We start from the raw sequence: 57,671 nt of genomic DNA on the forward strand, positions 1-57,671 counted from the left end.
TATGATCCTCAAACATTTAAGAAGCGTGAATGGGTTCATCAAGGTAAACAAATAGATCCAGTTACCACTGCTTTTATCGAAGAGTTAGCTAAATACATGGATAAATCAGCATTTAAATTATATGATTTTAATCATAAAGTTGGTGGTTTTTATAAAGCAGGATTGTGGATAATAAAAAAAGCAAAAGACGGCAAATGTTTTTTACCTGGAGAGTCAACATCAATGATTTCAGAAGCAATTGATAATTTGAATGGACGTACTGTTATTATCCAAAATAATGCCATGAATAAAACTCATAAAAAACATATAATGTCTGAAGCAGCTGCTGGTAATACAGTAATATTAGACCAAAATTTTCAAGAAATTAAAATACCTATAACTTCTCATCAATATTCAAGAAAATCTGCAGCTACAGAAATAGCAGAAGCAATATTGAATTTTGCAAATTAAAAATTAAATAAAATTATGAGTGTAAGTTTTAAAGCTCCAGAAAACATTGTATTAAAGCCTATTATCACGGTTTTTGGCATTGGTGGTGCTGGTGGTAATGCCGTAAATAACATGATTGCAGCAAATTTACAAGGTGCAAATTTTGTAGTAGCCAATACTGATGCTCAATCATTAGAACATTCTTTATGCGATAACCGAATTCAGCTAGGAGCTACAATTACTAAAGGATTAGGAGCTGGGGCAGCTCCAGAGGTTGGAGCTTTAGCTGCTGAAGAGTCAGTAAATGAAATCATGGGTTACTTGGAAGGAAGTAATATGGTATTTATTACTGCAGGAATGGGTGGCGGCACCGGCACCGGAGCATCTCCAGTAATTGCTCGCATTGCCAAGGAACTAGGAATACTTACAGTAGGAGTAGTGACCAAACCCTTTCATTTTGAGGGAGCTCATCGAATGAAAACTGCTGATAAGGGTTTGAATGATTTACAACAATTTGTTGATACTCTAATTGTCATTCCTAACCAAAATTTGTTCCGCATTGCCAACGAACGTACCACTTTTGCTGACGCATTTAAGATGGCCGATGATGTATTACACGCAGGAGTCAGGGGTGTCACTGATTTAATGATAATGCCGGGGTTAATCAATCTTGATTTCGCTGATATACGTACGATTATGAGTGAAATGGGTAAGGCTATGATGGGGACAGGAGAAGCTTCAGGTGAGGATAGAGCAGTACGTGCTGCTGAAGCTGCAATATCAAACCCACTACTTGATCATACTTCAATGCGAGGAGCCAGAGGGGTGTTGATTAATATTACCGGTGGTAGTGATATGACTTTATTTGAAGTTGATAATGCTGCTAACCGAATAAGAGAAGAAGTAGGTGGTGATAGTGAAGCTAATATCATCTTTGGTTCCACGTTTAATCCAGAACTTAACGGTATTATCAGAGTATCAGTAGTAGCAACTGGGATTGATGCTGAAAATCATGTGGCTCATATCAAACCAACATACGCTTCAACTAAAGCTTCCTCGCTAGAAGAAACTATATTATCTACAGCTACAGTAGCGACAACACCAACTACACCAGCTTCTACAATTTATGAAGAAGAAGTACCGCAATTTGGAAATTATACTATGACAGATAGTGCAAATATTGTACACCATACTGCTGAACCTTTAATAAATACTACAAATACAGCTTTTAGAACAACAGAGATGCCTGGCGCCGCTGGATCACAAAATCATAATAATTCTCGCAGTTCTTTGTTAAGCAAAATGTGGAATTCTTTGAAGTCTAATGACAAGGTTAGAACTACAGATGATATTGATTATCCTAATAAGGATCAAGTTTCACCATCAACTGGTTCGGCTTCTAATAACATCCATGAAATCCCAGCTTTCTTAAGAAAACAGCAGAAGTAATGTTTACAAGTACTGATTTTTTTAGTCTAATAGTTGTTTTTTGTCGCATAGGCAAAGTAGTTAACATTAATATCATCACTTAAAGACCAAAGACCACTACTGGGATTAAACGTTAATCCTTTTAACTCCTTTAAACACATTTGGTGATTATATAGTAAATGATAAAGTTCAGATGGTTTAAGAAATTTACTATAATCATGCGTACCTTTTGGCACCCAGCCTAACAAATATTCAGCAACAATAATTCCTAATAAATAAGATTTGATAGTACGATTTAGAGTAGAGAGAATCAGCATACCATTAGGTTTCAATAATGAAGCAAGGCTTTTTATAAAGTAGTTAATATTAGCTACATGCTCTACTAACTCAAGGCATAATAATACATCATATTGTAAATCCTGAGCAGCTAATTCTTCTATAGTGCAATGGAGATAATCTATTGATAAATTATGTTTTTCTGCATAACTACGTGCTACTTTTATATTATTATTACTAGCGTCCAAACCGGTAACATTAGCTCCTAATTTATGCATAGGCACTGTAACCAAACCACCACCACAACCAACATCCAAAATACTCAAATCTGTGAATTGCTGCCCTTGAATTTTCCAATGCAAACTAATTTTATCTTTAATAAACTGTAATCTTATCGGATTAATCTGATGCAATATTTTAAACTCACCATTCTTATCCCACCAACTCTCAGAAATTTTATCAAATTTTTCTAACTCACTCTGATCAACCGAAGAATTGACTATCATTAAACTACCTTATTCCATTTTTCTTCCAATCTTAAATGCTCCCTAGCTGCTGGATAGAAAATATGGATAATAATATCACCAACATCTACTAACACCCACTCAGATTTACTCATACCTTCTATATTAATAGCCAAATTAGTTTTATGCTTTAACTCAAAACTCAAATATTCTGCAATTGCTGAAATATTTTTAATGGAACGACCATTAGCAAAAATCATATATTTAGCTAATGGTGTTTTATTACTTAAGTCAATAGTAACTATATCTTCTGCTTTTTTTTCAAGCAGACATTCTATAATAAAATCTTTTAGGTGCTCGGTGTCAGTTATCAACATTTTTTCTTCCCTTATAGCCAAATTATATAATATACTTCTCTCATACGCTACAATTATAGCAAATATCCTTCACAGAGCATAACTTATAAACTGGTAAACTGGGAGTTTTGCAAAAAAAATTTATATAATGAAAGGTGGAATGAGATGGCAATATCTTCGCAAAAACTTGAAAATATCATACGTGAGCATTTTCCAAATGCTCTAATAAAAATTACTGATCTTGCAGGAGATCAAGATCACTATTCCTTGGAAATAACTGATAGCAAATTTCAAGGACTTAATATACTAGCTCAACATCGCATGGTAAAAGCTGCGCTATCCAATATTTTAGATAAAGAGCTACATGCGCTTACAATCAAGACTAAGATCCCTAATTAATATATACTTACTTGCTTTCAGATTATCCTCCAGCAGGATGGCTACTGTATTCATCATTGTGAGGCGCAAGACCTGAAGCAATCCAGCTAAAACTAAAGTCGTTTTAGCTGTTTTTGGATTGCCCCACTTGCCCACCTACGGCTTCGTTCGCAATGACGCCGTATGCGGCATGAATATTATTCAATATTAAACTCCGTAACAACGCTTGCAAATAAATTTATAAAACCTACAAACTTTTTAAATCTGTTCAATCTGTTGTAGTTCACCACCCAACTCAATCCAGTGATGCTCTATCAATCCCTCTTGTAACTTATAATCGACAAATTCTTTATTAGCTTTGATCATTTTCGTTTGCATAGCTTTAGCGAAAGGAAGTTGTTCTGCATAGTCAAAAAAACTGAGCAACTTATTATCATTAGTGTATGCTGTAGTTTTATACTTTAATATAGAACCCAACTTCTTCATAAAGGCAGCCTGATTCACAAATGATGAAAAATCATTGCTAGCTTTTACAAAAGCACCTGCAACTTTCTGTAATTTTTTAGAAGCTTGCTCACTAATTTCTTCTATATTTTCTTGGTTTAATTTCATATTACCGGGATTAATCTCTAATATATCCAAAACTTGTTTATCCTTTGCTAGTAAATTTTGTGGATTCTGCGCTACTTTTTGTAATTCCTCTGTCAAATACTGCTTAAATTCTACAACTTTCTTATCAGCAATAGTTTTATCCACAAAAAGGAGTTTTCGATACACTATCATATCTTTTATCTTAGGCAAGATCTGCTCAGCAATAACACTCTCTTTCCAAGCATTTTTTGCTTCTTCTACTGATGGAGCTAATAATTTGTAACCACTCTCAACAAATATTTTTATGGCTTTAGTAAACTTACTTTTTACATCAAACAAAATTTTTACAGTTGATGGAGTAAGCCATGTTTTCATATACTGTACTTGCTCCGGTTCAAATACTACTTCCTGACCACGCAATTCTTTCAAGAGCGATGAAAGTTTTTTAGGCAAATCAGGTATTTGATCGATATTATGGTTTAACCAATTATTGATGGTATATGGCTGTAAAAAACCTGTACCAGCTTTTACTTGATAACCCATCATGCCAAGATGCTCAAACAAAGATACCGCTACCTTATTAAAAGGTAATAAACCCGCTATCTCATCAAGATATCCATCATTTCTGGTTTTTACAAATTCTACTAATTCAGTTTTATGTGCTTTTACAAAATTTTTAAATTCTTTAGCAGGAGCATGCGTAAATAATTGTACAAATTCATCATTATTTATAGACTGCTTTAGTATTTCTATCGACAAGCCGGCCTTGTTTGATAACTTAGCCTGATTAACTTGTTGTTCATAATTACTAGGGCGCTTACCACTAATCATGCTATCATATCTCGCATTATCCTTTAAATGTGACCACATTTCCGGCAAAATAGGAATTTCCGTGATTTCAAATTTTGCACAGCATTTTAGCACTTCACTAAGTTTAGAATTTGGAACGTAAGAGTGAGCGGGCTCAATTAATGTCACTTTATGAGTTGGGCCACCTAATTGGTTAATTGGTGTAAATACAGCGTGGCGTACTACATCATCTTTAATATCAATTTTAAGCTTAGTTGCTTCTCCGGTAATAAGCTGAACCATTACTTCTTCAGTTAGCGTAATATTATAAATACCTATTCGTACTGGTTCATTTACCTTATCTAGATCTAATGTTACTGGCGCCACCTCTCTTCCTTTTGGAACGACAGGACCAGCATATAAAAAAAAACCAGGACCAGTCAGCATCTGATAAAATTCCTCTTTACTTAAACTATTCACCAATTCCTTAACATCTTGTGCTGTATACTTATCATCAAATAACCTAGTTACAAACTCTACATCTAACTGTTTATTATGTTCTTGATTATCTTCTTGCATTTCCTGATATTGTTTTTTCATATTTTGTTACCCTAAAATTATTTATATTACATATGTATGTATATCAAATATTTTTTATAAATCAAATGATTTTTTTGCTTAACTTATTTTTTGTGAGCGTTCACGGATTAAAAATCGTCTGAGCTGAGGAGTGAAACGACGAAGCAATCCAGAAAGTAGTTAAAATCAATGTTTTTAGCTATTTTCTGGATTGCTTCGTCGTTTCACTCCTCAGCTCAGACGGTGGTTGTAGCCTTGTAAGTCTTGTACTAACCTTCAATCTTAAAACCCCGTAAACGCTTACTATTTTTTTGTTAAAGCGCTAATAACTCCCCGCAAGGTTTGTAATTCAGTATTAGATAAATTTTCAATACGGTAAAAAATGTTCATAATATTTCTTGTCATTTGTGGCCGTTTTTGAGCCACCTTAAAAAAATTTTTCTTATCCAATTCAGTAAATAAATGTGCAAAAAAATAATCCATTTGTTCTTTAGTAGCTAAAAGCTGGGTATTAACTAAATCTGTACGCTCTTGCGACTTAAACAGTTCATAACAAATTATTATCACTGCCTGCGCAATATTTAATGAACTAAAATTATGATCAGTGTCGATAGTAATAATTTTATTGGCTATTGTAATTTCTTGATTAGTCAGACCACAATTTTCTCTGCCAAACATAATTCCCACTTTCAGCTGCTTTGGGTAATGATCAGGTAATTCCTTGGATAATATATAGTTCTTATTCATATCCCTTGGTACAGAAGTTGTAGCATATACATATTCTAAATCAGCAATACTACTTGCCAGATCATCATATATTTTTGCATTTGATAATATATCAATAGCCGCAACTGCTACGCTGCTAGCTTTATCATTTGGCCAACCATCACGAGGAGCAACAATTCTTAAATTCGTTAAGCCAAAATTTTTCATTGCTCGTGCAGTAGCACCAATATTTTCTCCCATTTGTGGAGCTACTAAAATAATCACCGGATTATTCATAAATTATTTTCAAAAAACATGATTTTCTCGAGCAAAGAATTTTGTTGTAATCGATTTCGTAATACTTCAAAATCAACTATATCTGCATCCTGATCCTGGCAGGCACAAGCGAATATGTAGTTTCGCTCATCTAATACTGGTTGAATACACTGACCACAGATACCCTTCATCATACACTGCATCGAGGAATTAATACTACATATCAATTTGCAGCTAGAACCAAATAGTTCATTTTTGATGTTCCGTACCGCTAACATCATACTACTTGAACCAATACAAATTATGCGATCAACAATATTGTCACTCTTTTTAGCGTTATATTCTCGCAATCCATCAATGACCGTACCTTTAATACTAATATCATCTACTCTATTAACAGTTAAAATATCATTCTCACAGCACCATATGACCGTATTGGCAGCCTCCTCTATTTTTTCTGCATAAAAACGATCAGTCTCATTCTTATAACCGGCAATATAAATAACATTACAACCGTTAGCTCTTAAAGCCTGACCTACTGAGAATAATACTGCATTGCCTAAGCCACCTCCAATAAGCACGACATTACTGTTCTTAATAATTTCAGTAGCTAATCCTGTTGGCCCCATTAATGATACTTTATCTCCGGCTTTTATAAACTTGCATAAACCACTTGAATGACCTACAGCTAAAATAATCAGGGAAATAAGACCTTGTGCTAAATCTACATAGGCTCCGGTAAGTGCCAAAGGTTCAAATGCTTGTGCCACTTTTGCAGTATAGTTTTGTAAACGAAAAAATTGCCCTGGACGAAAATTTTGGGCAGCTGTTGGTGCATGAATAATTAGTTCTACGATATTCTTTGTCAAGATATTAACTTGTGATACTTTACTCAACAAAATATTATCTAAATATGATGTGAACTTTTGATAATCACCACCAAAACTCGGAGACGCTTGTTGTAAACCACTGGTCACAGACGCATATCCATATTTGCTGCTAGCAAGAGCCTTGACTACACTACCGGCAAACTCCGGATTACAATCGCCAAAATAGCTATATTTATTTGATTTAATTAATATATCACTATCTATATAATCTCCAGTCCCAATTGCAATTAACATTGTTTTTACCGAAACTAGAAATCTAATATGCTGTTGTTTAAATTCTACTGACTGCAAATAATTATACCGATCAAGATTAACTTTAACCGGATTCATATGCTCACGAAATTTCACTCCAGCAGCCATAGAATGCATTAACTCTTCATGGTTTAATTTATAAGCTGCAGAATCATTTAAACTACCACGATAATAGATGGTAACTCCGCCCAAAGAATCTAAAATATTTTGTACTTCAACTTGTGATCTAGCTGCTCTAAATAGCTGTGCATGGGTGATAAATTCTTGTGCTATCAGCCTATCTTCCATAGTCCAATCTTGCTCTATTATCTCAGTGCTAAATTGCTTATTAAGTTGCTCATATTTTCTCAGAAACTTTTCTACTTGTAGTGGATAGTAATTTAAAGCCTCAACCGCAGCATCAATAGCTGTTAAACCGCAACCAATTACTGCCACCGGCATTCTTATCATCAAGTTAGTCAGGCTATCTTTATGATAAGCGCCACCAGCTTGTAAAGTCATCAAGAAATCAGCAGCAGTTTTTACCCCCTTAGCTAAACCATTTTCTAGTTTTAAAACTTTTGGTGCCCCTGCTCCTACACACAAAGCTATATGGTCAAATCCATAAGCAAACGCCTGCTCTCCGGTAATATTACTGCCAAACCTTACTCCGCCATATGCTTTAAAATTGCTTCTACGCTCTAATATTAGCCGCAAAATAATCAAATTATTTTTATCCCATCTAGCAGTAATACCATATTCTACCACTCCACCAAATCCTTGTGGCACTCGCTCGGATAAGTTTTGCGTATACTCATGCCAATCCTTAATCGGTAATTGTAGATCAAACGGCAAAGGCATAATTTTCTGGCCATCAATAGCAGTAACATTATGACCATCATTTAATAAATAATGAGCAAGACTAAAACCAGCAGGTCCAAGCCCCACCACTAATACATTATATCCTGTTGGTGCCTTCGGTAAAAAATTATCAAGCTTTAGAGGATTCCAGCGAGTTAATAACAGATATATTTCTAATCCATACGGTAGGGCAAGCACCATTTGCAAAATATCAGTTTCAATAATAGGTATATTTACTGCATCTTGTTTCTGATAGATACAAGCTTTGCTACAATCATTACAAATTCGATGACCAGTAGCAGCAACCATCGGATTATCAATGACAATTACCGCAAGAGCAGCTAGGTTAAGACCATGCGCTTTTAAGTAATTCATCTCGGAGATTTTTTGTTTTAATGGGCAACCGTCTTGTGAAGTCTTAACTTCAGTGATTTTATTATATAAACCCTTTGAACAGGAATCTTTCCCCTGTTTATGACAATAGATACAATAATGCGCATTATTCAATGCATTATCTAAAGTTAATTCGGTATTAGTATAATCAAACCCGATACGTATATGCTTTTTATATTGTGCTATTTTATCTTGATCAATTAGCTCTGCTTGATTTACCGATTTTGGTAATTGAAATAATATATGTTCATTATTAGTATGAACCATCCAGGCTGCATATTGCGCGGCTATATCAAGTGCATCAACATATTTCTTGGGGTCTAAAAGCCATTCATTAACATGAGTAGCAAATATAATCGGGGTCAGTTCAGCTCTTATTAATTGATTAAGTGTGTTCGTAACATTGACAATATCAATAGAGTTAATACTTGCTTTTGGATATTTTTTAATAGCAAAACGTTGAATAAATTTTCTTTTACACTGATAAATACTATTAAATTTTATATGCTCAAACCTGGATTTAGTTATTTCCGGTTCAATAAAAAATAGCTGAGCTAAAAAATTCTCTAAGATTGGAGCAAGATCTAGAAGCAAATTTGAATATTCTAATTCATCGAGATAAGTATAGGACTGAGTATTAGACTTATTTATTATACGTAAATGACAAAGTTTTTGGTATACCTCACTATTATGCTCTTCTAAGAATTCTAAAAAGACTTGATCTAGCTCGTATAACTTTACTAAACTAGATAAATCATCAAAAATAAAACCAAAAGCTAGTTGCACTGTTATATAATAATGTCAAAAATTAGTATAGCATGAGTGTTTACAAATTTTTAAGTTTGAACGTTAGTATGCACATATAGCGTATAAATAAAGAGTTGAAAAATGCAGTGCGTATAGCCTTGAATAGAGTAAGTCATGCTGAACTCGCTTTAGCATCTCGTCAGGAGCTTGCAAGATACTGAAACGAGTCCAGCATGACAAACATTTTTACCAACTTTTCATTAGACCTCTGACATAAACCACAAAAGAGTCAGGATAAACTAGATCCTTAATCTACTTCATCAAGCTTCAACTGATTTCCAATTACTTCAACAGGCATTGGTTCCTCAATAAAATTATTATCACGCGTCTGGAATAATAAAGTTTTAATATATTCTGCTGCATTTTTTTCTTCTTGAAAAGCCCGCTTCCATTCCTCTGCCATTAATGCAGATAGTTCAGAATGAACAGTTACCACATCCTGTTTACAAGCGAAACCAACACCGTCAATCTTTATTGAATATCCTTGCTCCTGTAAATGATATTTTTTAAATACCTCATCGGCCTCACGTTGAGCCGCTATTGTCATCCGTTCAATATAAGGATTATTGGTTTGAAATAAAATTACAAATTCTTTTTGTATCCCATAAGTTCCTTGCAAAATCTGCTTTACTAAAAACTCTGCTGCATCACGAACTGTTGTAGCTGTAGTCGGACGCTGAAACTCAAATGCCTCAGTATCAATAATCTCAAAATCTAAGTCTAAATATTTTTTAAATAAGTCCTGAGCCATTATGGTTTCAGTTAACTTACGCTTTTCTTCTGGAGCATAATTAGGATAAAGCCGTCCTGGCGACCTACCAGTAGGGCAGTCTTCCTTAGTTTCATATCTTATAAATGGACGTAATTCATTTAATTTAATACCCGATTGCTCTGCCAGATATTGTATGTATTCAACTCCCTCTTGTTCTGCTTCTTTTTTATTACCAGCAGTAACTAATATATCAATAGCATCAATATTTAGTGATTTTGTTGTGTCAAATATATCTTTTAATTTATAGGACATACCGTCTATATTTGCCCATAATTCCCTATTACCAGCTAGGATTAATGTACCATTTTTAATTACAATTTTCTTCTGGTTTAAAATATATTCGTAATCCTTCAACCTAGCTAATAATCCTGGTCGTGATGCCCCAGCAATCCACGCCACATCATACTCTTTAAATTTTGGCAATTCTCTATTAATCAACCCAACTAGTGTTGCTTCTTTGATATATTCATGACGGAAAACTTCCATCCAATTCTGCTTAATTAATTCATTACGCTCTTGACCTTTATCTCGATTAAAAGCATGTTGAGAAATATATAATAATAAATCCATCCACTGCTGACAGTGAAGAGGTACTGCGGTAAAATGTTGATATAATAAGTCTGGTTGAAACTCTGCATAATTTTTCTGATTAGCTGATGCCTGTTTAATAGCATGCGTTAGCGCAAGAAATACTTCCTTTTTGTTGGTTATGCTTTGAACGTGATTAACATCTTGCCACAATTTCTCTGGCGTCAAGTACCCGGCCATATAAAAAATACGCAAAACTGCTTCTTCTTGCTGCTTAACCGTTATTAACCGCTCTCCATCTTGACGGTCCTTAAACCCTAATTTTAAGAAAGCATCATCAAGTTGAACTAATTGTTGCGCTAATTGATATGCATATGAATATGGGTTAAGCACCATAAAAGCTAAAGGAAAAGAACACAAAAGATATTTATATGGGAATGAATTATATAATAAGGAGAAGGAAGGAAGAAAATTTTTCTTTTTCATTGCTTTAATCATTTAATAAGATATATATAGCCCGTAAATAAAAAATTGTCACAATTCGTCGTTACACGCGCCGTAGGCGCTCAGCCCAGACGTCTTTTGACTGCCACTTGTCATTTACTCGTAGCATATCACCAGTATACCGAGTCCACGTCTACTTATTTGTTGCCTATAGAATACATTATCTTACCAATCAGAGACTCTATATTAATTGCAGATTGAGTATATTTAATTTGTTCATTATTAGCCAAATGCTCATCTTCTGAGCCTGGAGTAATTGCAATATACTTATTACCTATAATACCACTAGTTGATACTGCTGCTTGTGAATCTTTAGGTAATTTTACATCTGAGTTTATTAAAAAATATGCTATCGCATAAAAATTATCCTTATCTAACTCTATGGTTTTTACTGTACCAACTTTAATTCCTGCAATCATTATATCGCTACCATCAACTATTCCTTCAATATTCTGAAATCGTGCTTTTAAAAGATAATACTCTTTGCCTATTGCATCTCCCCTGTTAACATTAATTGCAAAAACAATAAAAGTTATAGCTATAGCTATAACTCCTGCTCCAACTAGAGTTTCTAAAATATTTTGTTTCATATTATTTCGGTTGCCACTTTTTATAATCAGCCGATACTTTCTTTCTAACCTGAGCACCGGCCAATGGATAATATGCTAGCTTAGAGCCAGTAAGATTAGGCAAATGATCTTGTTGCCAAATAAAATTATTTGCCGAAGCAGCTGGTATTTCATCTGTAGTATAATGTAGCCAAGCATGCCATAATGGTGGTATTTTTGAAGGTTCAGCCCTACCCTTATATATTACATATCTTTTTTTATGACCTAATGAATCAACTTTATTACCTTCATAATATTTGTTACCAAATTGATCAGTACCCACTAGTTTGTAACAAACTTCAATCACAAGTTTATTTAATGCTGACATTTTAATACCCTGATTGCCATTTCTTTACCTTGATTTGCGAGTCTATCGGCAATTTCATTACCAATATTATTAGAGTGTCCTCTAACCCAATGCCACGTTATATTATTATATTTACCTAGCTCTAAATATAATTGTTGCCACAAATCAGAGTTTTTTACAAGCTTATTAGTAGTCGTACACCAATTATTTTTGATCCACTTATGTATCCACTGTGTTATACCAAGTTGAACATATTTACTATCAGTATAGATTTCAATATCACATGTACATGTTTTTAAAGTTCTCAATGCTTCAATTGCCGCTTTTATTTCCATACGATTATTAGTAGTTTGCAACTCATGACCAAAGATTTCTTTAATATTGCTTCCATACTGCAACATGACTCCCCAACCTCCAGGCCCAGGATTGCCGGCACAAGCACCATCAGTATATATACGCAATATGTTTGCTTTCAAATTACAATTTCTTCTTATTACGAAATTTATCCAATACGATCACATTATCCGTGGATTCTTTTACGTTATTAACGTTGTCACCACTATTTACAAAATTCTCTTGTATAGCTGATTCATCTGATAAATCTATATTCTCAGGATACTTAAATTGTAAGCTAAATTTAGTACTTGGATCTACAAACCCTGTTATAGCACGAAACGGTACTTTAATATGTTCATGAATTCCATCAAAACTTATACCTACAGAAAAATTATTAGATTCTACTATCAAATTATCAAATTGATGTTGTAATACTACGGTAATCTCTCGCCGATAACGTTGCTTCATTCTTGCAGATAACCGTACTAACGGATCTTGAGTGTTAAATGAGATATACAAGCTATGATCGCCTTGCAACCCTTCATTTTGAACCTGTAGCAACACTTTTTTTATAACCTCAAGCATGGCTTCATCAAGAAATTTTTGGTAATTAACAGTCATATTAACGATATATTAAGAAAAGATATATTTTTTAAAGTGTTGTAGAAACTGGTAACCAGACCTCTCTCTAATATTCACCAGAATTAGAGTTTAGAGATGACTAGTGCACTTGAATAATAAACGTCCATGTATAATAGGTCGAAGATATTACTCAACATAATTTAAAAAATTCTTAAAGCCTATCAGATCAGTGCATCTAAGAGGTAATTTTGTTGTCAAAACGCAGGCGAAGTTCCGAAACAAACTTATGTACGCTGCGGCACTCGACTTCGTTCTTTCTAAAAACCCTCTCTTATATCTACTGATCTCACAAGCTCTTAAACAACCAAAAAAGATTCGGTAGAGCGGGGCTTTTCTGTTGCCCGGATAAACCCCAACCGCGTAGTGTTAAGCAGCAGCTGCTGCAAAACCTACAGAACGATTATTATCGTTTGCATTTGTTGTTTTGACCCAAAAAATCTAAATAATTAGACTTTCAGCGGAATCATACTGAGCAAAAATCATTCCTTTATTAAGCACGTCGATCCTATTTCGCCCCCAAAAACAGATTAATGGTGGAGGCGCCGGGTACCGCCCCCGAGTCCGCAACTTTTATTTCAAATAACGTTTATTGCTATAGCCGTAAAACCACGACAATAATTATTATTACATATTTTTATCTGGAAAGCAAAAACTTAGTATCTTATTTTATAATAAAAAATACTCACTAAACTTTACTAATAAAAATCTATAGAACAGCAAATAATATTTATTATTTATCATTGACATAGCGTATTGTACAATGCATAACTAAAAGATCGGAAGCCACTTCGGTAATCTACCGGTGTGAATGATTTGACACTAAAATAGAATTATAGACTATACTTGGAGAGCGTTCAATGAATCATAAGTGTCAAGTTAAGAAAAATTAGTAGATGTGAATTGTCTGAGCTAAGGAGTTCTCACGTCTGAGCTGAGACGCAGTCGAGTCTGATGATTTGACGATGTTCATATCGTCTCTTTTTCCTTAGCTTGTGCATATGCTTTATTGAACACTCTCTAATAGTTGTAATTTCTTAATTTTAAGATTATACTTTGTACATGTATGAATAAATATTTTTGGCGTTTAATAGTATCATTATCATTATCAATATACTCCCCCATAATTATTGGCGCTAATTTTTTAGAATACAATATTTCAATTGAGAATCATTATTTCCAACCTTCTATTATAGAAATACCTGCAGGTCAAAAGATACGTCTTACGGTATGTAACAATGATAAGACAATAGAAGAATTCGAGAGCATAGATTTAAAGCGCGAGAAAATTATACCTAGCCATACCTGCGTGCATATAATACTTGCTCCTTTAAAACCAGGAAAATACAATTTTATGGGAGAATTTCACCAAGACACTGCTAATGGTCATATAATAGTAAAGTAAATAATGAAATAGTAGGATAGTGTGTTTAGAATTGCTGTTATCATTTTTCGGGAAAGTCTAGAAATTGCTCTTATACTTGGCATTTTGATGGCTGTTACTAAAAAAATAGAAAATTCACGGGTGCATATTATTGCTGGAGTTATGCTCGGAGTAGTTATAGCTTCATTATTTGCATTCCTTACCAAAACAATCTCACTCTCATTTAGTGGAATGGGAGATGAAATAGTTAATTCAACTATAATTTTAGTCACTGTGGTTATGATTAGCTGTACTATTGTCTGGATGCAAGGCTTTGCCAATAAAATGAAACAGGATTTTGAAAATTTATCAACAGCAATTAGTAGCGGCACTACTAGCCGTTTCGTGTTAACCACAATTGTGGCTACTACCATCCTAAGAGAAGGAGTAGAAATCATGTTATGTGTTTATAGTATCGCTTCAATGGAACAAGTAGATATGGATGAGTATTTATTTGGTCTTGCTCTAGGATCAGCTACCGGCTTATCATCTGGTATTTTAATATATTGGGGATTGCTCAAATTGGCAAAAAAATATTTGTTTAAAATATCTTCGGTATTATTAATGTTTATTGCTGCCGGGCTTGCTAGTGAGGCCGCTGGCATTTTAACTTCGTCTGGGATTATTGAGATATTTTCTGATGAGCTATGGGACAGTAACTGGCTTGTTGACGACAGAAGTGTTACCGGTCAAATGTTAAAAGCTGTCACAGGATACACCGCAAGACCTAATGGTATGCAAATTATATTTTACTTTTCTACATTATTTTCAATAGGAGTTTTGATACTGTTACAACAAAAACTGTATGCAAAAGCTAAAACTAAATAGAGGAAAAATATGCTGAAATTCTTATCAGAATTCGGTCCTTTAGCTGCTTTTCTTATAGGTTATATTTATGGTAACGGCATGAGAGATGCAGCTCTTTATATGTTGCTTTCATCAATGATTGGTATCACCATTTGCTATATCTTTGAGAGAAAATTTTATACATTTTCATTAGTATCATTTGGTATATTATTCGTTTCAGCTATTGCTACCTTAATCAGTGGTAATTCTATGTTTATTAAAATGAAACCTACTATATTATATATAATTTTTTCTTGTACTCTTTGGATCACCGCAATAAAAAACCGCCCAGTAATGAAATCTGTGTTGAATAGCACCTTCAATTTAAAAGAAGAAAGCTGGAATATTCTAAGTTACCGATTCGCAGCCTTTTTCTTCTTTATGGCTATAATTAACGAATTAGTATGGCGAAATTTTGATGAACTATTTTGGGTAAAGTTCAAGGTATTTGGGGCAGTACCTTTAACTTTATTATTTATTTTACTCCAATTACCTTTCTTATTAAAAAATAAAATAAATGACGACACCAAAAAATCTTAAATGTATCAAATTGTCATTGTGAGACCACAACGTTGCCGAAGCAATCCAGTCAATTTATTGACGCCGAGTTTTTTCTGAATTGCTTTAGACAGAGCTGTTGCAATGACAAGGTGTGGTAGTTACTGTTTACATCATCTCTTTTCCTTAACTTGACACACAGGTTTCTACAAACACTCTCGAATTTTTATATGAGTAAAGCGAAAAAAAGATACTCTTGTTCCACTTGCGGTACTATCTCTAATAAGTGGTCAGGACAATGCTTTGATTGTGGTGCATGGGGAAGCATTAACGAAGAAACAATCGAATATAACCTGAACCAAATCAAGGCATTAGGCACTCCGCAAGCCACCACTGCCCTTGATGCTAATGTAGCAGATAATATACGCATCATTACCGCTATTGAAGAACTAAACCGCGTATTAGGAGGTGGTTTGGTTACATCTTCAGCTATTCTTATTGGTGGAGATCCAGGTATTGGCAAATCTACCTTGCTACTACAATTAGCAGCAAGCCTTACAGCTAATAAGATCGGATGCTTATACGTTACTGGCGAGGAATCACCAGAACAAATCAAACTTAGAGCTTTAAGATTAGGTATTGCTAATAATTCTACTAATATCCTAGCCGCAACAAATATAGAAAATATTATCGCCACCATTGATTCGTATAAAAACAGACTTTTATCACAAGCAGAGCAAAAAAATGATGCTTGTGTAGTAGTTATCGATTCAATACAAACTATGTCATCCAACACTTTGTCTGCTGCTGCAGGAACTGTTTCACAAATTCGCGCCTGCACACTTGAACTCATAGATTATGCCAAGCATCATAATATTATTTTATTGTTAGCATGTCATGTCACCAAAGATGGACAATTAGCCGGCCCTAAGCTACTTGAACATATGGTTGATACAGTATTATATTTTGAAGGAGACTATAACAATCATTTTCGTATTTTACGTTCAATAAAAAATCGCTTTGGCTCCATTAATGAAATCGGCGTATTTGAAATGACAGCACTTGGGCTACAGGAAGTACCAAATCCATCAGAATTATTTTTATCAAGATCTGGTAAAGCAGCAAGTGGTAGCGCAGTATTTGCCGGAATTGAAGGTTCCAGAGCATTATTGATAGAAATTCAAGCATTAATAGCTTCATCACCTATGGCTATGCCTAGACGTTCAGTAGTAGGATGGGATGTAAATCGCCTATCGATGATGATAGCAGTGCTAAATGTTCGTTTTGGTTTGAATTTATCTGCACACGAAGTATATCTTACTATTGCCGGGGGCTTAAGAATTACTGAACCTGCCACAGATCTTGCAGTAGCTGCCGCTCTCATTTCAGCAGCTACCAATATACCGATTCCACCAGAAATGGTTTTTTTTGGCGAAGTGGCTCTTAGTGGAGAAATACGTAAAGTAACTCGAAGCGAAATACGTACAAAGGAAGCAATGCGAATGGGATTTAATCAGATTATTTGCGCTGGTTATCAGAATAATACTGATGATCACTTAATTCGCCAGATTGTGCATCTCAAACAATTAAAAAGTATCATTAGCTAACCACATGACTACTCTATTAGATACTACCGAACCAATTCTTTACCAAATAGAAAATTTAAGTAGCGCTAAAGAGTATATAACTAATACTCAAAACCCATTAATTATTACCAACTCCCCAAATAGCATAAAATACTATGGTATTTTAGTACTTGATTACATCTTTAAAACTTTGCAAAAAGAATTTCCTAAAACAATAACAGATATTATCGTCGATGTAGGCGATGATCATGCAGCTTTATTCACGGCAAAAAAACTTGGTTATAAGAACATAAAATATACTGGAAATTCAAATGCTGCAAAAATAATGAATACTGAGTATTAACTTTTATATCATAGCTATAATTAGAGAATCCAGATATACAAGTTTGATTGGTAGTAACAATGTCACTATAGTCTTTTTCTTGCTAATAAGTAGAATCATTAAATTGATTATTATTCATGATTATTTTATATCTTTTTTAAAAACAAAATTAAGGGTAAAATGAAAAAAAGCTTCAAAGAATCAATTAAGATTAATAATTTTAATTACATGGAATTTGTTAATCGAGGAGAAGATAGTAAAGTAATAGAATTTTTTAGTAATCTACAAAGCTTAAGAGTAGCCAAACAATGCCTAATAAAAATTACTCAGTACTTAGAACAGGCAGGGGAGGAAGAAAGATATATTAAATATTTAAATAAAGCTGAAGAAATCGGTCTTGGTAATATCAGAGAAATAGCAACAGAATATGTCGACCAAAATAAAGACGAAATGGCAATAGACTTATGCAAACAAGCTTATAATAGCATAGATAAGACGTATCTTCTTGAAGAGTTGGTTGATAATAATATATCTTATATTACAACAGATGAAGAGCTATTATATACTATGTATAATAGAAGTATTAAATACCTCAAGGAAGCCTTTAATCTAGCTCCTAACGATCCTATTATATTTGAGAAATTAATAACGAATCTGGAAAGACTTGCAAAACATGGAGAAGTAATAAGGCTGTGTAGCAAAGCACAAATAGATGATGTAAAGAAAGCTGGTATTCTTGAACAAGTAGTTGATCTTGAAAATTATAGCACTGAAGTCAGACAAAAATACATGTTGAAAGTTTTAGAGTTAGATCCTCAGACTTATAATTCTGATAGCAATATAATACATCAAATAGTAAATAATTTTGTTGAATTAGCGCAATATAATGAAGCTATTAAAATATGTGACCAAGCAAATATATCTGACGCTGAGAAAATAGCGATCCTTGAAGAAACTGGATTACTTGGCAACAATTACGAAGCCAGTTAAGAAAGAAAATACCTAGTCTTCAATTTATATCTATCAGAAGGTTTGTATAAGCTATTTTTAAGAGTGTTCATTGAACACTCTTAAAAATACGCCTAATTTTTCCAATTCAATGTACTATAAATAGAATTATGCAACAAACATGATTGCTAATTCTGAATATCTTATTAAAACTTCTTCTAGATAATAATTTATTGAGTTATTAATTGTGTTAATACATAACTAATATATTATATGCGTTAAGAATTTAATTATTATAATTAAATTCTATTATTCTTTAACTTGCGCAAAGAATTAATCCAATAATTTATTGATAATAGCAGTATTTGATAACGTCGTATTTTCCGTTTGACTTGCCAATACATCAATCACCTCAATGACTTTTGCTCCAACAACTTGCGCTTGAAGCTGTTTATTGACAATTTGAGGATCATTTTGAGTTACAGCAATAACTGTCGGACAAATATCCTGTACCAGTTGATTATAATCATCAAATCCTTTTAAAACCGGTAACACGATTACTTCATCAACAAAACGTAAGCCGCTCAAATTTTCTGCACGCTGCTGCTGATTATGGATTGGATGACGCTTCTTATAATTAAGAATAGTTTCGTCTGGTTCTAAAGCAACGATTAAATAATCACCTTGCGCTCTGGCTTTACGCAAAAATTGCAGATGACCATAGTGCAACAAGTCAAAACATCCACCAACTAAAACAATACTATGATTGCCTGAACATTCATGCACTGATCGCTTGTGGTAGGAAATAATTTTGGCAGGCATATCATCTTTAACTATATACGAGCTACATGCTTGAAGCATAGGAAGCATAGTAAATATTACTATGTTACAGAAAAATACTTTGAGATACCGAATAATGAGCATACTCACCTATGACAGAAAATTAGAGAATAGCTCTCTCACACGTCTTGAGTTTTAAGAGAAGTATGTGTTTGAGAATGTTCAATGAACCATATGCGTAAGGTTAAGGAAAAGAGACGATACAAACTGTCTGAGCTGAAACGAAGTCGAAGCAACCCAGGAAAGGAAACAACTATTTACTGAATTGCATAGTTACAACGCGACCTCAAGCAAGACAGTTTGTATTTGTCTCTTTTCTTAATTTAACTCATCATATGGTTTATTGAACACTCTCGTAAAACTGGCATGACACTTAGAGCCTGTCAGATCAGTAGATATAAGAGGTAATTTTGTTGTCAAAACGCAGACGAAGTTCCGAAACAAACCAAAAGACTGCTTGCGGTACTCGACTTCATTTTTCCTAAAACTTTCTCTCTTATATTTACTGATCTGACAGGCTCTTACATACACCTTTTAGAGAGCTTTTTCCAGCATTGCTGACTTTGCCTGTTCAACTATCTGAGCAAATGCTTCCGGGTTATTTACCGCAAGTTCTGACAGCATTTTACGATCAATATCTACTGCCGCTTTTTTAAGTCCACCAACTAGCTGTGAATACACCATACCATGAATACGCGCAGCAGCATTGATTCTTTGAATCCACAAGCCTCTAAAATCACGCTTACGATTCCTACGATCTCTATAAGCATACTGCAAAGCTTTTTCAACTTTTTCGATAGCAATACGAAAGCAGTTTTTAGCTCTACCTCGATAACCTTTTGCTAGTTTTAGAATTTTTTTATGACGATTTTTGGAAATTTTTCCTGATTTTGCACGAGACATATAATTTTACTTTTTCCCTTAGTTAATTCGAGCCATATGGAAGAAAATACTTGACAATATTTTTAGCATCCTGAGGGCAAAGAATGGTAGTTCCTCTAAGGTTACGAAGCTGAGACTTAGTACGACGTCTCATAAAATGTTTTTTACCGGCCTGCGTTGCAATAACCTTGCCTGTGGCTGTAAGTTTAAACCGTTTCTTGACAGCCGACTTGGTTTTAAGTTTTGGCATAAAATTTCCTTAGATTGGTATTTACAAGATTGTATATCTTAAGTTCCGAATAAGATTCAGACATATACTATAATATTTGAGTAAACAATAGGCATACCAAAGCCATATCACTCAAGATCTGGTCAGTATATTATTTTCTATATATTTTGCAAGACAAAAAACTATCATTGCTTGATTTTATTAGCTAATGAATATATTTCCCGTTTACTATAAAATGACTTAAACTGTGTATGAGTCAATTCTGTAGCATTCTTAGGCGTTACTCCCTTAGTCAAATATAATTTCAGCACTCGTTCAAGATTTTCTAAGGTAGCTGCGCTTTCTTTTTCATCAGCATGTCCTGATACTAATAATACAATTTCTCCTTTCAGCTGTTCTGGATATTGCTGATAATGCTCAATTAATTGTGTCAAGGAACCATATCTTAGATCTTGATAACTTTTAGTTAGTTCTCTGGCTACAGCAGCCTCGCGATTTCCCAAAACAGCTTTTGCCGCCGATAATGACTGTACTATTCTTTTTGCTGATTCAAAAAAAATTATAGTAGCCTTTATTTCTAATAATTCTGTAAAAATTTTTTGTTGACCTATAGTCGTTTTTGGCAAAAATCCTATAAATAAGAATCGATCCGACGGCAGCCCAGAGATTGTTAAAGCAGCTATTGGCGCAGATACACCAGGAAGTATGTCGATATGATAACCATTATCTCTTAATACTCTAATCAACTTATAACCAGGATCGGAAATCAAAGGAGTGCCTGCATCAGAAATCAAGCTGACAATTTCGCCATTATCAATTAAAGCACAAACTAGCGCTCGCTGTTTAGCATCACTATGATCGTTATATACTTGCAGGCGAGCTTGAGTTATATTATGCTTTAACAATAATTTTTGAGACACTCTAGTGTCTTCGCATAAGATAACAGTTGAGCGCTTTAGGACGTCCAATGCTCTGATAGTAATGTCATCAAGATTGCCAATCGGTGTAGATACAATATATAGTCCAGGTTTTAATAACATATTAAATGATTTTAAGAATTTATCATGAACATTATAAAAACAAAAATTTCATATTTCATCTTATTTATTGTTGTTGGAATTTTATCTTCATGCCAAACTACATCCGACATTCCTGAACCACACGCTCCTGTAGTTACCGATATTGCAATCATGATGCCCCTTAGTGGCGCTGATGCCGTTGTCGGGCGACAATATAATGCTTTAATAAAAATGGGCATTGAAGATGGTTTAAAAGGTAGTCATATCAATGTCACTTCGTACGATGCTGCTGACGAAAAACAAGCGCTAGCTTCATTAGAAAAAATAATAGCACGTAAGACAAAAATTATTCTTGGCCCCCTATACTCGCCAATAACTTCATTAATTGCTGATAAAGTTAAAGAACATGACATTATAGTAATTACTATGTCAAATAATCCAGCCTTAGCCGACTCCAAGTTATTTGTTTTTGGTCATGCACCATTAAAACAATTGACTAGAATTGTAAGTTATTTTTTAAATGCTGAAGCTAAACACTTCATTGCTTTACTTCCAGCCGGACAACATGCTCAAACGATTAGTAAAATTATTCAAGAAATGGCAATTACCCAAAACTCTACTTTAGTCCGTACTGAATTTTATGCTGACAACCCTGAATCAATCAATAAAGCGGTTAAAATCGTTGAAGCTAGTGTTGATAATTTAAACGAGATGGACGATATTACATCTAAACCAATTATATATTTAGCAGATGATTATAAAAGTTTAAATCTGGTTTTTAATAGTATCCATAAATATAATTTAGACAAAAAAGCGATAATTATTGGTGATAACCGCATTGACATTGATTCTCCTGTTAATATTGATATCACTTTCACCGGTTCGTTAAATATCTTAAATATGAATGTTAGTGAACGAGCAAAAGATATGGGAATTAATCACATGTCATTTATGCACGCAATGGCCTATGATTTAGGAAGAATGGCCATTAGTTGTATTGGTGATGATTTTATTAGTTATCGCTTTTTAAGCAAACTAAATAGTAAACAACCTTACATCGGAATATCCGGTAACCTCTATTTTATCGACAATATCGCTCAACGAGAATATGATATTATTAAACGTGAGAATGGTACTTATAGTACTTTGGCTACTTCAAAATAAAGATAATGTTTATTTTGATTTTAGCTGTTATTCAGTAAAACTTAAAAAAGCCGCCTTAAGTTTTAGTCATTTCTGAGAGTGTTCAATGAACACTCTCTCATTTCTCAACTATAGCCTATGATACTTATGTAATGACAGTGAATTTGTCTGATCTCGCCTTTACACATAAATAATGCTTATGCAGACCAGCCATAAAATTCCTCTGTCAGAACAAAGCACCTATGGCTACAACCTAAAGCTCATTGGATTCTAAGTCCTGAATCTCTCCACCAAGTTTACCATGCAACTCATCAACACAACTGACTAGATCAGTCACAATATTGGTTACATCTACGAAATCCATCAACTCTTTTGTCTCTTGATTAAGAACACAACAAGTTCTTAACAAATCTAGAAACGCATTAGCTTTCTCGTGACCTTGAAGCTCTATTTGCTGATAGTAATATTCTATTAAATCAGGATTTATACTAGTGAAGTCACCATATAATTTTTCGAAGTTATAATGAATATTATGAAATAATGCTTGCATTTCTTCTATAGTACCCTGCTTCATTTGTTCAAAAAATTCAGCTACCTCAATTGAAAAACCTTGATGCACAGCTTCTTGCCAATCAGCCACTTGGCGATCATATTCAGCATCAGACATGATTTTATTAATTAATTTATTTATAATATGATCATTCAATCCATAAAAATGGTAACTATCAATTTTCACATCATCTTCTGGATCAAATCCTGGTCCAAACTCAGCAAAAGTAAATATTTCATTAAATATACCTTGAACCTTGGTAGTATACCATTGCCAATTCTCAGGAGCTACTTTATTTAAAATATCACTAAACCATTTTGTCACTGCAACATTAGATTGTTCGCCAAATATTGACTTTATTTGGGACATAGTTGCTTCAAAAATAGGCAAAGAATCAACAAAATCTGTATTCTCATAACTAACTTGCTGCAAACTTACTTGATTCTGTACCACGTAAAGCAGGTTGTAATTACATTTATTAATTGGTAATTACGAGCAATGGCTGTAAACACTTCTAAGTCGCTTTGAGGAATTTTTAATATAGTACCCTCTACTGCTGTTCGCAGTATACGTTCAGTTGTTTCCTCAATTCTGAAGTAAAGTTCTTCAAATCTTTGTAGCAGCTGTTTGTTTTTTCTATTTGTTTTTGTTTCATAATTTTATACCTTATTGTTAAATATATGATATAATAATATCTATTTATTCATAAGTCAATATTTTATTTTACTAAATTGATATATATATTAAATTTATACACAAAATCTTTACCAATTAAGGTAGTATCAAGTTATTTAGAAAATAGACTTCTTTCACAAACTCAGATTTGATTTAACCATTTTGCGTCAGAGTAAAGGTTCCTCTTAGCTATAAGCCTTTTAGACAATTTCATTTCATTAGGGCATTTTTAAGTAAACACACTTTGCTCGAATATTAAGTAACTCATTTGTAATGTATTGCTAAAAAATAGATATTCAATTGATAATTGACTATATTGAATTTGATCAATGTATTAATATTCATATTATGAAGATAATTAAGATAATACTAATTAAATAAACCTATAAATACAAATATGGACAAAGATGATACGATTGACAAATTCAATGAACAAAATGAGAGTATTAAGCAAGCTACCAACGAAAAAAATATTACTTCAGCAGAATTTAAAAAACCTAATATAGATTTTGATCATCCTAAAAATCGCTTCTCTTTTTCTCAAAAAGAATCTGGTTCCTCACCTTTAACAGAAAAGCAAGAAACAAAAGAATCAGAAGCAGAAAAACCGAAATCAGCCTGGCAACGGTTTAAAGATGGGGTATCCAACATTTTTAATAAAGTAAAATCAGCAATTATTGATCCAATAATTAATTCCAAAGTTTTTAAAGTGCTCACTAGTAATACAGTTGGTAGAGTTGCTGCCATTGGTATAGGAGCTGCTTTTGTTGTACTGGCTTCACCGCTAGCAGCTGCTGGACTTGTTGCCGCTGGAGTGGGAGTAGGAATAGGAATAGTTAAAGATACTGTTCAAGCTAGAACTACTCGTAAACTAGATAATGAACACCAATTACTTATTCAAAATAGGAATAATATTGCTGCTCAAGAGCAAATATTCAAAATAGATCCCAAATTAAAAGTTGTTTTAGAAAATGAATTATATACTCCAACAAAAAGCGGGAAAAAATCAGAAACTGAGAGATATGTGGAGGGTAAATAAGGCGCTTCGGGGTTAAAAAGTGCTGCCAAGTATGGTGTAGAAACAGTTGTACCATTAGTAGCAGAAACTGTAACCAATACACTAACTAATCCGGTAATGCTTGCCAAAACTGGTGTGATGACTGCGATTTCTGGAGGGCTTGGAGTTACTGGCCAGAAAGCAATAGATCAAAAGCGTTTTGAATTGAAACAAGGAATAGATGCTGAACGAGGGAAACCAGATACACCAGGATATGACAACATTACTGAGTTAAGACAAGCAAAACGTGAACAACAGAAACAAACCATGGCACTTAAACAACTTGTTAGCAACGAAGATTATTTTAAAATGTCTGATCAGCAAAAATTAGACAAATTTAAGGAAGTAAAAGTTCAAATAGAACAAAAAGTAGAAAAAGTACAAGAAGCCAAATCTGGTTTCAGAGCTCGTGTTGCTAGTATATTTCAAGATGTTAAAAGAGCTCATAATCCGTTTGATAAATATAATCCAGGTGAAATTGCGAATCTAAAAATTACTGAAAAATCTCCACTAACTAAAGCTATGGAGAATGTTCAAAAACTAGATACGCCGATAAACACAGTAGATAAAGAAAAATTAAAAACACAAATAGTAGCCATAGGAGAACAAATTGATAGTCAAAAATCTACCACATCAAAAATACGAAGTCACAGTGTTGGTGCTAAATCTAATGATAAAGAAGCAGGAGGAAGAAGTTGAACACTAGCAGTAAAATTATACGAATTTTATTAGAGGCTGTCAGATCAGTAGATCTAAGTGGTAATTTTGTCGTCAAGACTTGTCTCAGCTTCGCAACAAACAAGAGACTACTTGCGGCGCTCGACTTCGTTTTTTCTAAAAATTCCTCTCTTATATCTACTGATCTGACAGCCTCTTAGACCTCTTCTCACAAACTCAAGCATGAGAGATGATTTGAACTTTGGTGCGGTACTCGAATCCGAAATAAATCTAGAGTGCGTCGCGGATCGAAGTTCCGCGTCTCCTTCAAATCATCTCTCATGCTTGAGTTTGTGAGAAGAGGTCTATTGTCAAAATTTAATGACCATGATATTTTGTTAAGGATATTCCAGCCAGACGATTCCATCAGTAGAACGGTTGTTAAGAGTTAAAAATTAATTGCACGTTTTGCTACTGCGAGAGCAGCTTCTCTAACTGCTTCACTAAGAGTCGGATGAGCATGACAGGTTCTGGCTACATCTTCTGCTGCTCCGCCAAATTCCATAACTGCAGCAATTTCAGCAATTAATGTTCCAGCATCACGACCAATTATATGAGCACCTAATATCTGGTCAGTTTTACTATCAGCTAGAATTTTGACCATGCCGTCGGTTGCACACATGGTACGTGCTCTACTATTGGCAAGAAATGGAAATTTTCCGATATTATAATTAATCCCTGCAGCTTTCAGTTCAGCTTCATTTAAGCCAACAGAAGCAACTTCCGGTGAAGTATAAACTACGCTTGGAATCACTTTATAGTTTACATGACCAGCTTTCCCTGCCATAATTTCTACTGCAGCAATAGCTTCTTCCTCGGCTTTATGGGCAAGCATTGGCCCTTTTATGACATCACCTACCGCATAAATATTTTTAATGGCAGTTTGGAAATGTGAATTTACCTCGATTCTACCACGTTCATCTGCAACGAGGTTCACTGCTTCCAACTTCAGATCTTCTGTATAAGCTTTTCTACCAACAGCCACTAACACTACATCAGCAGTTAATTGTTCTTGCTTACTCCCAGTTACTTCTTGAGTCGTTAAAATCACTTTATCAGCTTTTTGTTCTGCGCTCACTACTTTAGTGTTTAGCTTAAAACTAAAGCCTTGTTTCTGTAGAATTGTTGTAAATTGTTTACCAATTTCGTCGTCTAGAGCTGGAACAATACGATCAGCATATTCAACAACCGTAATTTTGCTACCAAGCCGACGCCATACTGAACCGAGCTCCAAACCTATATAACCACCACCAATCACAATTAGAGTTTCTGGCACTTGTTGTAAATTTAGAGCCCCAGCTGAGGAAATAATTGATGTTTCATTAATATCAACACCTGGGATCTTAATTATATCAGAGCCAGTGGCAATTAAAATATTTTTAGCAGTAATTTGTTCTTTTCCTGATTCATTATTAATTTCAATAATTGTTGAGGATATAAATGAAGCAGCACCAACCAACTTAGTAACTTTATTTTTTGCGAATAATCCGTCTATTCCTTTGCATAGATCACTAACTACTTGATTTTTTTTAGTAATCATTTTGCTTAGATCAAGGCTAGCATTGGTATTAATCCCAATATCAGCAAAATGATGCTTAGCTTCTTCATATTTTTCTGAAAAATTCAGCAACGCTTTAGAAGGGATACAACCTACATTTAAACAAGTCCCACCTAAAGTACGACGTTTATCAATGCAAGCGACTTTCATTCCAAGTTGTGCAGCACGTATAGCACCAGTATATCCAGCTGGTCCCCCACCAATAATTACTAAATCAAATTGTTGCATAATATTAGAAACCTATAATTTTAATAAACATGTTATCGTAGCGATTTTTACAGAAAACTTATATTAGGTCAAGATATACCATATTATATAGAAAATCTCTGGATAAATTTTTTATATTTGGTGATGGAAGTATCGTATACAAAAATTGATATTATTTTCTTTACTACCACAGTAATAGACGATTGAGGTCACGATGATAGCCTCAACTCAAATGGTCTCTCCATAATTTGATCTATGGTTTATTGAATACTCTCAAATCATTTACTATTTCTTTTATTATCCATTGACATATATTTTAGTATATATAGTTATATAATAGCTTTTAATAAAGCACCTGTTTTTTATAAAATATCCAACCTACTAATGGAGGCCATAGGCTTAAGTGTTGTTGATAGAAAATTGCTTGAACAAGAAAGTTCACTGCTTGAATTCAGTGAAGTAGATAAAGAATTCCATTCAAAAACCTTAAAATTTTATGAAGACCATCATATTAAAACTTCATATCAAGTACTAGACGTTATTTTAAATGACCCAAAACTAAAACAAGAAGTAATAGCGGGATTACAACAAAATCCTGAGTTATGTTATTATATACAAGATGCTTTAAATGAAGTAAATATGCTCCCTTTGCAGTCATCGGTATTTAAAGAAAATCTCTTGCTAACTGTTGAGCAAATTATAAATGAAGATATAAATTGGGAAGAGCAACGCATTATAGAATATTTAGGCAAATTGCCTAATATAGAGGATGAAGGCGCTTAAAAAATAGTAGAGATGCATTAAACCTATGAGCGCAGCTTACTATGATTGATAATTTTGTTGTCAAAATTTGAGTCAAGATAGCATATACTAGTGATATTTGCGATTCCTGTCTATATATTTGCCTGAAAAATTCTTCAATCATTTCTAAGTTATGCAAGAGATATAATATTAAAAATTATATTTCTGTAATACTTATATTATCTCCTCCCACTAGCATTTCGATTTAACGCAGTTCGTTGAATACTCTATATTAAATTGCTTTAATGAATATAAAGACTCTTTTTATTTAGTTAATAAAACTATAGAGTTGACTATTTGCTAATATTTCTTATTACTTAGAATCAGGGTTGATAACACCCCTAGTTTTGCTAACAATAAAATTAATCATATTAATCTGATCATTAAATGTTTTTTCAGTTTTTAAGATTGTTAACATCTTTTTTGAAATCGAATAGTTTGGCATATTCATCATGATATTAGATTCTCCTGCCATTTTCAGAGCTTTCATTAATGCAAAAGCGCTATCATATTCAAGATCAATTTCTTCAACATCAACAATAATATCCTGGAAATTAGCTTGTTGTAATAAAGGAACCATGTGATCAAAATTGATAAAAGGTGGTATATGTTGACTGTGAAAATAATTTGTAGCAGTCTCTATTTCGATTAAACAACGACGCAAATTTTTAAAGCTTTTGCCACCAATAAAATTGGCGATAAAAATTCCGTCTGTGGTTAACCAATTATGGATGTTATTTAAAAAACGCGGAACATTATTAATCCAATGTAGACCTAATGAAAAAGTAATCAGATCAAAATTATTCTCTACAAATTCTAACTCTTCTTCATCTGCCAATAATTTTATTGTACATTCGACTTTATCAATCATCTCAGCAGAAATATCAGTGGCAATTAGAGTGGCATTATTATATTTGTTCAGCAAAGCCAACGATAAGTAACCATTACGACAACCAATATCTAAAATATTAACAAAATTTCGATCTAACATTTGTAAGTTTTCTACAATATTGTCAGCAGCGTATTTTGCAAGTGGGCAATTATTTATGGTATTTGCTGCTTTGTTTCTATTGTTGCGTAATTTTTGTCGATTGAATAAGATTGGTTGTTTAGGTAAAGGATCCATTTAATTATTGAGCTACCGGTTGACGCGGCGGTACTCGTACCATCATATTGCTACGATTTTTGTTATTAAGTGATATTTTTCTATAGGTTGCATTATTTTTTGCGGTAACTCTCTTCTGAAGTTCTATTTCTGCTGATGATTTGTACACAGGTTTAGTACTCGGACTATTACGAGCGCTGACATATAGAACTCCTGGTTTGCGTATTCTATCTCCCTTACTGTTATTCAAAGTAACGGCCTTAGCTTTATTTGGAGTTGAAACATAAGTTTTTTCTGGTTTAGTAACGAATTTTTGGTAAGAAGTTTTAGAAACTGGTTGAGAATGACGATTATAATAATGTGGATATGAATATGCTTTTAAAGAATATTTGTATTCATTCATATTATTAGCAATTTTTACTACACTCTCTTTATATTTTGAGCCAAGCTCATGAGTTGCAGAATGGTAATGAGCAATTGCTTGTAACCAATTGCCCAGTTGATCATATTTTCTTTTAAGAAATTCGGCGCCATAAGTAATGTTGCTAACCGGATCAAAAGCATGTTCAATAGATTTGAAAGCATCAGGATGATGTTTAAGATTGATCTGCATGCAACCAATATCAATGCTGGTTTTACCAGTGAGCAGCTGTTGTTTAACAAATAACACTGCCTCCCTTTTATTATCAAAAAAATAACCTTGTCCTTCAACGTTTACAGTCCAAGGCCAAACAATTTTGATATTATGTTTAGAGTGAGTTTTTCCTGATTCTTGTAAAGAAATTGAATGCAAAGTATCTAAAGGAATACGGTGTTTTCTTTCAAAATATGAAAATAATCGTGAGCATTTTAATGATTCTGCCATTTCACGATCAAGTATCGCAAGCGCTTGGTAAGGAAAGCACCAAAGAGTAAACGATAAAAATAACCGCAAGAGCGTCATAATATTATAATTGTATTTAATTAAAGCGAAGCGGCTTGTTACATAAAAATGTTCTCTTGAGCCATTATCTTATAATAGGTGCTTATATATAATACAGCTATTATCATCTAATAATAAATCTTTTCATTGAATATGCCACAATTTTATAATTTATTATGGTTTTTGTGGTCATATCTGCATTTGTTAGCTTTAGTTAAAATTCTTTATTATTAATTAATAATAATTGACAAAAATTTGCAATGCAATATACTTAACTAAGTATTTTAGTCTAAATTGGATATTATTATATAATAAAAGAAAAAGGGATTATGCCAAACACTAATACAGAGTTAGTTGTCTACCAAAATCTATGGAAATACGTAAAGGAACGTTATATTGCAGATTCATTTCAGGCTCAGTGGAGAGATTTAAGGTTTTGGACTTGAGTGATGGACTAGGAATATTAAAGTTTTACAGTTTGCTGCCAGATGATATGGTAATAAAAACACCACATATCTATAGATGGAACTATTGTTAAAGAATATAGGCAATCTGGAAAAAAAGTGATAGGGCTTGAAACAATACAACAAAATCAAAATGAAGCTTTCGCCATTGAGGATAAAGATTGGCTGCAAGAGTTTGCTGAACTGCTGGAATGTATTGAGGAAGGTGGTTATTTGGTGCAATATGCGCAGATAGCTAAATCTTATATAGTTGGTGATCTTTTAAAAGAAACAATATTAAATGATCATGATGAGTCGGTTAACCAGAGAAATAATAATTGGTTTCCTCAACTTAACGAGTATTTAAGCAAAGTTCCAGAAGGTATTTTAGTAGCAGTTGATTTAAGTCATCTTTTTGGTGCTGAAGCCGGTCTTATACCATATTATCATGAACATGGTTGGAAAGTAGAGCAAGTCGATGTCTCGGGTAAATTTTTTGAAATTGATATGGAGACATTATAGCAAGTTATGCTGATAAATAAACAGACACTGTCAAGTCGTTTGGGACGAGAAAAATTTATATTCACTGTGAATATAAATATGCTTTTAGAGAACATTTGATTCGTAAGGATTGCTTTAGTTTTTAACAAAATCACAAGCGTTCACGGTTTTTAAAATTGAACATCAATATACGACTTAAAAAGCTCTTGGCAATGAGGACTTTTTTAACTCCCTCTGAACGTTTACAAAATTAATACTTACTAGTCAAGATTTAATAAATTGCAAAACTAATAATTTATTATTACCGTATATACGTTCTATTATTAACTGTACATTATATAAGTTTGGTAAAACAAGATCATCAGTTTTGGCTAGTTCAATAATTATTAAAGCTTTATCATTTAGCCAATTACCAGCCAACAGTGAATTTAGCGATTGGCCGGTAAACTTATTATGATATGGTGGATCTATAAAAACTATATCATAGCCACAAGAAGATTGAGGTAAACGCAGAGCATTCAAGCATAGAAATTGGACATGTGCATCCATAATCGCACTAATAGTTTTTATAAATTGCTCAATAGTTTTTAGATAATCACGGTTAATATCAACAAAACTAACAAACTTGGCTCCTCTGGATAATGCCTCAAGTCCAAGACTGCCACTGCCAGAAAATAGATCTAATACCATACTATGCTGTAGATGTTGTTGATCTACGAATTTTCCAGAGGTTAATATACTAAATACTGCTTCTCTAAATTTGCCTGTTGATGGTCGATAAGTTGCATTTCTTGCAATAGGTATGTTTAAATTTTTATATTTACCCGCTATAATCTTAATCATAAATTTATTTCTTGAAAGTTTAGACTTTTGAGCTTACTAGTTTGCTCCTGATACTGACCTGGTTTTAAATCTCCTAATGAAAAAGGTCCATATTGAGTCCTAATTAATCTACTCACCATTAAACCATAATGATTAAACAACTTACGAATTTCTCGATTCTTACCTTCAGTTAACACCACTTCAAACCAGGAATTTTTTACTCCTGGCTGTATTAATTTAATTGTTTTTGGGTTATAGATAGTACCATTAACCTCAACTGGAAATGATAATGATTGCAACAATTCATGGTTACCGTAAGCTCGTACTTTATATACACGTTCCATTTTAGTCGATGGTAATTCCAGATTTCTGGCTAATGCTCCATTATTAGTTAATAACAGTAATCCTTCGCTATTTAAATCCAATCTACCTACTGAGATTACTCTAGGCAAACCTCTAAGATTATCAAATACCGTATCTCTATCATATGGATCATGATGAGTTGTAATTAATGAAACCGGTTTATAATATATCCAAATTCTAGGTCGATGTACTCGCTCTATTACCACGTCATTTATAGAGATTACACTATCATCATTTACAAATGTTATCGGCGAGGTCACTAGCACATTATTAACTTTCACTACTGCTTTAGCGATTAGCAACTCAGCCTGGCGACGAGAACAAACACCAGCGCTGCTTATGGCTTTAGCAATCCTTTGTTGCATATATATAATTTAATCAAAATTGGTTAGTAACTGTTCTATCGGTAAGTCTAAAACATCAGCAAGGCTAGTGCCTTGGTCGCAAGCTTCAGACAGCGCAGCCATTAATGGTAATTGACAAATAAATGGTACCGAATATTCCTGAGCTAAATTATAGCCACTAGTACCAGCAAAGATTTTAATATCTCTACCTTTAGAGTCGATAAAATAACTCATATTTTCGATAATCCCTAGAATTTTGAGATTAAATTTTTTATATAAATCGATTGCTTTTTGTACATCTAATTTCGATATTTGTTGGGGAGTAGTTACCATTACCACTCCATCAATATGATAATTTTCTAAAATGGCTAGATGAATATCTCCAGTACCAGGAGGCATGTCAACAATCAAATAGTCCAGTCTATCCCATAATGTTGAAGATAATAACTGATAGATGGCTTTACTGGCCATTGGCCCACGCCAAGCAATGGCACTACGCTCTGCTACTAGAAATCCAATCGACATAATTTGTATATCTCTTGACTTTAACGGCATCATCATTTTATTTGCTGTAATACTAGGAGCGCCACTAACATTAAATATTTGTGGGATCGATGGTCCATAAATATCAGCGTCTACTATACCTACAGCATATTTTTTGCGAGTTAAGTGCTCAGCTATCAAAGCTGCAATTGTAGATTTACCTACTCCACCCTTACCGGCAGCAACTAATATTATTTTTCCGACATTATTAATAAGAAGCTTAACTTTACTAGCTTTAGCTGATGGATTAATAACAGCTTGTGGCTGTTCATTTTTGGTAAATACAATGGTAATTTTACCAATCTCAGCTATACTACTTAACTTGTTGATAGCTTGTTGCCGTATCAACTCAGCTTCAGCTAAATCTTGGTTGCTAATATCTATAGAAAAACCTATATTATTATTCTTTATTATAACCTCAGACATTAGATCCGATAGTTTTTGACCATTGGGAAATATAATATCAGAAATTTTTATAATAATTTGCTGATTTAAACTACTCATACTTGAATTATCCAATAAGTTTTATATATTTAACAATAAATTCAATATAGCAGTAATAAAAATGTTTAATATGGTTTTAAGACAAATTCTAAAAAAATCACCATGGGATGACTATCAAGAGGAAAAAAATATTTTTACCCAACCACGCAAGAATCAATTTAATTTGAATAATTTCCAATTTAATTTCAATAATAAGAGTATTATCATTGGGTTAATTTTATTAATGATAGCTTGGCTTGCCTCAGGGGTTTATGAAGTGAAAGAAGGCGAAGAAGCAGCGGTAATAAGGTTTGGTCGCTTTGTCAGAAAAGGTTTTCCCGGTCTGAACTATCATTTACCTTCTCCATTTGAGTTGGTAATAAAAGAAAAGGTAAATCAGTCACGTCGAATTGAAATAGGCTATAGATCAGGTAATGCAGCAAAATCATATAGTGAAAGCACTAGGCTAGTTACCGCAGAAAGTACTATGCTTACTGGTGATGAAAATATAATCGAGTTAAATTGCGATGTGATGTGGCATATTAACGATCTAGAAAAATTTATTTTTAATATTTACAATCCGGAAGAAGCCGTAAAAACAGCAGCAGAAAGTGCTATCAGAGAGGTTATAGGTAATACTCCTATAGCATCAGTACTATCAAATCAAAAACTGGAAATAGCGGATAAAATTGTTGAGCTAACACAAAAAATTTTAGATCAATATACTGCAGGAGTAAGTATCGAGAATGTTCAGCTGCTAAAAGTAGAACCACCAGCTGATGTTATTGCATCTTATCGAGATGTACAAACTGCAAAAGCTGATAAAGAACGTGAAATTAATCAGGCTCAGGCTTATAATAATGATATCTTGCCTAAAGCTAGAGGTGAAGCTGCAAAAATGTTGCAAGAAGCTGAAGGGTATAAGCAAGAAATTATCGCAAGAGCCGAAGGTGATAGTAAGAGATTTACTGCGATTTACAAACAATATATGAATAATAAACAGTTAACTAAAGATAGGATATATTTGGAAACTATCGAAGAAATATTTAAAGGTCCAAATAAAGTAATTATAGGTGCTGATGGTATGCTTCCTCATATGGCTGTATCTCCTAGTAATTCAATTTTAAAGTAGTAATAGGCTTCTTGCATAAACAAATAAGTGGTTTGGTATCCACAAAGTTGAGGAAATAAATTAATGAATAAAAGTTATTACGTAATTATCGGAGTTTTTATAAGCTTGTTGTCTATAGCCGGCTCTTTATTTTCTGTTGATCAGCGGCAAGTAGCAGTAGTCTTCCAGTTTGGTGAAGCTATGCGTACTGTTGATGCTCCTGGCCTAAATATTAAGATTCCTTTTATTCAAAATGTAGAATTTTTTGATAAACGAATTTTACATGTAGAAGCGGAAGCTAAAGAACTAACTGCTGTTGATGGTAAAAGATTGATTGTTGATGCATTCACCAAATTTACTATCATAGATCCCGTCAAATTTTATAAAACCGTTCACGACTTTCAAGGAGTACGAATTAGATTAAACAAAATTTTAGAATCATCTATGCGTCAGGTCATTGGTAAAGTTCCATTGACAGCTTTGTTAACAGGTGAACGCTCTAATGTAATGCATAACATTAGAGATATTGTAATTCAGGAAGCAAAAACTTTTGGTCTTAATGTGCTTGATGTTAGAATTCTGAGAGCTGATTTGCCAAAAGAAAATAGTGCAGCAATTTATCAAAGAATGCAAACTGCACGTGAGAAAGAAGCTAAACAGATTAGAGCTGAGGGGCAAGAAGAAGCTGCGCGAATTAGATCCAAGGCTGATAAAGAAAGTAAGATCTTAGTAGCTGAATCTTATATGCAATCTCAGATTATCAAAGGAGATGGTGATGCAATCGCTGCAAAAATATATAATCTTGCTTATGCTGAAGACCCTGAATTCTATAAATTTTATCGCTCGATGACAGTGTATAGGAACGTATTAAAGAAAGATGATACTTCTTTCGTGTTATCACCGTCATCAGAGTTTTTTAAATACCTTAATTTAAATAAGTAAATAATATCAGGAGATTTATTAACTTTATGATATTTGTCCACATTAATAACCAATTATCTCGATATTTGGTATTTTTATTATTAATTTTTAGCCAATTCTCAGCTGTCGCGGCTAGTAGTAGTTACTTTATCTTAGTCGATGAGAAAAAACCAGCGGCTGTACTAAAGGGCAAAAACCAAACTTATATTAGTCCTCTTTCGAATGGAGAAAGTGAGAATCAACCAGCTAAGCTACCTCTAGATGAAGTTGCAAAAGAAGCAGAAACAGTTGAGCCTCTTAGTATTCTCACTACGCCAAAAGAACAATTTGTTGTAACTCATCCAAGTTTTGCTAACATTGTTGAACCATTAATGCCAGCAGTAGTAAATATTTATACGGTACAATATAATAAGAAAAATCAGTATCTACAAAAAGCTCCATTCCCTGAAGGTTTTCCATTTGATCAATTCAATGATTTTTTTGAACAATTCAATATCCCATTTAATTCTGAAGAGCTATATTCTAATCCTAAAGCAGTTTCACTTGGTTCAGGGTTTATTATTGACCAGGCTGGATTTATCGTAACTAATCATCATGTGGTAAGTAATGCCGATGAAATACATGTTAAACTTATTGATAACACTGAATTACCAGCAAAACTAATTGGCACTGATCAACGAACAGATCTAGCACTCCTTAAAGTAGAAAGCAAACAACCTTTACCTAATGTAAAATTTGGTAATTCATCAAAATCCAGAGTGGGAGATTGGGTTATTGCCATTGGTAATCCCTTTGGACTTGGTGGCACTGTAACTACTGGTATCATTTCCTCGAAAGGACGTGATATTGATATTAATACCGGTGGTGTAGTAGATGACTTTATTCAGACTGATGCTGCGATTAATAGTGGTAATTCTGGTGGCCCGATGTTTAATCTTGATGGCGAAGTTATCGGAGTAAATACTGCTATTTTCTCTCCATCAGGTACTAATATTGGCATTGGTTTTTCCATTCCTTCCAATACTGCCCAAACAATCATTGAACAATTAAAGAAAAGTGGAAAAATTAGCCGAGGTCGTCTTGATGTTACTGTTCAGGAAATTACTACAGATATTGCTGAAGCTCTTGGTTTAAAAGAAGCAACTGGAGCATTAGTAGCGGAGGTAATAGCAGGAGGAGCAGCAGATATTGCTGGTATTAAATCTGGTGATATTATTATAGAATTTGCAGGACAATCAGTAAAAAATTCTAGAAAATTACAAGTATTGGTAGCAGAAACACCAGTAGATAAAGAAGTACCAGTTGTAGTAATGCGTGGTGGAAAAACACATAACTTACATGTGAAGATTACAGAGGTAGATCGTATTGGTAATAAATTAGCAAATTTTGACCATAAAAATCATAAACAAGATTCTTCATTAGACACGATAGAAAAAAATCATATAACTTTTAGCAATCTGACTGATTCCATACGTAAAAAATTTGCCATAAAAGAAGGGATTAGTGGCGTTATCATTACTAATATTGATAAAGATCAAAGAAATTATGGCCTGAGAGTAGGAGATATAGTAATGGCTATTAATCAACAATATATTAATAATGTTGAGCAATTGCATAAACATTATGATAGCGCAAAAGCAGATAAAAAACAAAATATCGTTCTATTAATAAAAAGAAGAAATATGGATATCTTTATAGCTATTCCAATAGCTTAACATTGACTAGGTTAGTAAAATATGGTACTTATTATTTAATATGGTTAGTTATACAAATTAATTAAGCCAGCTATTATTATGTTTCAAGGATAATTATGAAAGTTGTAAGCTCACTTAAGTCACTAAAAAAAAGAGATAAAGATTGCCAGGTAGTAAAGCGTAATGGTAAGATTCTGGTTATCAACAAAAAAAATAAAAGATTTAAAGCTAAACAAGGGTAAAGATCTTAGAATTTATCTGCTTTACCAATCAATGATTTTTTAATTAAAGAATTAAGCACATGGTTTATGAAGTAACAGACAGCTCATTTCAAAAGCAAGTTTTAGAAGCTGATGTCCCTGTACTAGTTGATTTTTGGGCTGAATGGTGTGGTCCGTGTAAGATGCTTACACCAGTTATTGAGGCATTAAGTAAAGAATTAGAAGGTAGATTGAAAATATGTAAAATGAATGTTGAAACAAGTCCAGTTATACCTTCTGAGCTTGGTATTCGTTCTATACCAACGCTAATTATTTTTAAAAATGGCAAACAATGTGCTACTAAATCTGGAGCTTTTCCTAAAAACATTATTGAAGAATGGATTAATTCTGTAATTTAGCAATTCATCTACTTGTGAGCGTTTCCCACGTTTTTAAGTACCTATGATGTCATTCCTGTTTTTGTAGGAATAACGTTATGAGTATCTTTAAAACCTAAACACTTAGAGCCTGTCAGATCAGTATATATAAGAGAGGAAGTTTTAGGAAAAACGAAGTCGGATATACCTGCAAGCAGTCTCTTGTTTGTTGCGGAACTTCGCCTGCGTTTTGAGTGAGCAAAATTACCTCCTTAGATGCACTGATCTGACAGCCGCTTACCAACAGCATCAAAAACACTACCTCATCGATTACTGTACTTATTCTTGGCAATGCCATAAAAGCTCAAGAACGTCTGATTTTTTGTCATCTGTTCTTTTTTCATACTAGGCATTGCTTACAAAATTTTATGGAGATTATTTATGTATTTTTTGCTTACAAAATAATAAAGATTTTTTGAAATAGTTTACTATTCCTGCAAAATCTTTATTATTTTCTCCTAAAACCACTATAAATAATCTCCATAAAATTTTGTAAGCAATGCCTAATTAAACTTAGTTTGCTATATACTCGTTTTAGCTGAAGAATTTTTGTTGCCATCAAGAGAGAGCTTTGCAGCAAAACAAACTAGTGACTGCTAGAGTTGCTCGCCTTTGTGGCTTTAAGCGAATTTTTAAAAATTATATATTAAATAGAAAGATGGTATGTTTCAACATTTTATAGAACAGATAAGGATGATGATTAGTTGGGCAATTCGTATAAATGCTCTTTACCCTATTATTTTCACCTTATTTGGGGTAGGATTTGCTCTTATGAATTTTATATATGCTGATATATTATCAAGTCTGTGTTTTACTGTAGCGGCTATCCTTTTAACTATTAAATATGTAAGAGATTACAAAATCAATAAGTTATCAAATTCTCAACAGATAAATGATCTTACTAATGAGAAAGATTATTTAGTATTAGAAGAAGATGAGGCTGAGGATATTAAATATGACTTTGATGCAGCTATTCGTGAGATATTCGAAGAAAATGATGATCTCTCTCTAGGTGAATTTGTTCAAAATCTTGTTAATTGTGCAGCTCCAGAATCTATGTTTACATATGATATAATTATAAAGAAGATTACTCATAGTTGTAATTATTTACTTACTATGGAAGGAGTAGAGGTTATGCCATTAAGTGCTGAAAGACACGCTGAGTTAATATTTGTAGGAAAAGAAGATAGTGAGATCTATATTAATAAAGAGGGGTTTCGTAGATGGGTAGAAGAAAAAAAGATAAGGCTACCTGAAAAATGGAAGGTATAAAATTTATCATCACTATATAGGTGCTTCTTTTATGTAAGTTTAAAATAAAGTATATAAATCACTAGTAATCAGCTCAAAGGGCTGATAAAGACTGCATTGTCACGCGAACCAAAGATTTGTTCAAAGCTTGACGACTTTTAAAGAATCGTGAACGCTCACTTAATTATTATCCTACAGATATATGTACGTGGAATATTTGCGGTCTTTCTTCCAGCCATTTTTTATGACGCTTTTCATCTTCTAATCCACGTCTAATAACCTCATATACATCTTTCCACCCATCTTCTCTGGTATAGATACGTTCATAAGCTACATTAGTATCGAATTCATTACCTTTCATAGCAGCAATTATAAATTCATCTCCTATAATATTAGCTACAGTCACTTTACCACTTTTAATCCATTGTTTGGATTTACTTGCTTCTTTAGGTGGTTCTTCATTGTGCTGTTTTAAAAGTGCAGAAAGTTCGCTAATATGGCGTTTATGATCTTCTAGAAAAGAAATAAGATGCATCTTACATTCATTATTATGAGTTAATTTACTGACAGCAGTTTCATAAGATTCTACAGCTTCATATTCTAGCTCAATAAGTTCTTTAACCGCATTTGTAAGATTGCTTTGGATGCCTACTAAAGTTGTCATAATCCCTCTTGATATTTGTGGATGATTACTAATCCTCTATATATAGTTATCTTAACATTTAAATTGACTAGTAGCAAATATTAATAATATTTATAAAATGCTCAGAGAGTACAAGATAATCTTTAGAATATTTTTATATTTTATGCTATAAACTATATGATGGCAAAATTTAAAACGACAAAATTACCGCTCAGATTAAGTAATATCAGAAATCTATCAAGAAATTCGTTGAATAATTAATCCAATATCAGCTAGCATTCGATAATAATATAGCTTAAATGATTGATAAAGGAGAGCGCATGAATACCACTACTTCATTGTTAATTAGTTGTATTATTTTACAACTATTATCGTCCTGCACCCCTAGTCCGCCATATGAAATAAGAAGCCCTTGCGTTTCTGGTGAAACAGATAACCCTTATGCTATTAATCCTTGTGTACGTAGACCAGTGAATATTAATCACGATATTAGTTAGTGGTTTATCGTGAGCTAGTTTTTTTGGCTTTAGTTTGCGCCCGGAAAATAAGAGAGTGGTCAATGAACCATATCGTCAGTTAAGAAAAGGAAATGATATGAACCGTCATTGTGAGACGCACTCAAGTGATAAAGCAATCTAGAAAATGAATTACATGTTTCTCTGGATTGCTTCTACCACTACCGTGGTCTTAGTTCAGACGGAGAAAACTTAAGTAATACAGTTCATATCGTCTTTTTTCCTAACGACGATATGGTTCATTATCATAATTTGGTAGCAAAAGCATTTTACTATTGTTTCATTCTATCTTGAATAAGTTGTTTAGTTTGTTCTATACCAAATAATTTAATGAATGATCCAAGGCGTGGGCCTTCAGTTTGGCCAAGCAAGATTTGATATAGTTCTTTAAAATAATCACGCAAATTCTGATAACCAGCATTAGTTCCAATTGCATAAATTTTTTCTTGAATTTGTTCAGCCTCAACAGAACTCTGCAAGTCTGCCAGTACTTTTAAAATTTCTTTTAATATGACTTGATGTTCTGGAGTTGGAGTGAGATAAATTTTATTAGCTTTGATAAAATCATTATAATAATGTACAGCAAAATTTGCTAGATGGTCTAAATATGGAGCGCTTTCTGGGTTAGCCTCTTTAGCATATTTGCTGATAAAGCCCCATAATACTGATTTATGATCTGGATTACATACTGAAGCAAGATTTAGTAGCAGTGTAAAGCTAATACCAAAAGTTTCAATTTGTGGTACCTTGCCTTGATGAATGTGATGTACTGGATTTTCCAGTTGTTTTAGTCGATCAGATTCTTGATGATATTTTCGATTAAAAGTCAAATACTCATCAACAGTTTTAGGAATTACATCAAAATGTAACCTTTTGGCTCTTGATGGTGATTGATACATAAATAAAGCCATGCTTTCAATTGGAGCATAAGTTAACCATTCATCAACGGTGATGCTATTGCCTTTAGATTTGGAAATCTTACTTCCAGTTTCATTGAGAAATAATTCATAAAAGAACTGCACTGGTGCGACACCATCTAAAATAGTACAGATTTCTGAATATAATTCGGCATTAGGCATATGGTCTTTGCCATACATTTCATAATCTACTGCTAGTGCAGCCCAACGCATGCCAAAATCTGGTTTCCATTGTAATTTACAATGTCCCCCGGTAACTAAAGTTTCAACAAATTTGCCATCGGCATTCTTATAAGCAATGGTTTTTGCTGATAGATCAACTTTTTCTATTGGTACCTGTAGTACAATACCGGTATCAGGACAAATTGGCATAAAGGGAGAGTAAGTTGACTTTCTTTCTTCTCTAAAAGTAGGTAACATTAATTCCATAATTTGGTCATATTTTTCCATTACTTTGATCATCATTTGATCAAACATGCCAGATTTATAGCATTCAGTACTACTGAAAAATTCATACTCAAAACCAAAACGATCTAGGAAAGAACGTAACTTGGCATTCATATAATGTCCGTAACTGAGCGATTCATTGAAGGGATCAGGAATAGAGGTTAGTGGTTTGCCAAGATGTAGGGCAAGCATTTCTGGATTAGGGATGTTACTCGGTACTTTACGTAACCCATCGAGATCATCAGAAAAGCAAAATAGTCTAGTCGGGATTTCAGATAATTGTTTAAAAGCAGCGCGAACCATCGTTGTCCTAGCTACTTCACCGAAAGTACCAATATGAGGTAATCCTGATGGGCCGTAGCCAGTTTCAAATAATACATATCCTTTTTTAGGAACTTTATTACCAATATGATCAAGAATTCTTTGCGCTTCTATAAATGGCCAGGCATTAGGGTGGTTAGTAATTGTTGGTGCTTTACTCATATGATTCTTATATATTTTAATTTATTCTAAGGAATATATGTTTACAATAAGCAGTTTTTATAGAAAAAACAGTAAATTAGTAGTAAAGAATAATAAATATATATGTTAAAATTTGTTATTCTTACGCTATACTCACGTCTCAATAGTTGTTGCGTCTATGTAATCTTGCTATAAAATTTAAGTTGAGAGGCTATAGTAAAGTTTTGATGATCAGGTTATGGATAATATATCTAAAAGATGGAATAATGCAGGTTTACGCTATTCTTTTACATTGGCAATTATTATGGGATTAATTATGCTGGGAGCAAAAATTTTTGCTGTTACAGATATTACATGGGCTTTAGTGTCTGGAGTAGTATGTACAGAGCTTGAAACAAATAAAGCATTATCATTAGTATTATGGCGCATAATTGCAACAATGATAGGCGTAGCTGTTGCTTTTTTGATATTACTAGTTATAGGAGCGGGGTATATCGGTTTAGTTGTAGGGGTTGTAATTACCACACTTATATGTCACTATTCTATTTCTTCTTTGAAAAACAATTGGAAACTTGTTACTGCCACGGTAGTTATAGTTCTTGTTACTGGATTGCAACATAATTCTGCCAGCTTAGTTGAAGCGGTAGCACTTAAACGTGCGATAGAGGTTATAGCTGGAAGTTTAGCTGCTGGTTTAGTTACTGGTATTTTAGAGTGGCTATGGTAACAATATTCATAAAATATGAGAGCCTGTCAGATTAGTGCATCTAAGAGGTAATTTTGTCGTTAAAACGCAGGCGAAGTTCCGCAACAAACAAAAGACTGCTTGCGGTACTCGACTTCGTTTTTTCTAAAAATTTCTCTCTTAATATCCACTGATCTGACAAGCTCTGAGAGATAAAGGCTATATGTTAATTTTTACTTTTTTAAAATCACTTGGTATAATATTTAGTAAAAATAGCTTTCGATTGCTTTTTATAATGCTGATTTGTATATCAATAACAGCTTTGGCTACTGCTTATTATGCAGAATATGTAATGGGGCTTGAGCCATGTCCATTATGCCTATACCAAAGACTACCATATTTAGTATTAATAAAATTAGCGGTGGTTGCATTAATTTTCAAAAAGATTAGTAAATATGGCATAATTTTTGTCATGCTAACATTATTAGTAGCCTGTCTGCTTGCTGGATATAATAGTGGTGTTGAGCGAGGAATTTTTAAGCCAACTAGCTTGTGTTCGTCAGCAATCAAAATTCCAGAACATTTATCTATTAATGATATAAAGACGATGTTATATAATAAAGGTGTAGCCTCCTGTACCAGACCGACAATAAAAGTTTTGGAATTATCAATGGCTGAGTGGAATTTATTATTGAATATTGCAGTATTGATGAGTGTTATTTTTATTCGTGTATGCTCTTTGAATTCGCAACAAACTTAATTACATATACCCCTTAGCAAAATTTAGGGAGAAAAGATGCCACAACCTAGTTTTATTGAAAGCAAATCAAAGATTGCAGAAATGATTAGAGTAGATCATGCTGGAGAGTATGGCGCTAAGAGAATATATGAAGGGCAAATCAAATTTGCAAATAAAGTACAGGACAAAAGATTATATGCAATGATGTTAGTACAAGAGCAGAAGCATCTTGATTATTTTACCAAGGAATTAGTCAAGAGAAGAGTAAAACCAACAATATTACTACCATTTTGGCATGTAGGAGGGTATTTGTTGGGAGCTTTATCTTCTATAGCAGGAACAAAATTTGCAATGTTAGTTACGCAAGCGGTTGAAGAAGTAATAGAACTTCATTACCAACAGCAATTATGGGATTTGGACGGTAATGCAGAGGAAAGGGATTTAATAACTAATATTGAGAAATTTAAGCTTGAAGAAGTAGAACATAAGGAAATAGCAAGTTCATTTCAGCAAAAATATGAAACAAATTTACAGCAGGTACATGGTGATGATAATGGTGTGATCGATGCTATAATCAAAAGGATATGTATAATGGCTATTAATTTGAGTAAAAAAATATGAAGCGAATAATTTTAATGAGACATGCAGCTGCAACTAAATCCAGTTCAGTCAGTGATTTTAATTCTCAATTAAATGGGATGGGTGAAAGTCAAGCAATCGCTGCCGGTAACTTTATAGCAAATTTGGGTATTGATCAAGTGCTGGTATCACCAACAAAAAGAACTACTCAAACTCTCAGTATTATCTTACAACAGGTAGAGATTCCAGAGATTGAGTCAGTTAGAGCTTTGTATGAATCATCTAGCAGTAAGATTATCGAAATTATTTCTGGAACTGCTGATAATATAAATAATTTAATGATTCTTGGTCATAATCCGACGATTTATCAGCTGGTGCTTGAATTAGCACAAAACAGCTCTAAAGAGTATGAGCGTATGCTAACAACCACTATGTCAACTGCTCAGATAGTAGTTATAGAATTTACAGATTTAGTTGATTGGCGTAAGATATCTCTTCAATTGGGTAAGGGAAGTATTACGCATATATTTAATCCTAACCTAGAACTCGGTGAAAATTGAGAATTGCGTCGTCTCCTTAAAGATCTGCAGTGCGAAGCAAATAAGTAACTGCTTGTGCTTCTCGACTCTGTGATTCCTAGCACTTATTGATTTTGACCTTCGTCTAGACCTTTCTTAGAAGTCAGTTTGAGAGAGAGGTCTGCTCAGTTCAAAGCTCATGAAGATTTTGTTCTAAATGTCATGAATAATCTACAATTAAAAGCATCAAATCCAGAAAATTCAGTGTGGGTTTCAGCATCGGCAGGGACTGGTAAAACTAAGATATTAACTGATAGGGTACTCCGATTATTAATTAGCGGGGTGCCTCCACAAAAAATATTATGCATTACTTTTACCAATGCTGCAGCTGGTGAAATGCAGCACCGTATTTATAATAAGCTGGAAGCATGGACAAAAGCTGATGATTATCAGCTAATGGCTGATTTACGGTTATTGACAGGCATTGCTCCTAATAAAGAAGAATTGATATATATCCGTACAATTTATCATAAATTACTTGATTATCAAAATACAATTAGCATTTATACTATTCACTCATTCTGTCAGAAAATTCTAAAAACCTTTCCAATTGAAGCTGGTTTAAGCCCTGGTTTCCAGATTTTAGATAATCTCACCTCATGTGGAATTCTTAATGTACTAAAACAACAAATATATATTGATCCTTTACATGAAAAAATCGCTAATTTTCTTAGTATGAATTTTCATGAAATGACTATTAATGACATAATTAATGAAATAATTGATAATAAATTAAAGTTCAAAAATTTATTTAAAAATCACTCTATAGTTTCTGAGAATATTAGTCAGCCAGAACCAGACCGTCATCATCAACTTAACCGTCATCCCGAACTCAACCGTCATCCCGAACTCAACTGTCATCCCGAACTTGTTTCGGGATCTCATGAGGTTTTGATGAGATCCCAAAACAAGTTCGGGATAACAGCTAAGTCAGAGATGAAAACTAAGTTAGAAACAGTCGAGTCAAGGATGACAGATAGGTTCAGGATAACGGTTGCTAATGCAGACGAGGCTCAGATTCGCGATACTTTAAAGCAACTTATTGAAGCTTATGGTAATCCAATAGCTTTACCTGATAATCTGTTTAGCTTCTTTTTAACAAATAATGGCGATAAGCGTAAACAATTAATCACACGCAAAATATATTTAAATAATTTGGAATTTGCGGCAAAACTCGATGATATTCAAGAATTAGTATACCAATTTGATCAAGATATCAAAACCCAAAAATTACTAGAATATTCTAATATACTATTAGAATTAGCTAAAACTTTGATTACTATTTATGACGAGTATAAAAACCAAAAGAACCTGCTTGATTACGATGATTTAATTTTTTATACCAAAGAATTGCTTACCAAAAAAGCAACCAAAGACTGGGTATTATATAAGCTTGATGGTGGGATTGATCATCTTTTAGTAGATGAGGCGCAAGATACTAGCCCGGAACAATGGCAAATTATAGAATCTTTGATTGAAGAATTTTATGCAGGAGATAGCGTTAAAAAGCACCGTACTATCTTTGTGGTTGGTGATGAAAAGCAGTCAATTTTTAGTTTTCAAGGAGCGGATACTAATGCTTTTAATATAGTAAAAGATCATTTAAAGCAAAGATTAATTGAAGCTAACAAGAATTTTGAAATAATCAATCTTGAACTATCTTATCGATCAGCACCTGCAATTCTAGATGTAGTATATAATGTTTTTCAACAAATTAAAAATTGTACCCCAACATTATTCTTAAGCGATAACCCATTTATATTACCAACTCGTAAAATCAGTAAAGGTAGAGTTGAGTTATGGGATTTGATCAGCACGCCTAAGAATTTCGAGGAGTTATTTTGGCCATTACCCGAAGATTATCAGCAATTTGTGTCACCTGCTCAAGCTTTGGCAACAAAGATTGCTGAATTTATTAAAGGTCAAATTAATTCAAGAGTAATTAATCTTGACACCGGATTACCGTTAACTGCCGGCGATTTTATGATATTAGTACGTAAGCGCGATCAATTGACTAATGAAGTGATAAAGCAATTAAAAAATCATGGTTTAGCGGTAGCCGGAGTCGACCGTATGACTCTTAGTCAAAATTTGTCGGTAATTGATTTAATTAGCGCTGCAAAGTTTGTGCTTGCTCCTAATGATGATTTAAATTTAGCTCATTTAATTAAATCTCCAATTATTGGTGGTAACGAAAAAGATTTGTATCAACTTGCTTTAATGCGTCAGGATTTATCTATCTGGCAAGTTTTACAAAATAATGTTGAGATCAATAATATTTCATATTACCAAATGATTTATAAAAAATTAAAAACATTAAGAGATCTATATCAATATGCTCATGCTGGTAATTTTTTTCATATTATTATTGACAATTTGTCTTTACGTAAAATTTTTTTACAGCTTAATGGTATAGACGATAGTGAAGCAATTAATGAATTACTTTACTTAAGTTATAATTATGCCGATAAGATTGATATTTCATTACAAGCTTTTATTTATTGGTTTGAAGCTAGTGAGATTGAGGTACAGCGTAATGTTGAAGCTTTAGATAAAATTCGGGTAATGACTATACACGGAGCTAAGGGCTTGCAGGCACCGGTAGTAATTTTATGTGATACTACAACTATACCAACAAATCAAAGTAAGTTTGTTTGGACAGACGATAGTCGAGTTCTTTATTCAATGTCAATGGATCAGGCTCCACAAATATTAAAAGAATTGAAGCAACATATACAAAATAAGGATTTACAAGAATATTTACGATTGCTTTATGTGGCAATGACTAGGGCAGCAGATCATTTAATTATATGTGGGTGTAGTATGAGTGAAAAACTGCATGAATATTGTTGGTATTCCTTGATTGCCAACGCCATGAGAGGGATGTGTAGCGTCGATGAAGATAGTGCATTTGTTTATGGCGATCAACCACAGCAGGCCACTCAAGCCTTGGAGTGTAAACATTCCACAGTAGTTCCAAAAGCTAATATAGGAGAGATGGAAAATTTTGATTGGACTTTAAGGTTTCCTAAATGCGTACCTGATTCTACAGTAACAGTAATACAGAATAGACCGGCAATATCATTGTTGGTCAGTAATAACCACTTTCAATACGGAAGAATATTTCATAAAATTCTGGAAGATTCGGTAAAAAGCCGTAATATCCATAACATCTACAATCACCCTTTAATTGCTACTTTACCAGAATTGCTAAAAAATAAAATTTTGGTAAGTATAAGCAATATCCTCTCCAACAACGAATTTATTAATATAATATCTTGGGATGAAGTAAAAACAGAAGTTAATATAGGCGTATTCCAAGATAATCAAACTAAAATCGGGCGCATAGATTTATTAAGTATATCATCAGATAAGCTAATTATTATAGATTATAAATCAGACGCACATCCACCAGCGGTACAGCATTTTATTTCCACTGATTATATTAATCAATTAAATTTTTATCGCAGTATAATGCAAGAAATATATCCTCATCATAATGTAATATGTAAAATATTATGGTTAGAAAATGGTAGTTTTATGACTATCTAACTTGTACATTAACTGCCGTTCTCACGTCGTCTGAGCTGAGAGCTAAGCCCGAAGCAATCCAGAAAACTCGGATTAATGACTGGATTACTTCTAGCACTAACGTGCTCTCAGCTCAGACGATTTAACACAGTTCATTGAACACTCTCAGAAAACTTGATTGCTTCGGTTTTTAACAAAATCTTAGCTCAGACGACTTTTTCTAAAATCGTGAACGCTCACAGAATAGTTTTTATCGCAAATAAATGATTGGATAATGTGTTAAATTTCATCAATATGCTTTCCTTTTATTAACTTATCTAAAGCATAATTCATCCGCTGTGTGATGAATAACTCTGAAATTTGTTGTAAAGAGTTAATATTTGAAATAATTAATTCACGATTATTAGAGGTGAGGCTGGTATAGAGGGCAGTTATTGCTTGTTGTATTTGATGCATTTGGTCATAAGATAGCAGCTCTGGGGTTTCAGTAATAGCTTTTTCTAAATGATAAATTAACGATTTTGCTTCAATAATCGTTTCGTTTATTAGTTTGGCGTGATGATCACTAATTGCGTTAATATACGCACTCTCCAAAATCTTATTTACTTCAGAGTCATCAAGACCATAAGTGGGTTTTAACTCTACTATTTGTGAAATACCGGTAGTTTTCTCAAGAGCTGACACTGATAATATACCATCAACATCAATAGAAAATATTACTTCTACTTTAATCAGACCGGCAGCAGCTGGTGGCAATCCTTTAAGTTCAAAACGAGCTAGTGATCTGCAATCATCAGCTTTTTCACGTTCTCCTTGAACGATATGGAATTGCATTGCAGTCTGATTATCAACATAAGTAGTAAATTCTTTGGTAATTGATAACGGTATAGGACTATTACGTAAGATTATCTTTTCAACAATACCACCATATAACTCGATTCCTAAAGATAGAGGTACGACATCAATTAATATAGAATTAGAATTTTTGCTAGCTATAGTCAAATTTTCTGCTTGTAATGCGGCACCAAATACTACAGCTTTATCCGGATCAATCTCAGAAAGAATAGAAGTATTAAAATTTTGCTGTAATAAACTTGTGATTAATGGGATCCTGGTTGATCCACCAACTAGAATAATATTGTTAAGCTCAGGAGTTCCGGCTAGTTGCAGTGCTTCTTGCGTGATTAGAATAGTTTTTTGTAATAGTGGTAAAATTAATTGCTCAAATTCCATACGAGTCATGTATATTACCACATTACCATATTCCATTATCGCTTGATCATGAACACTTAATAATTCTTTAATATATCGAGCAATAATAATTAATTTTGAAGAATAGGACAATTGGTACTTGCTGATAAAATAATCAACCATTAGCTGATCTATATCATCTCCCCCAAGCATATTATCACCGGCGGTAGCTATGACTTGCAGTATTCCGGTTTGCATATAGAGTATCGAAACATCAAAAGTACCGCCACCTAGATCATATATTAGATAACAACCCGATATTTTATTATTTAGTCCATAAGCATAAGCGGCAGCAGTAGGCTCACTCATTAGTCTAATCACATTTAGGCCTGCTATTTTTGCTGCTAGCATTACCTCACCTTTGGCAGCATCATCAAAATAAGCCGGTACTGTTACTACTGCTTGAGTAATTTTAATGGATAAAGCATTTTCGGCAGTTGTTTTTAAATATTTAAATATTTCTGCGGCTATCACTGGTAAAATCATTTGTTGACCGTCAAGATTTAGTTTAGGAACGTGATTTTCAGTATCCAGTAAGGATTTGATTAATTTAAATAAAGCCGGATTTTGTTTGATTTCTTGAGTTGATTTACCAAGTAATCTTTTAATAGAAAAAATAGTATTTTCTATTTGATTAGAGCTACCAATGATAAAATTACCATTTTTAAAGGTAATAATTGATGGAATAAGTTCTAGGTTATTCTGGTCAACAATAACAAAAGGTACTTTTTGCTGTGAAATTGCTATTAAAGAATGAGTGGTGCCAAAATCAATACCGACTGCTAGTTGCTGATCATTTTTGGTTGTATCTGCATTTAAGTTATCGCTAATTTCTATTATTTGCATAATATATTAATTTTAAGTTTTATATTATTAATTAGATTAACCAAATATTTTAGGCGTATTGTTAGATTAACCGCAAGAAACCATTGTTTATCAGCAAAAGCTTTAGTTAAATTGAGCAATATTTCTGCTTTTATACGTTGTTGATGTTGGTACTCTAATTCCAGAATCTTATAATCTGATATTTCTTCAACTTTTTCTAACTCCTGCCATATATTTTGTAATTCTATTGTAGAAAGTCTAGTTCTGAGATTATCTGCATTAATATCAATATTATATAATGATAATAAGTATTCCGCTCTTAAAACTTCATCTTTGAGTATTTTATAGGCATTATTTAGATCAATTGAAATTGATAGATTATTTTTTTTATTATCAGCTGTAATGTTATCTGGATGATGAATTATTTGTAAAGATAAATATTGTTGATGTAGTTGATCAAAATCAACATCATACCCTTCTTTTATGTTCAATAGTTGAAAGTAGTTCATTTGTATCTCAGCATCTCTAAAAAACAAGATATTCAATTAATAATTGAGTATATAAAATTTGATAAATGTATTAATATAAGCATATGAATCTCATAATATATATACAGCAATTAACATAAACTTATAAGTAAAAATATGAGCAAAGATGATTCAGATAACAAAGTTAACGAACTAAGCAATGACCAGTATAAACGACGATCATCTTTCTCTCGTGAAAAAACTAGTTTTTCATCTTTTGTAGAAGAAACAAAAGAACCAGAAGCAGCAAAACCAAAATCACTTTGGCAACGATTTAAAAGTGGTGTATCCAACATTTGGAATAAAGTGAAATCAGCAATTATCGATCCAATAACCAATTCAAAACCTTTTAATGCAGTTACCAATAGTACAATTTTTAAAGTAGTTACTGGTAGTGCAGTTAGCAGAGCGGTTGTTATTGGCTTAGCTGTCGCTGGTGTAGTAGCGGCAGCTCCGGTAGCAGTTCCATTTGCTGTGGCAGGGCTTGCTGCTGCAGGAATATCGGTAGGAGTAGGGGTAGTAAAGGATACTTTACAAACCAGGAGCACTCGTAAATTAGATAAAGAACATCAGTTACTTGTTCAAAATAGTAATAACTTTGCTACTCAGGAAGCACGATTTGCGATAGATCCTCAATTAAAAACTATTTTGGCAAATGAACTATATACCCCAACAAAAACTGGTAAAAAATCAGTAACTGAAAGATATGTTGAGGGTAAGGAAGCTTCGTCAGGTTTTAAGAGTGCCGTTAAAGTTATTGGCGAAAGAGCTGGGCCAATAGCAGTAAACATTGTCGCAAATGTAACAAATCCGGTAAAGCTTGCTGAAACAGTAATTAAAACTTCGATTACTGCTGGACTTGGAGTATCCGGACAGCAAGCTATAGATCAAAAGCGCTTTGAATTAAAACAAGGAATAGATACTGAACGTGGAAAACCAGGAGCACCGGGGTATAATAATATTGCTGAATTAAAGCAAGCAAAACTTAAACAACAAACACAGACTATGGCGATCAAACAACTTATAGCAGATAAGAATTATCTTGAAATGTCTGATCAACAAAAATTGGATAAATTTAAGGAAATTAAAGGGCAAATAGAACAAAAAGTAGAGAAAGTGCAAAAGGCTAAACCTGGTTTCTTTGCACGTATGTTTCGAGATATTAAAAGAGCGCATAATCCTTTTGATAAATATGCTCCAAAAAATGTTGCAAAAATATCGCTTACAGAACTGGCTCCACTAACTAAAGCTTGGGATAAAGCTCAAAAAGTAAACACACCAATAAATATGGCAGATTTAGAGGATAAAAACACAGCAATAAAAGAACAAGTAAATAAAGCTTATGAACTAAACCAGAAAGAGCTGCAAGGTATCGAAACTATAGCAAAGAAAATTAGCGCAAACTTGTTTGGTGATGACGCAAAAAGTAGTGGTAGTAGAGAAAGCGATACTAAACTTATTGACAGTAGTTTAAAGGATATTATTTATCAGATCAAGGTAGAAAATAAAGGCAAAGATATAGCAGAGGTAATGACAGAAAAAAATGCACAGCAGATTATCGGAACGTTAGAGCAAAAACTTACTAAACTATATTGTGACCATGGTATAAGTAATGTTGCTAATAACATCAGCGATAAACAGCTTGATTATGATAAAATAAGTAACGCTACTTTTAAGGCTTCGGTAAATAAAATAGTTGGAGATACAGTACGGCCAATTCTAGTATTAGGACAAAACTTAGAAACTATAAAACCAATGTCCAGAAATCAGAATAGCGAAATCAATGAAACCGATTTAAGCAGGAAACGTTCTGCTTCTGTTGCTCCTCGCTCACGGAGAAGTATCTGAGATAGAACAATTGATTTGTGAGCGTTGTTCACGGCTTTTAAAATTGAACGTTACTATGCTGTGATTGCGAAAAGCTGCTAGGCTTTGAAGCAATAGACCTCTTCGGAAGCAGATGTATGATATATACACTAGTCTTATTAACACACTCGATGTCATTCTTAAGTGGGCGGGAATCTAAGAATAAAAGCCTCAAATGCTTAGATATATGCTGGATTCCCGCCTACTCGGGAGTGACATTATGGAAGCAGTTTGTTGTCAAACTCACCATCTGTATACCTGATACGGTAAAGGTTTGTCAGGGAAGTGAATAGATATACGTGAGGAGCAGAAGCAAGTTTTGAGTGAGCAAAATTACCTCTTATATCTACTGATCTGACAGGCTCTAATATTTACCAAGCTACTACTGGAGCATGATCAGAAGGTTTATGTTGCGCTCGCATGTTATAGTCAATATAACTATTCTGAAAATAACCAGCTGCTCGACCTGATGCAATCAACATATCAATGCGCATTCCTTTGTTTTGCTCAAACGCTCCCGCTCGATAATCCCACCATGAAAACTCTTGAGTATTAGGATTAGCCAAACGATATAAATCATAAAACCCCATATTTAATATCGAGCGCATTTTATATTTCTCTTCCACTGTGCAGCAAGTAGTATTACTTGACTTAAACGATGAGTGTATGTCAATATCAAATGGAGCAATATTGAAATCACCACCAATAATTAAAGATTCATCATAAGCACGTATAATTTCTAAATAATTAATTAGTGCATCATAAAATTGGAGTTTGGTTTTAAATTTGTCGCTGTCAACTTCACCACCATTTGGAGCATATAACGAAATAAAACGACAAAAACCAATATCAGTGTTGCAGGTAATTTCAATAAATCTAGATTGCTCAAAGCACGGATTAGCTGGAAAATTTGTAACTATTTCATTAGCTTTAAATTTAGATAAAATGGCTACTCCATTATATGATTTTTGACCATGTACATAATAGTTATATGGTGTTTCTGATTCTATAAGAACCCATTGTTCTGACTCACATTTAAGTTCTTGTAAAAACAAAATATCAGGATTTTCTTTCACAAGAAAGTCCTGTAATAGCGATAGGCGCTGCCTTACTGAATTTATATTCCATGTTGCAATTTTCATATTGCTCTCATATTACCTGACAATATCCACAATAATAACTACCTCTTCCAGCTAGAATTATTTTTCTTATTATATTGCTACAAATGAAGCATGGCTTCCCTGCTCTATTATATATTAATAATTCTTGTTGGAAATATCCCGGTTTACTATTAGCATTAATAAAATCTTTTAAAGTAGTACCACCTGCCGCTATAGAGCTGATTAATACATTCTTAATCGCAAGAACTAAATCTATAATCTCCATATGGCTAAGACTATAAGCAGGTCTCAAAGGATGTATTTTTGCCCTGAATAAACTCTCAGAAGCATAAATATTACCTACTCCTACGACAATATTATTATCCATTATTACATTTTTGATTATTTTATGCCTTTTTGCTAACTTACTAGCCAAATATCCTGCATTAAATTGTTCGGTTAAAGGCTCTGGCCCTAAAGCTTTAAATATTTGTTGATCTAATAATTTTTCTTGTGGTAGTAGGTAAATCATCCCGAATCGCCTAGGATCGTTAAAAACCAACTGTTGTTGATTATCAAGATAAAAAATCACATGATCATGCTTTTGTGAAGAATAATTCGCTGGCTGTATGGTAAAACTACCGCTCATGCCAAGGTGAATCACTATAGTAAAACTATTATCAAGATTAATAAGTAAATATTTTGCACGACGCATTATACTTAATATTCTCGCATTTAATAATATATCAAAATTATTGGACAATATTTGCCGCAAGACTTTACATTTTTTTTCGTAATTTATAATGATTTTATCGATGATGTGCGATGCAAGACCAGTCTTTATGGTCTCAATTTCTGGAAGCTCTGGCAAAATTATAATTAATAATTGATGGTCTATAAGCCGGATTTTGTAAGGTGTAACCCTCTGCAGTTATTTGTCTAGGATAAATGTTACCATTTACCTCAAGCGATCTACCCGTGTAACCTCTAAACAGAGACATTTAGGAACATTAAGTTCTAATCACACCTATTTGATCTTGCTCCTGATGGGGTTTACCATGCGTAGCTTGTTACCAAGCGACCGGTGTGCTCTTACCACACCTTTTCACCCTTACCAAAATATATTTTGGCGGTATATTTTCTGTGGCACTTTCCCTAGAGATTAATATCTCCGCTGGGCGTTATCCAGCATCATGTCTCTATGGAGTCCGGACTTTCCTCATAAAAAATAGTTTATTTAAACTACATTTCATGCAACTGCACGACCATCAAGCAACATTATGAATAAATATTTTATTAAGTCAACAGAGTTCTTATAATCGTAAGAACTCTGTTGTTATGGATCATCTGTCCATTCTCATGAATAATTATCTGGCGTCGCTGCTGCTTTATTTAGTTCCAGATCACGAGCCACTGCTATCTTACGCATTTTATTCATGTAAAAACCTGTTCCTGCCGGAACTAGTCTACCTACGATTACATTCTCTTTTAAGCCTCTTAATTCATCTACTTTACCAGCAATCGCTGCTTCAGTAAGAACTCTGGTAGTTTCTTGGAATGAAGCGGCAGAAATAAATGATCTAGTTTGTAGTGAAGCTTTAGTAATACCTTGTAATATTAAGTGTCCTTGTGCAGGTTGCAAATTATTTTCAATTAATTTTGCATTCATTTCCGCAAATTCACGACGATCAATCTTCTCACCAACTAATAAAGTAGTATCGCCAACATTAGTAACTTCTATTTTTTGTAACATCTGACGAATAATAACTTCTATATGCTTATCATCAATTTTTACTCCTTGCAGACGATAAACGGCTTGAATCTCTTCAACCATATAACGTGCTACAGCCTCTACTCCCATTACTTTCAAAATATCCTGTAACACTGGATTACCATCAATGAGCATATCACCTTTTTTGACGAAATCTCCCTCACTAACTACCACATGCTTACCTTTTGGCAACATATACTCAAGAGGTTGAGCTCCATCTGTAGGATGTAATACTATACGTCGTTTTGATTTATAATCTTTACCGAACTCCACTCTACCATCAACTTCTGCAATAATAGCATGATCTTTTGGACGACGAGCTTCCACTAATTCAGCGACTCGCGGTAAACCACCAGTAATATCTTTAGTTTTAGTTGATTCTCTTGGAATACGAGACAAAATATCTCCAGCTGAAACCATTGATCCATCCTCAACACTCAATACGGCATTTACCGGTAAGTAATATCGTGCTTCTAAACCGTTAGACAATAATATCACCTGACCAGATTCATCTAACAACTGTATCCTTGGACGCAATTCTGCTCCTCGTGAATATTGTTTTGACTCAACAACGATTTTACTGGCAATACCTGTAGCTTCATCGACAATATCGCGCACTGAAATACCATCGACCATATCTTTAAACACTATTTTACCAGCTTTTTCCGTAATAATTGGTATAGTATAAGGATCCCATTCTACTATTTTTTGCCCCTTGAGCACTGTACGCCCTTCATCAATCAATAATCTGGCTCCATATGGTACTTTATGTCGAGATTTTTCCTGTCCTTTAGCATCAATCAATAATATCTCACAAGAACGGCTCATGACAATCTGACGACCATCTGAATTCATCACTACATTTCGGCCTAAAATCTTTACTTTAGCCTCATATGAGGCCTCTATTGCCGAAACTTCTGCTCCTTTAGTTGCCGCTCCACCAATATGGAAAGTTCTCATCGTTAACTGTGTACCAGGTTCACCGATAGATTGTGCCGCAATCACTCCTATTGCCTCACCTACCGCCACTAATGTACCACTAGCTAGATCTCTACCGTAACATTTAGCACACATACCTTCGCTTAAACTACAAGTTAACACTGATCTTACTTTGATAGAATCAAGTCCAGCAGCTTCTATTTGCTCTAATCTGGCTTCATCAATCAATGCTCCGGCATTAATTAACAATTCATTAGTCATTGTGTGATAAACATCAATTGCAGTAGTTCGACCCAAAACTTGCTCTGACAACGACACTATAACTTCTCCACCGTCAATGATAGCTCTCACTTCTAGCCCATCATTGGTACCACAATCCATCTCAGTAATAATACAATCTTGAGCAACATCAACCAACCTTCTAGTAAGATAACCAGAATTTGCTGTTTTTAAAGCTGTATCTGCAAGTCCTTTACGCGCACCATGAGTTGAATTAAAATATTCTAATACTGTTAATCCCTCACGAAAATTTGAAATAATAGGGGTTTCAATAATTTCTCCTGAAGGTTTAGCCATTAATCCACGCATTCCAGCCAGCTGTTTAATTTGCGCAGCTGACCCTCTTGCACCGGAGGTCGCCATCATATAAATTGAGTTTAATCTTTGCTGACTTGTAGTGTGATGATCTGAAGTTGAAGGCATTGCTAC

Annotated in this window: 53 protein-coding genes, 2 other RNA genes and 2 pseudogenes (2 of these 57 cut by a window edge); 27 read left to right on the top strand and 30 right to left on the bottom strand. The window is 33.6% G+C overall.

From position 1 onward, the window contains the following. Both Trichorick_RS01235 and ftsZ read left to right on the top strand, forming a co-directional pair. On the top strand, window positions 1–450 hold the end of the coding sequence (locus tag Trichorick_RS01235) for a hypothetical protein (RefSeq protein WP_323738457.1). Its footprint begins 666 nt before the window's first position; only the last 450 of its 1,116 coding nucleotides appear in the window; its start codon lies off the left edge, out of view; the stop codon is at window positions 448–450. 15 nt (window positions 451–465) lie between these two features. Beyond that, window positions 466–1,500, top strand: a pseudogene (gene ftsZ, locus Trichorick_RS01240) (cell division protein FtsZ); the annotation flags it as partial. Window positions 1,501–1,904: 404 nt separating this feature from the next. Here the strand turns inward: ftsZ and ubiG are convergent. Both ubiG and rsfS read right to left on the bottom strand, forming a co-directional pair. Then, window positions 1,905–2,639 carry a bifunctional 2-polyprenyl-6-hydroxyphenol methylase/3-demethylubiquinol 3-O-methyltransferase UbiG gene (ubiG, locus tag Trichorick_RS01245; protein ID WP_323738459.1) on the bottom strand — a complete coding sequence of 245 codons (735 nt, stop codon included), beginning with the start codon at window positions 2,637–2,639 and terminating at the stop codon, window positions 1,905–1,907. After that, a complete protein-coding gene (rsfS, locus tag Trichorick_RS01250; protein ID WP_323738905.1) occupies window positions 2,639–2,971 on the bottom strand; it encodes a ribosome silencing factor in 333 nt (110 codons plus the stop codon). The genes ubiG and rsfS overlap by 1 nt, the downstream gene beginning before the upstream one ends. Before the next feature lie 147 nt (window positions 2,972–3,118). On the opposite strand from rsfS, the gene Trichorick_RS01255 reads away from it, so the two are divergent. Continuing rightward, entirely contained in the window at window positions 3,119–3,352 is a 234-nt protein-coding gene (locus Trichorick_RS01255) for a BolA/IbaG family iron-sulfur metabolism protein (protein ID WP_323738460.1), read from the top strand. Between the two features lie 237 nt (window positions 3,353–3,589). Here the strand turns inward: Trichorick_RS01255 and Trichorick_RS01260 are convergent, their stop codons facing one another. From Trichorick_RS01260 to ssrA, 9 genes are all read right to left on the bottom strand, one after another. After that, window positions 3,590–5,311 carry a hypothetical protein gene (locus Trichorick_RS01260; protein WP_323738461.1) on the bottom strand — a complete coding sequence of 574 codons (1,722 nt, stop codon included), beginning with the start codon at window positions 5,309–5,311 and terminating at the stop codon, window positions 3,590–3,592. A 282-nt stretch (window positions 5,312–5,593) separates the two neighbouring features. Further along, on the bottom strand, window positions 5,594–6,292 hold the full coding sequence (locus Trichorick_RS01265) for an RNA methyltransferase (RefSeq protein ID WP_323738462.1): 699 nt from the start codon (window positions 6,290–6,292) through the stop codon (window positions 5,594–5,596). After that, complete coding sequence (locus Trichorick_RS01270; RefSeq protein ID WP_323738463.1) at window positions 6,289–9,432, bottom strand: FAD-dependent oxidoreductase; 3,144 nt, start codon at window positions 9,430–9,432, stop codon at window positions 6,289–6,291. Before Trichorick_RS01270 ends, Trichorick_RS01265 begins: the two co-directional genes overlap by 4 nt. Window positions 9,433–9,700: 268 nt before the next feature. Next, window positions 9,701–11,239: a hypothetical protein gene (locus Trichorick_RS01275; RefSeq protein WP_323738464.1), complete on the bottom strand. Its 1,539-nt coding sequence runs from the start codon at window positions 11,237–11,239 to the stop codon at window positions 9,701–9,703. A gap of 155 nt (window positions 11,240–11,394) precedes the next feature. Next, window positions 11,395–11,847, bottom strand: a complete 453-nt coding sequence (gene mlaD, locus Trichorick_RS01280; protein ID WP_323738465.1) for an outer membrane lipid asymmetry maintenance protein MlaD — start codon at window positions 11,845–11,847, stop codon at window positions 11,395–11,397. Window position 11,848: 1 nt separating this feature from the next. Continuing rightward, complete coding sequence (locus Trichorick_RS01285; protein WP_323738466.1) at window positions 11,849–12,193, bottom strand: NADH-ubiquinone oxidoreductase subunit NDUFA12 family protein; 345 nt, start codon at window positions 12,191–12,193, stop codon at window positions 11,849–11,851. Next, window positions 12,181–12,648 carry a ribonuclease HI gene (gene rnhA / locus Trichorick_RS01290; protein ID WP_323738467.1) on the bottom strand — a complete coding sequence of 156 codons (468 nt, stop codon included), beginning with the start codon at window positions 12,646–12,648 and terminating at the stop codon, window positions 12,181–12,183. Before rnhA ends, Trichorick_RS01285 begins: the two co-directional genes overlap by 13 nt. 1 nt (window position 12,649) lies before the next feature. Further along, complete coding sequence (locus Trichorick_RS01295; RefSeq protein WP_323738468.1) at window positions 12,650–13,129, bottom strand: ClpXP protease specificity-enhancing factor SspB; 480 nt, start codon at window positions 13,127–13,129, stop codon at window positions 12,650–12,652. 343 nt (window positions 13,130–13,472) lie between these two features. Beyond that, window positions 13,473–13,803: a transfer-messenger RNA gene (gene ssrA, locus Trichorick_RS01300) on the bottom strand. A gap of 410 nt (window positions 13,804–14,213) precedes the next feature. Between ssrA and Trichorick_RS01305 the strand changes: the two genes are divergently transcribed. The 6 genes from Trichorick_RS01305 to Trichorick_RS01330 all read left to right on the top strand — a co-directional run bounded on the left by Trichorick_RS01305 (window position 14,214) and on the right by Trichorick_RS01330 (window position 18,812). Beyond that, window positions 14,214–14,552, top strand: coding sequence for a cupredoxin domain-containing protein (locus Trichorick_RS01305; RefSeq protein ID WP_323738469.1), 339 nt, complete (start codon window positions 14,214–14,216; stop codon window positions 14,550–14,552). A gap of 21 nt (window positions 14,553–14,573) precedes the next feature. Continuing rightward, window positions 14,574–15,398, top strand: a complete 825-nt coding sequence (locus Trichorick_RS01310; RefSeq protein WP_323738470.1) for an FTR1 family iron permease — start codon at window positions 14,574–14,576, stop codon at window positions 15,396–15,398. Between the two features lie 9 nt (window positions 15,399–15,407). Next, complete coding sequence (locus Trichorick_RS01315) at window positions 15,408–15,956, top strand: septation protein A (RefSeq protein WP_323738471.1); 549 nt, start codon at window positions 15,408–15,410, stop codon at window positions 15,954–15,956. Between the two features lie 188 nt (window positions 15,957–16,144). After that, window positions 16,145–17,521: a DNA repair protein RadA gene (gene radA, locus Trichorick_RS01320; protein WP_323738472.1), complete on the top strand. Its 1,377-nt coding sequence runs from the start codon at window positions 16,145–16,147 to the stop codon at window positions 17,519–17,521. A gap of 4 nt (window positions 17,522–17,525) precedes the next feature. Then, window positions 17,526–17,843, top strand: a complete 318-nt coding sequence (locus Trichorick_RS01325) for a hypothetical protein (protein ID WP_323738473.1) — start codon at window positions 17,526–17,528, stop codon at window positions 17,841–17,843. Window positions 17,844–18,002: 159 nt separating this feature from the next. Then, window positions 18,003–18,812 (top strand): tetratricopeptide repeat protein, encoded by an 810-nt coding sequence (locus tag Trichorick_RS01330; protein ID WP_323738474.1) that lies wholly within the window; start codon window positions 18,003–18,005, stop codon window positions 18,810–18,812. A gap of 291 nt (window positions 18,813–19,103) precedes the next feature. Here Trichorick_RS01330 and Trichorick_RS01335 read toward each other — a convergent pair whose 3' ends face one another. The 4 genes from Trichorick_RS01335 to rsmI all read right to left on the bottom strand — a co-directional run bounded on the left by Trichorick_RS01335 (window position 19,104) and on the right by rsmI (window position 21,761). Further along, complete coding sequence (locus Trichorick_RS01335; RefSeq protein WP_410250251.1) at window positions 19,104–19,592, bottom strand: adenylyltransferase/cytidyltransferase family protein; 489 nt, start codon at window positions 19,590–19,592, stop codon at window positions 19,104–19,106. Between the two features lie 552 nt (window positions 19,593–20,144). Continuing rightward, window positions 20,145–20,513, bottom strand: a complete 369-nt coding sequence (gene rplT / locus Trichorick_RS01340) for a 50S ribosomal protein L20 (RefSeq protein ID WP_323738475.1) — start codon at window positions 20,511–20,513, stop codon at window positions 20,145–20,147. Between the two features lie 22 nt (window positions 20,514–20,535). Beyond that, window positions 20,536–20,742, bottom strand: a complete 207-nt coding sequence (rpmI, locus tag Trichorick_RS01345; RefSeq protein WP_323738476.1) for a 50S ribosomal protein L35 — start codon at window positions 20,740–20,742, stop codon at window positions 20,536–20,538. A 164-nt stretch (window positions 20,743–20,906) separates the two neighbouring features. After that, window positions 20,907–21,761, bottom strand: a complete 855-nt coding sequence (rsmI, locus tag Trichorick_RS01350) for a 16S rRNA (cytidine(1402)-2'-O)-methyltransferase (protein WP_323738477.1) — start codon at window positions 21,759–21,761, stop codon at window positions 20,907–20,909. A gap of 24 nt (window positions 21,762–21,785) precedes the next feature. On the opposite strand from rsmI, the gene Trichorick_RS01355 reads away from it, so the two are divergent. Continuing rightward, window positions 21,786–22,904, top strand: a complete 1,119-nt coding sequence (locus tag Trichorick_RS01355) for a penicillin-binding protein activator (RefSeq protein WP_323738478.1) — start codon at window positions 21,786–21,788, stop codon at window positions 22,902–22,904. 232 nt (window positions 22,905–23,136) lie between these two features. Here the strand turns inward: Trichorick_RS01355 and Trichorick_RS01360 are convergent, their stop codons facing one another. Next, the gene (locus tag Trichorick_RS01360; RefSeq protein WP_323738479.1) at window positions 23,137–23,886 is read right to left on the bottom strand and encodes a hypothetical protein; all 750 of its coding nucleotides are present in this window, start codon (window positions 23,884–23,886) and stop codon (window positions 23,137–23,139) included. Between the two features lie 619 nt (window positions 23,887–24,505). Between Trichorick_RS01360 and Trichorick_RS01365 the strand changes: the two genes are divergently transcribed. Together Trichorick_RS01365 and Trichorick_RS01370 are read left to right on the top strand one after the other, a co-directional pair. Continuing rightward, window positions 24,506–25,147, top strand: a complete 642-nt coding sequence (locus Trichorick_RS01365; RefSeq protein ID WP_323738480.1) for a hypothetical protein — start codon at window positions 24,506–24,508, stop codon at window positions 25,145–25,147. A 96-nt stretch (window positions 25,148–25,243) separates the two neighbouring features. Further along, on the top strand, window positions 25,244–25,864 hold the full coding sequence (locus Trichorick_RS01370; protein WP_323738481.1) for a hypothetical protein: 621 nt from the start codon (window positions 25,244–25,246) through the stop codon (window positions 25,862–25,864). Window positions 25,865–26,270: 406 nt separating this feature from the next. On the opposite strand, the gene lpdA is transcribed toward Trichorick_RS01370, so the two are convergent. Beyond that, entirely contained in the window at window positions 26,271–27,668 is a 1,398-nt protein-coding gene (gene lpdA, locus Trichorick_RS01375; RefSeq protein ID WP_323738482.1) for a dihydrolipoyl dehydrogenase, read from the bottom strand. A 363-nt stretch (window positions 27,669–28,031) separates the two neighbouring features. On the opposite strand from lpdA, the gene Trichorick_RS01380 reads away from it, so the two are divergent. After that, entirely contained in the window at window positions 28,032–28,430 is a 399-nt protein-coding gene (locus Trichorick_RS01380; RefSeq protein WP_323738483.1) for a hypothetical protein, read from the top strand. A gap of 331 nt (window positions 28,431–28,761) precedes the next feature. Here the strand turns inward: Trichorick_RS01380 and Trichorick_RS01385 are convergent, their stop codons facing one another. Next, the gene (locus Trichorick_RS01385; protein WP_323738484.1) at window positions 28,762–29,574 is read right to left on the bottom strand and encodes a methyltransferase domain-containing protein; all 813 of its coding nucleotides are present in this window, start codon (window positions 29,572–29,574) and stop codon (window positions 28,762–28,764) included. Between the two features lie 349 nt (window positions 29,575–29,923). After that, window positions 29,924–30,496 (bottom strand): annotated as a pseudogene (locus Trichorick_RS01390) (lytic transglycosylase domain-containing protein); the annotation flags it as partial. A gap of 542 nt (window positions 30,497–31,038) precedes the next feature. Here Trichorick_RS01390 and Trichorick_RS01395 point away from each other — a divergent pair. Further along, a complete protein-coding gene (locus Trichorick_RS01395; protein ID WP_410250252.1) occupies window positions 31,039–31,440 on the top strand; it encodes a TraB/GumN family protein in 402 nt (133 codons plus the stop codon). A gap of 243 nt (window positions 31,441–31,683) precedes the next feature. Here Trichorick_RS01395 and rsmD read toward each other — a convergent pair whose 3' ends face one another. From rsmD to Trichorick_RS01410, 3 genes are read right to left on the bottom strand one after another with little or no spacing between them, the layout of a single operon-like run. Further along, the gene (rsmD, locus tag Trichorick_RS01400; protein ID WP_323738485.1) at window positions 31,684–32,262 is read right to left on the bottom strand and encodes a 16S rRNA (guanine(966)-N(2))-methyltransferase RsmD; all 579 of its coding nucleotides are present in this window, start codon (window positions 32,260–32,262) and stop codon (window positions 31,684–31,686) included. Continuing rightward, window positions 32,259–32,969, bottom strand: coding sequence for a pseudouridine synthase (locus Trichorick_RS01405; RefSeq protein ID WP_323738486.1), 711 nt, complete (start codon window positions 32,967–32,969; stop codon window positions 32,259–32,261). The genes rsmD and Trichorick_RS01405 overlap by 4 nt, the downstream gene beginning before the upstream one ends. A gap of 9 nt (window positions 32,970–32,978) precedes the next feature. Then, window positions 32,979–33,995: an Mrp/NBP35 family ATP-binding protein gene (locus tag Trichorick_RS01410; RefSeq protein ID WP_323738487.1), complete on the bottom strand. Its 1,017-nt coding sequence runs from the start codon at window positions 33,993–33,995 to the stop codon at window positions 32,979–32,981. 61 nt (window positions 33,996–34,056) lie between these two features. Between Trichorick_RS01410 and hflK the strand changes: the two genes are divergently transcribed. The 6 genes from hflK (at window position 34,057) to Trichorick_RS01440 (ending at window position 39,609) form a co-directional block, all read left to right on the top strand. After that, complete coding sequence (gene hflK / locus Trichorick_RS01415; protein ID WP_323738488.1) at window positions 34,057–35,106, top strand: FtsH protease activity modulator HflK; 1,050 nt, start codon at window positions 34,057–34,059, stop codon at window positions 35,104–35,106. A gap of 63 nt (window positions 35,107–35,169) precedes the next feature. Beyond that, entirely contained in the window at window positions 35,170–36,027 is an 858-nt protein-coding gene (gene hflC / locus Trichorick_RS01420; RefSeq protein WP_323738489.1) for a protease modulator HflC, read from the top strand. Between the two features lie 26 nt (window positions 36,028–36,053). Further along, window positions 36,054–37,721 (top strand): Do family serine endopeptidase, encoded by a 1,668-nt coding sequence (locus tag Trichorick_RS01425; RefSeq protein ID WP_323738490.1) that lies wholly within the window; start codon window positions 36,054–36,056, stop codon window positions 37,719–37,721. A 95-nt stretch (window positions 37,722–37,816) separates the two neighbouring features. Next, entirely contained in the window at window positions 37,817–37,942 is a 126-nt protein-coding gene (gene ykgO, locus Trichorick_RS01430; protein ID WP_316355157.1) for a type B 50S ribosomal protein L36, read from the top strand. Window positions 37,943–38,001: 59 nt separating this feature from the next. Then, a complete protein-coding gene (trxA, locus tag Trichorick_RS01435) occupies window positions 38,002–38,319 on the top strand; it encodes a thioredoxin (protein ID WP_323738491.1) in 318 nt (105 codons plus the stop codon). Window positions 38,320–39,000: 681 nt separating this feature from the next. After that, window positions 39,001–39,609: a hypothetical protein gene (locus Trichorick_RS01440; RefSeq protein WP_323738492.1), complete on the top strand. Its 609-nt coding sequence runs from the start codon at window positions 39,001–39,003 to the stop codon at window positions 39,607–39,609. A 166-nt stretch (window positions 39,610–39,775) separates the two neighbouring features. On the opposite strand, the gene Trichorick_RS01445 is transcribed toward Trichorick_RS01440, so the two are convergent. After that, entirely contained in the window at window positions 39,776–40,252 is a 477-nt protein-coding gene (locus Trichorick_RS01445; RefSeq protein WP_323738493.1) for a DUF2383 domain-containing protein, read from the bottom strand. A gap of 299 nt (window positions 40,253–40,551) precedes the next feature. Between Trichorick_RS01445 and Trichorick_RS01450 the strand changes: the two genes are divergently transcribed. Beyond that, window positions 40,552–40,728, top strand: coding sequence for a DUF2706 domain-containing protein (locus tag Trichorick_RS01450; protein WP_323738844.1), 177 nt, complete (start codon window positions 40,552–40,554; stop codon window positions 40,726–40,728). 290 nt (window positions 40,729–41,018) lie between these two features. Here Trichorick_RS01450 and Trichorick_RS01455 read toward each other — a convergent pair whose 3' ends face one another. Further along, window positions 41,019–42,593, bottom strand: coding sequence for a lysine--tRNA ligase (locus tag Trichorick_RS01455; protein ID WP_323738494.1), 1,575 nt, complete (start codon window positions 42,591–42,593; stop codon window positions 41,019–41,021). Window positions 42,594–42,810: 217 nt separating this feature from the next. Between Trichorick_RS01455 and Trichorick_RS01460 the strand changes: the two genes are divergently transcribed. The 5 genes from Trichorick_RS01460 to Trichorick_RS01480 all read left to right on the top strand — a co-directional run bounded on the left by Trichorick_RS01460 (window position 42,811) and on the right by Trichorick_RS01480 (window position 48,705). Beyond that, complete coding sequence (locus Trichorick_RS01460; protein WP_323738495.1) at window positions 42,811–43,299, top strand: FUSC family protein; 489 nt, start codon at window positions 42,811–42,813, stop codon at window positions 43,297–43,299. Window positions 43,300–43,480: 181 nt separating this feature from the next. Further along, entirely contained in the window at window positions 43,481–44,017 is a 537-nt protein-coding gene (locus Trichorick_RS01465) for a disulfide bond formation protein B (protein WP_323738496.1), read from the top strand. Window positions 44,018–44,053: 36 nt separating this feature from the next. Beyond that, window positions 44,054–44,617, top strand: coding sequence for a demethoxyubiquinone hydroxylase family protein (locus Trichorick_RS01470; protein ID WP_323738497.1), 564 nt, complete (start codon window positions 44,054–44,056; stop codon window positions 44,615–44,617). Beyond that, window positions 44,614–45,135 (top strand): SixA phosphatase family protein, encoded by a 522-nt coding sequence (locus tag Trichorick_RS01475; protein ID WP_323738498.1) that lies wholly within the window; start codon window positions 44,614–44,616, stop codon window positions 45,133–45,135. Before Trichorick_RS01470 ends, Trichorick_RS01475 begins: the two co-directional genes overlap by 4 nt. A 180-nt stretch (window positions 45,136–45,315) precedes the next feature. Continuing rightward, window positions 45,316–48,705: a UvrD-helicase domain-containing protein gene (locus tag Trichorick_RS01480; protein ID WP_323738499.1), complete on the top strand. Its 3,390-nt coding sequence runs from the start codon at window positions 45,316–45,318 to the stop codon at window positions 48,703–48,705. A gap of 258 nt (window positions 48,706–48,963) precedes the next feature. Here the strand turns inward: Trichorick_RS01480 and hscA are convergent, their stop codons facing one another. Further along, window positions 48,964–50,781 carry a Fe-S protein assembly chaperone HscA gene (gene hscA / locus Trichorick_RS01485; RefSeq protein WP_323738500.1) on the bottom strand — a complete coding sequence of 606 codons (1,818 nt, stop codon included), beginning with the start codon at window positions 50,779–50,781 and terminating at the stop codon, window positions 48,964–48,966. Further along, the gene (gene hscB, locus Trichorick_RS01490; protein WP_323738501.1) at window positions 50,772–51,269 is read right to left on the bottom strand and encodes a Fe-S protein assembly co-chaperone HscB; all 498 of its coding nucleotides are present in this window, start codon (window positions 51,267–51,269) and stop codon (window positions 50,772–50,774) included. The genes hscA and hscB overlap by 10 nt, the downstream gene beginning before the upstream one ends. 135 nt (window positions 51,270–51,404) lie before the next feature. Here hscB and Trichorick_RS01495 point away from each other — a divergent pair, with 135 nt between their 5' ends. Next, window positions 51,405–53,135: a hypothetical protein gene (locus tag Trichorick_RS01495; protein WP_323738502.1), complete on the top strand. Its 1,731-nt coding sequence runs from the start codon at window positions 51,405–51,407 to the stop codon at window positions 53,133–53,135. A gap of 389 nt (window positions 53,136–53,524) precedes the next feature. Here the strand turns inward: Trichorick_RS01495 and xth are convergent, their stop codons facing one another. The 4 genes from xth to rpoC form a co-directional block, all read right to left on the bottom strand. Continuing rightward, a complete protein-coding gene (gene xth, locus Trichorick_RS01500; RefSeq protein WP_323738503.1) occupies window positions 53,525–54,295 on the bottom strand; it encodes an exodeoxyribonuclease III in 771 nt (256 codons plus the stop codon). A gap of 7 nt (window positions 54,296–54,302) precedes the next feature. Further along, window positions 54,303–55,124: a bifunctional DNA-formamidopyrimidine glycosylase/DNA-(apurinic or apyrimidinic site) lyase gene (mutM, locus tag Trichorick_RS01505; protein WP_323738504.1), complete on the bottom strand. Its 822-nt coding sequence runs from the start codon at window positions 55,122–55,124 to the stop codon at window positions 54,303–54,305. A 10-nt stretch (window positions 55,125–55,134) separates the two neighbouring features. Then, an RNA gene (gene rnpB / locus Trichorick_RS01510) (RNase P RNA component class A) lies at window positions 55,135–55,526 on the bottom strand. 84 nt (window positions 55,527–55,610) lie between these two features. Further along, window positions 55,611–57,671: the 3' end of a DNA-directed RNA polymerase subunit beta' gene (gene rpoC, locus Trichorick_RS01515; RefSeq protein ID WP_323738505.1), read on the bottom strand. It continues 2,097 nt past the right edge of the window; 2,061 of the gene's 4,158 nt are visible here — the last part of the coding sequence; the start codon falls outside the window, past its right edge — the gene reads right to left on this strand; it ends in the stop codon at window positions 55,611–55,613.

Source organism: Candidatus Trichorickettsia mobilis, assembly GCF_034366785.1.
Classification (GTDB): domain Bacteria; phylum Pseudomonadota; class Alphaproteobacteria; order Rickettsiales; family Rickettsiaceae; genus Trichorickettsia; species Trichorickettsia mobilis_A.

Excerpts from the sequence above, each read along its gene's own strand:
- Trichorick_RS01405 (WP_323738486.1), bottom strand. The coding sequence starts at position 32,969 with ATGCAACAAAGGATTGCTAAAGCCATAAGCAGCGCTGGTGTTTGTTCT.
- ubiG (WP_323738459.1), bottom strand. The coding sequence starts at position 2,639 with ATGATAGTCAATTCTTCGGTTGATCAGAGTGAGTTAGAAAAATTTGAT.
- Trichorick_RS01380 (WP_323738483.1), top strand. The coding sequence starts at position 28,032 with ATGGAGGCCATAGGCTTAAGTGTTGTTGATAGAAAATTGCTTGAACAA.
- ykgO (WP_316355157.1), top strand. The coding sequence starts at position 37,817 with ATGAAAGTTGTAAGCTCACTTAAGTCACTAAAAAAAAGAGATAAAGAT.
- Trichorick_RS01370 (WP_323738481.1), top strand. The coding sequence starts at position 25,244 with ATGCTTGCCAAAACTGGTGTGATGACTGCGATTTCTGGAGGGCTTGGA.
- rsmD (WP_323738485.1), bottom strand. The coding sequence starts at position 32,262 with ATGATTAAGATTATAGCGGGTAAATATAAAAATTTAAACATACCTATT.
- Trichorick_RS01335 (WP_410250251.1), bottom strand. The coding sequence starts at position 19,592 with ATGCCTGCCAAAATTATTTCCTACCACAAGCGATCAGTGCATGAATGT.
- Trichorick_RS01275 (WP_323738464.1), bottom strand. The coding sequence starts at position 11,239 with ATGAAAAAGAAAAATTTTCTTCCTTCCTTCTCCTTATTATATAATTCA.
- Trichorick_RS01315 (WP_323738471.1), top strand. The coding sequence starts at position 15,408 with ATGCTGAAATTCTTATCAGAATTCGGTCCTTTAGCTGCTTTTCTTATA.
- Trichorick_RS01260 (WP_323738461.1), bottom strand. The coding sequence starts at position 5,311 with ATGAAAAAACAATATCAGGAAATGCAAGAAGATAATCAAGAACATAAT.
- Trichorick_RS01385 (WP_323738484.1), bottom strand. The coding sequence starts at position 29,574 with ATGGATCCTTTACCTAAACAACCAATCTTATTCAATCGACAAAAATTA.
- Trichorick_RS01330 (WP_323738474.1), top strand. The coding sequence starts at position 18,003 with ATGAAAAAAAGCTTCAAAGAATCAATTAAGATTAATAATTTTAATTAC.
- rsmI (WP_323738477.1), bottom strand. The coding sequence starts at position 21,761 with ATGTTATTAAAACCTGGACTATATATTGTATCTACACCGATTGGCAAT.
- Trichorick_RS01480 (WP_323738499.1), top strand. The coding sequence starts at position 45,316 with ATGAATAATCTACAATTAAAAGCATCAAATCCAGAAAATTCAGTGTGG.
- xth (WP_323738503.1), bottom strand. The coding sequence starts at position 54,295 with ATGAAAATTGCAACATGGAATATAAATTCAGTAAGGCAGCGCCTATCG.
- rplT (WP_323738475.1), bottom strand. The coding sequence starts at position 20,513 with ATGTCTCGTGCAAAATCAGGAAAAATTTCCAAAAATCGTCATAAAAAA.
- Trichorick_RS01425 (WP_323738490.1), top strand. The coding sequence starts at position 36,054 with ATGATATTTGTCCACATTAATAACCAATTATCTCGATATTTGGTATTT.
- Trichorick_RS01285 (WP_323738466.1), bottom strand. The coding sequence starts at position 12,193 with ATGTCAGCATTAAATAAACTTGTGATTGAAGTTTGTTACAAACTAGTG.
- Trichorick_RS01325 (WP_323738473.1), top strand. The coding sequence starts at position 17,526 with ATGACTACTCTATTAGATACTACCGAACCAATTCTTTACCAAATAGAA.
- Trichorick_RS01470 (WP_323738497.1), top strand. The coding sequence starts at position 44,054 with ATGCCACAACCTAGTTTTATTGAAAGCAAATCAAAGATTGCAGAAATG.
- Trichorick_RS01410 (WP_323738487.1), bottom strand. The coding sequence starts at position 33,995 with ATGAGTAGTTTAAATCAGCAAATTATTATAAAAATTTCTGATATTATA.
- Trichorick_RS01295 (WP_323738468.1), bottom strand. The coding sequence starts at position 13,129 with ATGACTGTTAATTACCAAAAATTTCTTGATGAAGCCATGCTTGAGGTT.
- Trichorick_RS01255 (WP_323738460.1), top strand. The coding sequence starts at position 3,119 with ATGGCAATATCTTCGCAAAAACTTGAAAATATCATACGTGAGCATTTT.
- Trichorick_RS01495 (WP_323738502.1), top strand. The coding sequence starts at position 51,405 with ATGAGCAAAGATGATTCAGATAACAAAGTTAACGAACTAAGCAATGAC.
- Trichorick_RS01455 (WP_323738494.1), bottom strand. The coding sequence starts at position 42,593 with ATGAGTAAAGCACCAACAATTACTAACCACCCTAATGCCTGGCCATTT.
- Trichorick_RS01305 (WP_323738469.1), top strand. The coding sequence starts at position 14,214 with ATGAATAAATATTTTTGGCGTTTAATAGTATCATTATCATTATCAATA.
- mlaD (WP_323738465.1), bottom strand. The coding sequence starts at position 11,847 with ATGAAACAAAATATTTTAGAAACTCTAGTTGGAGCAGGAGTTATAGCT.
- trxA (WP_323738491.1), top strand. The coding sequence starts at position 38,002 with ATGGTTTATGAAGTAACAGACAGCTCATTTCAAAAGCAAGTTTTAGAA.
- Trichorick_RS01465 (WP_323738496.1), top strand. The coding sequence starts at position 43,481 with ATGTTAATTTTTACTTTTTTAAAATCACTTGGTATAATATTTAGTAAA.
- hflC (WP_323738489.1), top strand. The coding sequence starts at position 35,170 with ATGAATAAAAGTTATTACGTAATTATCGGAGTTTTTATAAGCTTGTTG.
- Trichorick_RS01355 (WP_323738478.1), top strand. The coding sequence starts at position 21,786 with ATGAACATTATAAAAACAAAAATTTCATATTTCATCTTATTTATTGTT.
- Trichorick_RS01265 (WP_323738462.1), bottom strand. The coding sequence starts at position 6,292 with ATGAATAATCCGGTGATTATTTTAGTAGCTCCACAAATGGGAGAAAAT.
- Trichorick_RS01445 (WP_323738493.1), bottom strand. The coding sequence starts at position 40,252 with ATGACAACTTTAGTAGGCATCCAAAGCAATCTTACAAATGCGGTTAAA.
- Trichorick_RS01440 (WP_323738492.1), top strand. The coding sequence starts at position 39,001 with ATGTTTCAACATTTTATAGAACAGATAAGGATGATGATTAGTTGGGCA.
- hflK (WP_323738488.1), top strand. The coding sequence starts at position 34,057 with ATGTTTAATATGGTTTTAAGACAAATTCTAAAAAAATCACCATGGGAT.
- hscB (WP_323738501.1), bottom strand. The coding sequence starts at position 51,269 with ATGAACTACTTTCAACTATTGAACATAAAAGAAGGGTATGATGTTGAT.
- rpmI (WP_323738476.1), bottom strand. The coding sequence starts at position 20,742 with ATGCCAAAACTTAAAACCAAGTCGGCTGTCAAGAAACGGTTTAAACTT.
- Trichorick_RS01475 (WP_323738498.1), top strand. The coding sequence starts at position 44,614 with ATGAAGCGAATAATTTTAATGAGACATGCAGCTGCAACTAAATCCAGT.
- Trichorick_RS01365 (WP_323738480.1), top strand. The coding sequence starts at position 24,506 with ATGGACAAAGATGATACGATTGACAAATTCAATGAACAAAATGAGAGT.
- radA (WP_323738472.1), top strand. The coding sequence starts at position 16,145 with ATGAGTAAAGCGAAAAAAAGATACTCTTGTTCCACTTGCGGTACTATC.
- Trichorick_RS01460 (WP_323738495.1), top strand. The coding sequence starts at position 42,811 with ATGGATAATATATCTAAAAGATGGAATAATGCAGGTTTACGCTATTCT.
- hscA (WP_323738500.1), bottom strand. The coding sequence starts at position 50,781 with ATGCAAATAATAGAAATTAGCGATAACTTAAATGCAGATACAACCAAA.
- Trichorick_RS01450 (WP_323738844.1), top strand. The coding sequence starts at position 40,552 with ATGAATACCACTACTTCATTGTTAATTAGTTGTATTATTTTACAACTA.
- lpdA (WP_323738482.1), bottom strand. The coding sequence starts at position 27,668 with ATGCAACAATTTGATTTAGTAATTATTGGTGGGGGACCAGCTGGATAT.